At 68.3% G+C, this 55915-nt stretch carries 53 protein-coding genes and 1 tRNA gene (2 of these 54 running past the window's edge); 19 read left to right on the top strand and 35 right to left on the bottom strand.

Annotated features, from left to right (window positions below):
- The 5 genes from E4V01_RS04115 to E4V01_RS04095 all read right to left on the bottom strand — a co-directional run.
- Positions 1–799: the 5' portion of a polyhydroxyalkanoate depolymerase gene (locus tag E4V01_RS04115; protein WP_135297480.1), read on the bottom strand. It extends 575 nt beyond the left edge of the window; 799 of the gene's 1374 nt are visible here — the first part of the coding sequence; it begins with the start codon at positions 797–799; its stop codon lies beyond the left edge, outside the window.
- Positions 800–1025: 226 nt separating this feature from the next.
- On the bottom strand, positions 1026–2459 hold the full coding sequence (locus tag E4V01_RS04110; RefSeq protein ID WP_135297479.1) for an NAD-dependent succinate-semialdehyde dehydrogenase: 1434 nt from the start codon (positions 2457–2459) through the stop codon (positions 1026–1028).
- A gap of 166 nt (positions 2460–2625) precedes the next feature.
- Positions 2626–3666, bottom strand: coding sequence for a Hint domain-containing protein (locus E4V01_RS04105; protein WP_135297478.1), 1041 nt, complete (start codon positions 3664–3666; stop codon positions 2626–2628).
- Between the two features lie 981 nt (positions 3667–4647).
- A tRNA-Leu gene (locus E4V01_RS04100) sits at positions 4648–4732 on the bottom strand.
- A 123-nt stretch (positions 4733–4855) separates the two neighbouring features.
- A complete protein-coding gene (locus E4V01_RS04095; protein ID WP_060771443.1) occupies positions 4856–5161 on the bottom strand; it encodes a FliM/FliN family flagellar motor switch protein in 306 nt (101 codons plus the stop codon).
- 58 nt (positions 5162–5219) lie between these two features.
- Between E4V01_RS04095 and lipB the strand changes: the two genes are divergently transcribed.
- Positions 5220–5951 (top strand): lipoyl(octanoyl) transferase LipB, encoded by a 732-nt coding sequence (gene lipB / locus E4V01_RS04090; RefSeq protein WP_135297477.1) that lies wholly within the window; start codon positions 5220–5222, stop codon positions 5949–5951.
- A gap of 20 nt (positions 5952–5971) precedes the next feature.
- Here the strand turns inward: lipB and E4V01_RS04085 are convergent, their stop codons facing one another.
- Complete coding sequence (locus E4V01_RS04085) at positions 5972–7132, bottom strand: glycosyltransferase family 2 protein (RefSeq protein ID WP_135297476.1); 1161 nt, start codon at positions 7130–7132, stop codon at positions 5972–5974.
- A 245-nt stretch (positions 7133–7377) separates the two neighbouring features.
- Here E4V01_RS04085 and E4V01_RS04080 point away from each other — a divergent pair, with 245 nt between their 5' ends.
- Positions 7378–7824 (top strand): DMT family transporter, encoded by a 447-nt coding sequence (locus E4V01_RS04080; protein ID WP_060771446.1) that lies wholly within the window; start codon positions 7378–7380, stop codon positions 7822–7824.
- A gap of 21 nt (positions 7825–7845) precedes the next feature.
- Here E4V01_RS04080 and E4V01_RS04075 read toward each other — a convergent pair whose 3' ends face one another.
- On the bottom strand, positions 7846–9804 hold the full coding sequence (locus tag E4V01_RS04075) for an AI-2E family transporter (RefSeq protein WP_135297475.1): 1959 nt from the start codon (positions 9802–9804) through the stop codon (positions 7846–7848).
- 71 nt (positions 9805–9875) lie between these two features.
- Positions 9876–10250, bottom strand: coding sequence for a response regulator (locus E4V01_RS04070; protein ID WP_060771448.1), 375 nt, complete (start codon positions 10248–10250; stop codon positions 9876–9878).
- 173 nt (positions 10251–10423) lie between these two features.
- On the opposite strand from E4V01_RS04070, the gene E4V01_RS04065 reads away from it, so the two are divergent.
- Complete coding sequence (locus E4V01_RS04065; protein WP_135297474.1) at positions 10424–11785, top strand: pentapeptide repeat-containing protein; 1362 nt, start codon at positions 10424–10426, stop codon at positions 11783–11785.
- Positions 11786–11871: 86 nt separating this feature from the next.
- Positions 11872–14280 carry a response regulator gene (locus E4V01_RS04060; protein WP_135297620.1) on the top strand — a complete coding sequence of 803 codons (2409 nt, stop codon included), beginning with the start codon at positions 11872–11874 and terminating at the stop codon, positions 14278–14280.
- Between the two features lie 206 nt (positions 14281–14486).
- On the opposite strand, the gene E4V01_RS04055 is transcribed toward E4V01_RS04060, so the two are convergent.
- Positions 14487–15902: a PLP-dependent aminotransferase family protein gene (locus E4V01_RS04055; RefSeq protein WP_135297473.1), complete on the bottom strand. Its 1416-nt coding sequence runs from the start codon at positions 15900–15902 to the stop codon at positions 14487–14489.
- Between the two features lie 121 nt (positions 15903–16023).
- Here E4V01_RS04055 and E4V01_RS04050 point away from each other — a divergent pair, with 121 nt between their 5' ends.
- The gene (locus E4V01_RS04050) at positions 16024–16911 is read left to right on the top strand and encodes a DMT family transporter (RefSeq protein ID WP_135297472.1); all 888 of its coding nucleotides are present in this window, start codon (positions 16024–16026) and stop codon (positions 16909–16911) included.
- Positions 16912–16923: 12 nt separating this feature from the next.
- On the opposite strand, the gene E4V01_RS04045 is transcribed toward E4V01_RS04050, so the two are convergent.
- Together E4V01_RS04045 and E4V01_RS04040 are read right to left on the bottom strand one after the other, a co-directional pair.
- On the bottom strand, positions 16924–17658 hold the full coding sequence (locus E4V01_RS04045; RefSeq protein WP_135297471.1) for a response regulator transcription factor: 735 nt from the start codon (positions 17656–17658) through the stop codon (positions 16924–16926).
- 124 nt (positions 17659–17782) lie between these two features.
- Positions 17783–18313 carry a GNAT family N-acetyltransferase gene (locus E4V01_RS04040; protein ID WP_060772384.1) on the bottom strand — a complete coding sequence of 177 codons (531 nt, stop codon included), beginning with the start codon at positions 18311–18313 and terminating at the stop codon, positions 17783–17785.
- Between the two features lie 172 nt (positions 18314–18485).
- Here E4V01_RS04040 and E4V01_RS04035 point away from each other — a divergent pair, with 172 nt between their 5' ends.
- Positions 18486–18932 carry a DUF983 domain-containing protein gene (locus E4V01_RS04035; protein WP_135297470.1) on the top strand — a complete coding sequence of 149 codons (447 nt, stop codon included), beginning with the start codon at positions 18486–18488 and terminating at the stop codon, positions 18930–18932.
- Between the two features lie 71 nt (positions 18933–19003).
- Here E4V01_RS04035 and E4V01_RS04030 read toward each other — a convergent pair whose 3' ends face one another.
- Positions 19004–20743 carry an L-lactate permease gene (locus E4V01_RS04030; protein ID WP_060771455.1) on the bottom strand — a complete coding sequence of 580 codons (1740 nt, stop codon included), beginning with the start codon at positions 20741–20743 and terminating at the stop codon, positions 19004–19006.
- 376 nt (positions 20744–21119) lie between these two features.
- Between E4V01_RS04030 and E4V01_RS04025 the strand changes: the two genes are divergently transcribed.
- The gene (locus E4V01_RS04025; RefSeq protein ID WP_060771456.1) at positions 21120–22043 is read left to right on the top strand and encodes a manganese catalase family protein; all 924 of its coding nucleotides are present in this window, start codon (positions 21120–21122) and stop codon (positions 22041–22043) included.
- A gap of 64 nt (positions 22044–22107) precedes the next feature.
- On the opposite strand, the gene E4V01_RS04020 is transcribed toward E4V01_RS04025, so the two are convergent.
- The 5 genes from E4V01_RS04020 to yajC all read right to left on the bottom strand — a co-directional run bounded on the left by E4V01_RS04020 (position 22108) and on the right by yajC (position 26701).
- Positions 22108–23004 (bottom strand): phytoene/squalene synthase family protein, encoded by an 897-nt coding sequence (locus E4V01_RS04020; protein ID WP_060771457.1) that lies wholly within the window; start codon positions 23002–23004, stop codon positions 22108–22110.
- Between the two features lie 134 nt (positions 23005–23138).
- Positions 23139–23534: an Mth938-like domain-containing protein gene (locus tag E4V01_RS04015; RefSeq protein WP_135297469.1), complete on the bottom strand. Its 396-nt coding sequence runs from the start codon at positions 23532–23534 to the stop codon at positions 23139–23141.
- A 124-nt stretch (positions 23535–23658) separates the two neighbouring features.
- Positions 23659–24603, bottom strand: coding sequence for a protein translocase subunit SecF (secF, locus tag E4V01_RS04010; protein WP_135297468.1), 945 nt, complete (start codon positions 24601–24603; stop codon positions 23659–23661).
- Positions 24604–24702: 99 nt separating this feature from the next.
- A complete protein-coding gene (gene secD / locus E4V01_RS04005) occupies positions 24703–26301 on the bottom strand; it encodes a protein translocase subunit SecD (RefSeq protein ID WP_135297467.1) in 1599 nt (532 codons plus the stop codon).
- Positions 26302–26368: 67 nt separating this feature from the next.
- Entirely contained in the window at positions 26369–26701 is a 333-nt protein-coding gene (yajC, locus tag E4V01_RS04000) for a preprotein translocase subunit YajC (protein WP_135297466.1), read from the bottom strand.
- 513 nt (positions 26702–27214) lie between these two features.
- Here yajC and E4V01_RS03995 point away from each other — a divergent pair.
- Positions 27215–28105 carry an ATP-binding protein gene (locus E4V01_RS03995; RefSeq protein ID WP_056499610.1) on the top strand — a complete coding sequence of 297 codons (891 nt, stop codon included), beginning with the start codon at positions 27215–27217 and terminating at the stop codon, positions 28103–28105.
- A 134-nt stretch (positions 28106–28239) separates the two neighbouring features.
- Here E4V01_RS03995 and E4V01_RS03990 read toward each other — a convergent pair whose 3' ends face one another.
- The 4 genes from E4V01_RS03990 to serS all read right to left on the bottom strand — a co-directional run bounded on the left by E4V01_RS03990 (position 28240) and on the right by serS (position 32782).
- On the bottom strand, positions 28240–29604 hold the full coding sequence (locus E4V01_RS03990; RefSeq protein ID WP_135297465.1) for a murein hydrolase activator EnvC: 1365 nt from the start codon (positions 29602–29604) through the stop codon (positions 28240–28242).
- A 203-nt stretch (positions 29605–29807) separates the two neighbouring features.
- Positions 29808–30494 carry a protein-L-isoaspartate O-methyltransferase gene (locus E4V01_RS03985; protein WP_135297464.1) on the bottom strand — a complete coding sequence of 229 codons (687 nt, stop codon included), beginning with the start codon at positions 30492–30494 and terminating at the stop codon, positions 29808–29810.
- Between the two features lie 24 nt (positions 30495–30518).
- Positions 30519–31283 (bottom strand): 5'/3'-nucleotidase SurE, encoded by a 765-nt coding sequence (gene surE, locus E4V01_RS03980; protein WP_135297463.1) that lies wholly within the window; start codon positions 31281–31283, stop codon positions 30519–30521.
- The gene (serS, locus tag E4V01_RS03975; protein WP_135297462.1) at positions 31283–32782 is read right to left on the bottom strand and encodes a serine--tRNA ligase; all 1500 of its coding nucleotides are present in this window, start codon (positions 32780–32782) and stop codon (positions 31283–31285) included. The genes surE and serS overlap by 1 nt, the downstream gene beginning before the upstream one ends.
- A 481-nt stretch (positions 32783–33263) precedes the next feature.
- On the opposite strand from serS, the gene pqqA (E4V01_RS03970) reads away from it, so the two are divergent.
- Both pqqA (E4V01_RS03970) and pqqA (E4V01_RS03965) read left to right on the top strand, forming a co-directional pair.
- Positions 33264–33353, top strand: a complete 90-nt coding sequence (gene pqqA, locus E4V01_RS03970; RefSeq protein WP_015824334.1) for a pyrroloquinoline quinone precursor peptide PqqA — start codon at positions 33264–33266, stop codon at positions 33351–33353.
- Positions 33354–33416: 63 nt separating this feature from the next.
- On the top strand, positions 33417–33506 hold the full coding sequence (gene pqqA, locus E4V01_RS03965; RefSeq protein WP_015857429.1) for a pyrroloquinoline quinone precursor peptide PqqA: 90 nt from the start codon (positions 33417–33419) through the stop codon (positions 33504–33506).
- Positions 33507–34020: 514 nt separating this feature from the next.
- Here the strand turns inward: pqqA (E4V01_RS03965) and E4V01_RS03960 are convergent.
- From E4V01_RS03960 to E4V01_RS03940, 5 genes are all read right to left on the bottom strand, one after another.
- Positions 34021–34977, bottom strand: coding sequence for a DUF4238 domain-containing protein (locus E4V01_RS03960; RefSeq protein WP_135297461.1), 957 nt, complete (start codon positions 34975–34977; stop codon positions 34021–34023).
- Between the two features lie 7 nt (positions 34978–34984).
- Positions 34985–35440: a hypothetical protein gene (locus E4V01_RS03955; RefSeq protein ID WP_135297460.1), complete on the bottom strand. Its 456-nt coding sequence runs from the start codon at positions 35438–35440 to the stop codon at positions 34985–34987.
- 358 nt (positions 35441–35798) lie between these two features.
- On the bottom strand, positions 35799–36317 hold the full coding sequence (gene ldtR, locus E4V01_RS03950; RefSeq protein WP_060771466.1) for a transcriptional regulator LdtR: 519 nt from the start codon (positions 36315–36317) through the stop codon (positions 35799–35801).
- Positions 36318–36478: 161 nt separating this feature from the next.
- Positions 36479–36946, bottom strand: a complete 468-nt coding sequence (locus E4V01_RS03945) for a DUF6163 family protein (protein ID WP_135297459.1) — start codon at positions 36944–36946, stop codon at positions 36479–36481.
- Positions 36943–38118, bottom strand: a complete 1176-nt coding sequence (locus E4V01_RS03940) for an enoyl-CoA hydratase/isomerase family protein (protein WP_135297458.1) — start codon at positions 38116–38118, stop codon at positions 36943–36945. The genes E4V01_RS03945 and E4V01_RS03940 overlap by 4 nt, the downstream gene beginning before the upstream one ends.
- Before the next feature lie 645 nt (positions 38119–38763).
- On the opposite strand from E4V01_RS03940, the gene hemB reads away from it, so the two are divergent.
- The 4 genes from hemB (at position 38764) to E4V01_RS03920 (ending at position 41751) form a co-directional block, all read left to right on the top strand.
- The gene (gene hemB, locus E4V01_RS03935) at positions 38764–39819 is read left to right on the top strand and encodes a porphobilinogen synthase (protein WP_060771469.1); all 1056 of its coding nucleotides are present in this window, start codon (positions 38764–38766) and stop codon (positions 39817–39819) included.
- A 25-nt stretch (positions 39820–39844) separates the two neighbouring features.
- Entirely contained in the window at positions 39845–40246 is a 402-nt protein-coding gene (locus tag E4V01_RS03930; RefSeq protein WP_135297457.1) for a hypothetical protein, read from the top strand.
- Between the two features lie 124 nt (positions 40247–40370).
- Positions 40371–40865, top strand: a complete 495-nt coding sequence (locus tag E4V01_RS03925; protein WP_060771471.1) for an RDD family protein — start codon at positions 40371–40373, stop codon at positions 40863–40865.
- Between the two features lie 139 nt (positions 40866–41004).
- Positions 41005–41751 carry an arginyltransferase gene (locus E4V01_RS03920; protein WP_060772385.1) on the top strand — a complete coding sequence of 249 codons (747 nt, stop codon included), beginning with the start codon at positions 41005–41007 and terminating at the stop codon, positions 41749–41751.
- Positions 41752–41785: 34 nt separating this feature from the next.
- Here E4V01_RS03920 and E4V01_RS03915 read toward each other — a convergent pair whose 3' ends face one another.
- The 3 genes from E4V01_RS03915 to E4V01_RS03905 all read right to left on the bottom strand — a co-directional run bounded on the left by E4V01_RS03915 (position 41786) and on the right by E4V01_RS03905 (position 44421).
- The gene (locus E4V01_RS03915; RefSeq protein ID WP_135297456.1) at positions 41786–42349 is read right to left on the bottom strand and encodes a sugar O-acetyltransferase; all 564 of its coding nucleotides are present in this window, start codon (positions 42347–42349) and stop codon (positions 41786–41788) included.
- A 26-nt stretch (positions 42350–42375) separates the two neighbouring features.
- Positions 42376–43281, bottom strand: coding sequence for a neutral zinc metallopeptidase (locus tag E4V01_RS03910; protein WP_135297455.1), 906 nt, complete (start codon positions 43279–43281; stop codon positions 42376–42378).
- 105 nt (positions 43282–43386) lie between these two features.
- On the bottom strand, positions 43387–44421 hold the full coding sequence (locus E4V01_RS03905; RefSeq protein WP_135297454.1) for a uracil-DNA glycosylase family protein: 1035 nt from the start codon (positions 44419–44421) through the stop codon (positions 43387–43389).
- Positions 44422–44623: 202 nt separating this feature from the next.
- Between E4V01_RS03905 and E4V01_RS03900 the strand changes: the two genes are divergently transcribed.
- Positions 44624–46297, top strand: coding sequence for an electron transfer flavoprotein-ubiquinone oxidoreductase (locus tag E4V01_RS03900; RefSeq protein ID WP_135297453.1), 1674 nt, complete (start codon positions 44624–44626; stop codon positions 46295–46297).
- Between the two features lie 104 nt (positions 46298–46401).
- Here the strand turns inward: E4V01_RS03900 and E4V01_RS26515 are convergent, their stop codons facing one another.
- From E4V01_RS26515 to E4V01_RS03880, 4 genes are all read right to left on the bottom strand, one after another.
- The gene (locus E4V01_RS26515) at positions 46402–47148 is read right to left on the bottom strand and encodes a peptidoglycan-binding protein (protein WP_135297452.1); all 747 of its coding nucleotides are present in this window, start codon (positions 47146–47148) and stop codon (positions 46402–46404) included.
- A 257-nt stretch (positions 47149–47405) separates the two neighbouring features.
- Entirely contained in the window at positions 47406–48410 is a 1005-nt protein-coding gene (locus E4V01_RS03890) for a P1 family peptidase (protein WP_135297451.1), read from the bottom strand.
- Entirely contained in the window at positions 48407–49291 is an 885-nt protein-coding gene (rarD, locus tag E4V01_RS03885; protein ID WP_135297450.1) for an EamA family transporter RarD, read from the bottom strand. Before rarD ends, E4V01_RS03890 begins: the two co-directional genes overlap by 4 nt.
- A 57-nt stretch (positions 49292–49348) precedes the next feature.
- Entirely contained in the window at positions 49349–49636 is a 288-nt protein-coding gene (locus E4V01_RS03880) for a hypothetical protein (protein WP_135297449.1), read from the bottom strand.
- Between the two features lie 143 nt (positions 49637–49779).
- On the opposite strand from E4V01_RS03880, the gene E4V01_RS25545 reads away from it, so the two are divergent.
- The 3 genes from E4V01_RS25545 to tcmP all read left to right on the top strand — a co-directional run bounded on the left by E4V01_RS25545 (position 49780) and on the right by tcmP (position 52272).
- Positions 49780–49944: an Rmf/CrpP family protein gene (locus E4V01_RS25545; RefSeq protein WP_193763137.1), complete on the top strand. Its 165-nt coding sequence runs from the start codon at positions 49780–49782 to the stop codon at positions 49942–49944.
- Between the two features lie 98 nt (positions 49945–50042).
- Entirely contained in the window at positions 50043–51239 is a 1197-nt protein-coding gene (gene metC / locus E4V01_RS03875) for a cystathionine beta-lyase (protein ID WP_135297448.1), read from the top strand.
- Between the two features lie 88 nt (positions 51240–51327).
- Positions 51328–52272 carry a three-Cys-motif partner protein TcmP gene (gene tcmP / locus E4V01_RS03870; RefSeq protein ID WP_135297447.1) on the top strand — a complete coding sequence of 315 codons (945 nt, stop codon included), beginning with the start codon at positions 51328–51330 and terminating at the stop codon, positions 52270–52272.
- On the opposite strand, the gene E4V01_RS03865 is transcribed toward tcmP, so the two are convergent.
- Both E4V01_RS03865 and E4V01_RS03860 read right to left on the bottom strand, forming a co-directional pair.
- The gene (locus E4V01_RS03865; protein WP_135297446.1) at positions 52224–52976 is read right to left on the bottom strand and encodes a DUF5131 family protein; all 753 of its coding nucleotides are present in this window, start codon (positions 52974–52976) and stop codon (positions 52224–52226) included. The genes tcmP and E4V01_RS03865 overlap by 49 nt on opposite strands.
- A gap of 84 nt (positions 52977–53060) precedes the next feature.
- Positions 53061–53657, bottom strand: a complete 597-nt coding sequence (locus tag E4V01_RS03860) for a pyridoxamine 5'-phosphate oxidase family protein (RefSeq protein WP_135297445.1) — start codon at positions 53655–53657, stop codon at positions 53061–53063.
- 425 nt (positions 53658–54082) lie between these two features.
- Here E4V01_RS03860 and E4V01_RS03855 point away from each other — a divergent pair, with 425 nt between their 5' ends.
- Positions 54083–55915, top strand: the 5' portion of a protein-coding gene (locus E4V01_RS03855; protein WP_135297444.1) for a PAS domain S-box protein. 1428 nt of this gene lie beyond the right edge of the window; the window shows 1833 of its 3261 coding nt (coding positions 1–1833); the start codon lies at positions 54083–54085; the stop codon falls past the right edge of the window.

The raw sequence follows: 55915 nt of genomic DNA, 5'->3' as shown, positions 1-55915 counted from the left end.
GATGGTCGAACATCGCCTGGTGGGCGTCCCGGTGGCGCTCGAGGTTCATCCCCATGAAGCCGGCGAGCTGAAGGAAGCCCGGATAGACCGCGCGGCCCGCTCCCGGATATCCGCCCGGCACCGTATGGATGCAGTGCCGCTCGAACCACGCGAAGCCCTTCGCCTCGGCCATGATGTTGACGGCGGTGGGCGAGCGACGGGTATCGACCGGCCCTCCCATCAGCACGGCCGAGCGCGGCACGAGCGGGTGATCCTGCGCCTCCATGCGGGCGATGGCGGCGAGCACCGGTACCGAGGGCTGACAGACTGCCGCGACGTGAAGGTCCGGCCCGAGCGCCGCGAACAGGGCGATGCAGGTGTCGATGTAGTCGTCGAGGCCGAACCGGCCGGCGCTCGCCGGCACCTGACGCGCATCGGACCAATCGGTGATGAAGACCTGATGGCTGGGGAGGAACGCCTCGACCGTGCCGCGCAGCAGCGTGGCGTAGTGGCCCGACATCGGCGCGACGATCAGGAGCTTGGGCTTCGCCTCCCGTTCCGCGGAGGGTTCGCCGAAGGCGACGACGCGGCAGAACGGGCGCTCCCAGACCACTCGCTCCGGCACGCCGAGCCCGAAGGCCGGCTTGGCGTAGACGCGGGTGGCACGCTCGAACATCTCGCAGCCCGCGGCCATGGTGCGGCTCTGCGGGGCGTAGGCGAAGGGATTGAACGGGTTCTCGCAGGCAAGCTTGGTAGCCTCCGCCGCCAAGCGCATCGGTGCGAGCATGAGATGGCCGGCCTCGTAAAGAGGATACAGCATGCGAGCGCTTCCCTCGGAGCAGCTCGCTTGAATCAAGCTGTCCTTTTCTTGAGTTCGTGAGGGCTTAAACTCCCGAACCTCAAGAAAAGTTTCATTTGCTCAAGTTCGGTTGTGGATCAGAGCAGTCCCACCCTCTCATAACGGGCACTGCATCGGCTCGGCGGAGGCACGCTTGACCGGTGATGGGGCGGCTGGGGTGGCGAGCGGCGGCGCCACCCCGGCCCGGTCAGGCGTTGGCCTGCGTCACGAATTTCGTCGTGAGATAGGCCTCGATCGCCTCCGAGCCGCCCTCGCTGCCGTAGCCGGAATCCTTCACGCCGCCGAAGGGCGTCTCGGGCAGCGCGATGCCGTGGTGGTTGATCGAGATCATGCCGGCTTCGACCCCCGCCCCGACCCGGTTCGCCCGGGTGCCGGAGCGGGTATAGGCGTAGGCCGCGAGCCCGTAGGGCAGGCGGTTGGCCTCGGTGAGCGCTTCCGCCTCATCGGAAAAGCGTCGGATCGCCGCGATCGGTCCGAACGGCTCCTCGTTCATGATCCGGGCCTCCAACGGCACGTCGGCGAAGACGGTGGGCTCGAAGAAGTGGCCGCGATTGCCGATGCGGCTGCCGCCGGTGAGGAGGCGCGCGCCCTTGGCCTCGGCATCGGCCACGAAGGCCTCCATCGCCTCGACACGGCGGCCGTGGACGAGGGGACCCATCTGCGTCTCGGGATCGAGGCCGTCGCCGACCTTGAGCGCCTTTGAGGCGGCCACGAAGCCGTCGACGAAGCGGTCGTACACGTTCTCCTGCACGAGGAAGCGGGTCGGGGCGACGCAGACCTGGCCGGCGTTACGGTACTTGTTGGCGGACAGCACCCGCACGGCGGTGTCGATATCGGCATCGTCGAACACGATCGCCGGAGCATGGCCGCCGAGTTCCATCGTCGCCCGCTTCATGTGCTGGCCCGCGAGCGCCGCGAGCTGCTTGCCGACCGCGGTCGAGCCGGTGAAGGTGATCTTGCGGATCACCGGGTGCGGGATGAGATAGCCGGAGATCTCGGCCGGATCGCCGTAGACCAGGGCGAGCGCGTCGCCGGGCACGCCCGCATCGAGGAAGGCGCGCACCAGTTCGGCGCAGGAGGCCGGCGAGTCCTCCGGTCCCTTGAGGATGACGGGACAGCCGGTGCACAGCGCCGCAGAGAGCTTGCGCACGGCCTGATTGATCGGGAAATTCCAGGGCGTGAAGGCCGCCACCGGCCCGACCGGCTCACGGGTGACGATCTGCAGCACGCCCTCGGCGCGGGCGGGGATGACCCGGCCGTAGGCGCGCCGGCCCTCTTCGGCGAACCACTCGATGATGTCGGCCGCCACCCCGGTCTCGATCCGTGATTCGGCGAGCGGCTTGCCCTGCTCGACGGTCATGGTGCGGGCGATGTCCTCCGCGCGCTCGCGCATCAGCGCGGCGGCCCGGCGCAGCACCTTGGACCGGTCGAAGGCGGAGACCCGCCGCCACGCGGCAAAGCCCCGTTCGGCCGCCTCCAGCGCCTCGTCGAGATCGGCCCGCGTCGCAACCGCGACCCGGCCGATCGCCTCGCCCGTGGCCGGGTTGAGGACGGCCAGGGTTCCGCCGCCGCCACCGGGACGCCAGCGGCCGGCGATGTGAAGCGAAACGTCGAGGTCCATGGGCCATCTCCGCGGAAAGGGACGGCCTTTCATATAGGCGCCTCGGCGCCGGGGCATCGCCCCGGATCGCATCCGGCCTGCTCGGTGGCCGCGGGCGGGCCCGACGCCACGCGCCCCTGCCGGGGTTCGGCAGAGGCGCGCGGTCGGTCACGGGGGGCGTGCCCTGTTACGCGGCGCGCCACGCCGGCATGTCGGTCCAGGCGGCGTGGCCGTCGATCTCCGCGGCGAAGACCGCGCCGAGCCGCTGCCGCTCACCGTCCACGAGAGCGCCGTCCACCGCCACCGGGCGGCAGCGGCCGTGCTCGCCGGCCGGCACGAAGTCGGGATCGGTCAGCCGGCCGTCCTCGCCCGCAAACCAGACCCGGCTGCCCATGTCGTAGTAGCTCTCGGCAGCCAGACCTTCGGCGAGCAGGATGTCGTGCGCATCCAGCTCGACATGCCAGTAGGTCACCTGCGTCGCCGGCTCGCGGAGGACGGAGGTGCCGTTGATCAGGCACATCACGGGCACCAGCACGCCGCCCTCGCCGTTGGCATCGGCGCCGACGAGCACCGGATGGCCATGCGAGAGGCGCAGATCGCGCGCCGGGAGGCCGGGGCCGAAGGCGCCCGCGCGGATCCGGATGGGCTGCTCGTTGTGGGGCAGCGCCTCACCCTTGGCATCGAGGGCGCGGTTGCCGATCCACGTGATCGGACGCAGCGTTCCGGAGGCCGTCACGGCGAGATCGCCGACGATCAGATCCTCGACCGCAACCTCGCCGCGGGCCGTGCGGATGAGGGTGCCCGTGGTGAAGCAGGGCGCAGCCTGGACGTTGTAATCGCCGAGCGTGTTGTTGCCGTCGGCCAGGAAGCGCGTCCGGGTGGACCCGGCAGGCGGATTCGAGCCGACCACCTGGGTGTTCGAGAGAAGGTAGCGGTAGTTGCCGGTCTCCGTCTCCCCGGGCGGAATGGCTCTGCTTATGAACAGGATCTGGCCCGAATTGTCGAACTGCGTCGAGGTCAGCTGAATGGACGTGCCTGCAAAACCGGCGGGAGCATCGGCTCCATAGGTCAGCGTTACTGGATCGCCGACAGCGTTGATGGTGCCTGATACTGTGACGGAATAGGTCGAGGCGGTATCGACCTGAAAGTTTCCGGATGCGCCGCCGTCATCGGTTCCAAGGAAGCCAGGAGCATATGTGGTATTATTGAACGTGATTGGCAAAGCCATAGTTCATCCCTCCCATTTCGAGCGGGCGCTTTTTCGTCAGTTATGCGCCGAGCGATCAATTGGCGACGAAATGCAGAGAGATGGGCTCCGTTCCCGGAGCGCCTGCGGCCTTCAACGCTGCTTTGCTCTAACTCTGCTTTCGGTCACGGCCCAACCATGCGGGGAACCGGCGACGCCGACAATCCATCGGGATCTGTTATCTGCCGATCGGATTATAATTCTCTCATGATCGTGGAATGATGTGCCGGATCTGCAACATTTCACTGCCGAAAACGCTGGCTTATCAGTCGGTTAGGCAAAATCGTCCGGGAACTTTCGGCAATTAATTTGCGCCTTTATCTTCCGTCTGACGGGGTCGATGCGCCGATCCTTCGGCCATGCCGAGAAGAGCGGCTCGCGGCGGCGCGTTGCGAGTGCGGACGCTCCCGTCACACGGCCAGCTGTGATTCTGGTTGCGGCTGCCCAACGGTGCGGCGTCCGCCGGCCGGGCGTTCTCGAACAGCATCGAAGGCCGTCGCTGAGCGTCACGCCTCCAGCCCTGTCTCGGGTGACGCTGCGTTCGCTCGCGCGTCGGAGGGCGTTCCCGAAGACGGCGTCGTCCGGATCGGGCTCGTCAAAGGCAGATTTTCGGAACAGCCGCCAACGCCGAGGGCGCCCGCTTCATCGAGGGAATGCGGCCGGCCCCTGCCGCTCACGGCGATGGTCGGCCGATCCCCCGGGATGGTCGCCGCGGACGAAACAACCGAACAGCGGCTTCGATCGTGAGAGGTCGGCGCAGCATCAATGCCGGGCCGATGCCATGCACCTCGCACCAGCCAAGCGATCACGGAACATCGCCGCCCCGGATGGAAAGACCCTCTCCGGGGGATGCTTCCATCAACGCGCAGCGCCGGGAAGTCTTGTGTGAGACCGCTGCGTGATTGCGGCTATTTTCACTTCTGATTTTCGCCCCAACTCCTTCCGATCACTCAGGAAGGAGTATGGTGCGGCCAAGAGGACTCGAACCTCCACCCCTCGCGGGACTAGCACCTCAAGCTAGCGCGTCTACCAATTCCGCCATGGCCGCCCTTGCCGCCGTGCCGCTTGTGGCGGCCGGTGTCTTGTGTGGGCGGCGCAGCGGATAACAGATGCCCGGGGCGGGCACAAGCGCCGGATGCGCTTCTTGGCGTTTTGCCGCCTCGAAAACCGCTCAGGGCATCGCGCCCGCGTCGTCGAGGATCGGCACGGCGCCCTCGCCGATGGTCACGCCGGGGGTGCGCACGACCTCGGCCTTGCGGATCAGCTCGGTCACCTCCACGGAGATGCGGTTGCCGGTCACCACGATCTGCCCACGGGCGATCGGGTGATCGTTGGCGAGGATCTCGACCATGTCGGTCTCGGTGGCCTCCAGCTCGATCACCGCGCCGCGGCCCATGCGCAGCAGCATGTGCAGCGGCATGTGGCTGCGCCCCAGTACGACCTTGAGATCGACCTGCAATTCGTCCAGGACCGCCACGCGCGGATGCTCCGTTTGTTAAAAACCCGGAAAACCTTCCGCACGCGATGGTGAAGTCTTGGTAAACAATTCCTTCACGGCACCCGCTTCCCGGCTTTCGATCGCACCCGCGACATTCCTGCCGCGGGCGGGCGCGCCGCCGGTGGTCTGGCGCGTGACCGACACCCTCGTCGACTACCAAGAGGCGGAGGCCGAGATGGAGGCCCGCGCCACGGCCATCGCCCGCGGCGAGGCGGACGAACTCGTCTGGCTCTTGGAGCACCCGCCGCTCTATACGGCGGGCACTTCGGCCAAGACCGCCGACCTCGTCGAGCCGGAGCGCTTCCCCGTCCACCGCACGGGCCGGGGCGGGCAGTACACCTATCATGGGCCCGGCCAGCGCATCGCCTACGTGATGCTCGACCTCAACCGGCGCCGGCCCGACCTGCGGGCCTATGTGGCGAGCCTGGAGGCGTGGCTGATCGCGACACTCGACGCCTACAACATCCGGGCCGAGCGCCGCGAGGACCGGGTCGGGGTCTGGGTGCGCCGGCCGGACAAGGGACCGACCGTCGAGGACAAGATCGCGGCGATCGGCATCCGGGTGCGGCGCTGGGTGAGCCTGCACGGGATCAGCCTCAACGTCGAGCCGGACCTCGCCCACTTCTCCGGCATCGTGCCCTGCGGCGTGCGTGAGCACGGGGTCACGAGCCTGGCCGACCTTGGCCGCATCGTCAGCCTGCCCGAGGTGGACATAGCGCTGCGCGCCGCCTTCGAGCCGATCTTCGGCCCGACGCGCGACGAAGCCTGAGACCTTCGGGATCCCGGACTTTACGCGTCGGCGGTGGCCGTTGGGGCGACCGGGCGTGCCGACGGCGCCGAACGGCGCAGGCGGAGGCTCGCGCGCAACAGCGGCAGGACGAGGCGGGCGAGCCGGATCTGGCCGGGGAGCTGCCGCGGCATCAGCGGGCGGTAGGCGAGGCGCGGGCTGGCGCGATCGACCGCCGCGACGATCTCGCCGACCCGTGGCAGGGCGGCGATGCGGCGGGCTTTGCCTTCAGGGATGCCGAGCCGGCGCGCCCAGCCGAGATCGCGGGTGAGACGGCCCTCGTCGTAGAGGCGGCGCAGCCGCGCCCGCCAGACGTAGCGGTGGAGCGCGCGGGGCACCGGCTCCATGCGGGCGTCGCACAGGGCGTCGGGCTCCTCGCAGCGGGAGCGGATCGTGTCGGCGACGCCGCCGGCCGCCCGGCCGGTGAGCCGGGCCGAGATCAGCACCAGCACCGCCCGGTCATGGCGCACGCGAAAGCCCCGCTGGAGCAGGGCGCCGACGAAGGCGCCATCCTCGCCGAGGGGAATCTCCGGCATGCCGCCGACGTCGCGGTAGGCAGGAAGCCGCACGGCGAGCGAAGCGCCGATGGTGGTGCGATGGCAGGGCCAGGGATCGTGCGGATCGGGATCGATGCGCGCCTCCATCTCGGTGATGAGCGCGTCGTAGGCGTCCTCCAGCCGGCCGCGGGCGGGCAGCGAGGGCGGCAGCAGGGCCGCCTCCTCCGGGATCAGCTCGACCCGGCCGGCGACCGCGTCGGCACCCGCCTCCAAGGCGGCGAGGTTGGCCGCGACCCAATCCGGCGGCACGATGCTGTCGGCATCGGTCGTCAGGAGCGTCGCCGTCGCGGAGGCCGTCCCCTCCGCTTCGAGCCAAGCGACCGCCGCGTCCATCGCCGCGCGGCGCGCCCAGCCCGCATGCGCTCCGGCATGAACGCGCTCGATCACCCGGACGGGAATCGAGAGCGTCGGCACGAGACGGGCGACGATCTCCGCCGTGTCGTCGGTGCAGTTGTTGAGGAACAGCACGAGCCCGAGCCGCCCCGGCGCGAGGCCGGTCTGCCGGTCGATCGCCGTCAGGCAGCGGGCGATCCGCTCGGCCTCGTTGCGCACGGGGATGGCGATGAGGGTGTCGAGGCGCGACGGCGTGGGGGAAACGGGCGGCACGGACAGGCTCCGGGAAAGCCGATGGGAGGCGCCGGAAGGCGGGCTCCGCGCGGCGCGTGCGCCTCCATAGGCTGCGCTTGATGAACCGCGGCTGATGGTCTCGCGCCACGGAACGGCGCGGGCGGGCCCCGGTTTCCCGCGCACCCCCGTCAGCAGGCAGCCTTCAACGGAGGCTTCGAAGAATCGTCCCGGGATCGCGCGGGATCCGGACCCCTCATCGCGGCTCGCCGCAGGAACCCGAAACGATGATCGTCCTCTACGGCATTGCCCTGCTCGCCGGCATCGCCACGGCCGTGCAGCCCGGCCAAAGCACCCAACTCGCCAAATCCTTCGGCGAGCAGCCCTTCGCGGCCGGCCTCGTGTCGATGCTGGTCGGCACCGTCACCATGCTCGGCATCGGCCTCGCCACCGGGCGGCTGCACCTGCCGAGCCTTCAGCAGGCCGGTCAGACGCCGGTCTGGGCGTGGTTCGGTGGTGCGCTCGGCGCCGGCGTCATCCTGGCCCAGCTCTTCGTCGCGCAGCGGATCGGCGCGGCGGCCTTCCTTGGCCTTCTCGTGACCGCGGGCGTCGTCACCTCGATCACGCTCGACCATTTCGGGCTCGAAGGCTTCACCGTCCATCCCGCGGGCGTCACGCGCCTTCTCGGCGGGGCGCTGATGATCGCGGGCGTCGCCCTGGTGGCCCTGTCCTGACCGGGATCGCCCGGCCACCCCCTACTCCGCCGCCTGCCGAAGCCGGGGCGAGGCCGGAGAAGCCTTCCCGGCCCGCGCCCGCGCCAACGCCGCGTCGAGGGCGTCGCTCAGCGAGGTCACGAGCAGGTCGGCGGAGATCGCCCGGCGCAGGCGGCCGAGGGAAGCCGGGTCGCGCTCGCGCCAGAAGCCGACGAGGATCGTCACCCCCGGCGCGGCCTTGCGGGCGCGGCGGATGGTCAGGCGGATCTGCGACAGGCTGATCGGGTCGAGATAGGAGAAGCAGATCATCGCCGGGCGCTCGCCCTCCGGCAGAGCGTTCGGTAACGCGTTGCCCGGCGCCACCCGTGCCCCGAGCCCGTGGCGGGAAAGCGTCTGGGCGAGCATCAGCGTCGCGGCCTCGTCGAAGGCACCTCCGCTCGGCACGCACAGGACCGGCGCCTGCCCGCGCCAGGCCGAAGCCAGGTCGTCCGGGCCGAGCACGATGCCGGCGGTGTGCCGGTCCGGCCCCACTGCGGCGAAGGCGGCCTCGGCCTCGGCACCGACGGGCTTGCGTGAGCGCCGCGGCATGCCGCGCTTGCGCGCCAGCCCCAGCGCCTCGACCACCGTGCGGAAGCCGGCGCCGACCTCGCCCTGCCGCTCCCGGTCGAGCATGCCGCGTGCCGCATCCTCCTGGGCCATGCGCAGGCCCGGGAGCACGACCTCGTCGTAGTAGGTGACGAGTGCCCGCTCCTTCAGGAACAGCCGCCCCTGGTCGACGGCCTCGGCCGGATCGCCCGCCAGCATGCGCTGGTAGAAGATCTCCTGGGGGCCGAGCGCCGGGCGGTCGCCGAGGATCACGTCGAGGAACCACAGCCGCTCGACATGGCGGCCGAGCACCACGAGGCAGACCGTCAGCGGGGTGGCGAGGAGGAGGCCGATCGGCCCCCACAGGAAGGTCCAGATCGTCGCCGCGAGGATCACCGCAATCGGCGAGATGCCGGTCGAGTGCCCGTAGAGCAGCGGCTCCACCACGTGCCCGGCGATGGGCTCCACGATCAGGAACAGGATCGCGACCTGGATCGCCATCGACCAGCCGGGATCGACGGCCACGGCGATGGCGAGCGGCAGCACCGCCGAGATCACCGCGCCGACATAGGGCACGAAGCGCGAGATGCCGGCGATGACCCCGAACAGGATCGGGCTCGGCACGCCGATGAACCAAAGGCCCACGCCGATGACGAGGCCGAAGGCGACGTTGAGGATGAGCTGCGCCACGAAGAACCGGCTGAGCCGGCTCGTGGCGTCGTCGATCGCCGCGGTGGTGCGGCGCAGGTCGCTCGATCCCGCGAGCCGGATCGCGCGGTTTCGCAGATCCTCGCGCTGGAGCAGGATGAAGATCGTGAACAGCAGGATCAGGCCGAGCGTCGCCAGCGGATGCAGCACCCCGCCCGCCACGCTGCCGAGCGTCGTCAGCAGCCCGGAGCGGGGGGCGTGGATCTCGACCTGCATCGGCCGCTCCACCGTGCCGAGCGGCGCGTTCGTCTCGGACTCGGTCTTGGCGGCGGGCGGCTGCAACTCCTTGCCGATCTCCTCGGCCATGTCGAAGAAGCCGGAGAACGTGTCCGACAGGCTTCCGCGCTCGGCGGTGGCGGCGCGCAGGGCCGTGATCTTGTCGCGCAGGGTCAGCGAGTAGCGCGGCAGATCGGTCGCGAGCTGCGCCGCCTCCCGGGCGATCAGGCTGCCGATCGCGCCGAGCAGGCCGAATGCGAGCACCACGACCAGCAGCACCGCCGCCACCCGTGGCACCCGGACGCGCCGCAGGGCCCGCACGGCGGGCACGAGGACGAAGCTCAGCAGGATGGCGAGCGCCACCGGCACGAGGATGTCGCGGCCGAAATACAACGCGCCGGCGAGCGTCACGACCAGCAGCATCGAGGCGAGCGTCGTCACCACCGGCAGCGCTTGCCGCAGCAGCCGCGTGGTGACCGGATCGGTGGTCATGGCGTCCTCATGGGCAACGGGGCCCGTTCGGGTAATGGATCGTTCGGAGCGGTGGAGGCGGGCCGGACGCCTCAATCCCCCGCGCCGATCGCCGCGCCGATCTGGGTGAGCAGTTTGGGGAAGTCGATCGGTTTGGGGTGATAGTCGTCGCAGCCGGCCTGGATCGCCTTGTCGCGGTCGCCCGACATGGCGTGGGCGGTCAGCGCGATGATCGGGATGGCACGGGTATCGGTCGCAGCCTTCAGGGCGCGGGCGGTCGACCAGCCGTCGAGGATCGGCAGGTTCATGTCGAGCAGGATCACGTCGGGCTGGGCGGCGCGGGCCTGCTGCACGCCCGCCTCGCCGTCATGGGCGAGCACGACTTCGTAGCCGCGGCGCTTGAGCCGGCGGGACAGGAAGTCCCAGATCTCCTCGTGGTCTTCCACCAGCAGGATTTTGCCCGACACGCCTGAACCCCTTACTCGCGCCGCACGCGCTGTGGCCACACAACGCACGGAAAGGCGTTGCGGTAGCATAGGATCGTTCGCAAAACCGCGTCCGTCCCACGGCCTCTCGCCTTGTGTCGCTCGGGCCGGGCCGGCTATGGGGCTTGGGGGCGGGATCATGCGGGGCGTTTGCGGTGCGACAGGGCGATGCGGAGGGCGATGATCCGCGCGTCGCAGCACTGCTGGCGCGTCTCTCGGACGACGCGGTGCCGTTCTCGATCGCCGGGCGCGACGACTTGGCCGGGCTCACCCTGTCGCGCGCCGCGCTGAACGGTCACATCGATCCGACGGCGCCGCCGCGCTGGTGGAGGGAGGGCGCGGGCGGGCTCGACCTGGCCGGCGCCGACCTCGCCGACGCCCGGCTGGAGATGACCGATTTTTCCGACGCCTCCTTACGTCGCGCCTCGCTTGCCGGCGCGCTCGCGCGCTCGGCCGGCTTCGCGAATGCCTGCCTGGAGGAGGCAGACTTTTCCGGTGCGGACCTCAGCGGCGCGCGCTTTGCCGGCATTGCCGGCGGGCAGGCCTCCTTCCGCGAGGCGATGCTGGAGGATGCCGACTTCTCCGGCGCGACCATGCGCTTTGCCCGGCTCGACAAGGCTTTGCTCGACGGCGCCCGCTTCGAGGGCGCCGACCTGTGGGGTACCGACTTCACCGGGGCGGATGCCGACGATTCCGTGTTCCGAAAGGCTCGGCTCGACGAGGCCAACCTCTCCGACTGCAATCTCACCGGCGCGGATTTCGAGGGGGCGAGCCTGAAGAAGGCGCGGCTCGTCGGCTCGCGGCTGCGGGGCGCCAACTTTTCCGGGGCCCGCCTCGACGGGGCGGACATGTCGGGGGCCGACTTCTCCCGCACCAGCCTCGTGCGGCTCGACCTCACGACGTGCAAGCTGCACCGCGCGCGCTTCGCCGGCGCGTGGCTGGAAGGCGTGCGGCTCTCCGTCGAGCAGATCGGCGGGATGGTCGGCGAGGAGGCCGCCGGCGAGTACGAGGCGGCCCAGGCGAGCTATCTCGCCCTCGAGCGCAACCTTCAGAGCATCGGCAGCCCCGAGGGCGCGAGCTGGGCCTACAAGCGCGGGCGCCGCATGGGCCGCCGCCATGCCGGCGTGCGGGCCCGCAAGGCCTTTTTCGCCCGCGATGTGCGCGGAACGCTGAGCGCCGGCTACCGATGGATCGCCGACCGCTTCGTCGAGTGGCTGTGCGATTATGGCGAGAGCCTGTCGCGGATCGCCCGCGCCTTCCTCGTCGGGATCGTCCTGTTCGCCGGGGCCTATGGGGCGACGGGCGGGCTCTTCCACGAGGGCGAGAACACGCCGACCTACAACCCGCTCGATCTCGTGAGCTACAGTGCGCTCAACATGATGACTGCCAACCCGCCGGAGATCGGCGTGAAGCCGCTGGGCCGCGTCACCAACCTGCTGGTCGGGCTGCAGGGGGCGGCGGGCATCGTGCTGATGGGGTTGTTCGGCTTCGTCCTCGGCAACCGCCTGCGCCGCTGACTTTTGATTTCGCATCCGCGCGAAAGCCGGCCACACCGGGCGGACGCAAACCGTGACGACGCGGCTGCGACGCCGACGAAGCCATGATGCCGACGAAGCTGACGGGAGACATCACCGTGACCGTACAGGACGGGAAGGTGCCGGAAACCGGGCCGACCATGGCCGATTTTCGCAATCTCGCCGACGCCTTGCCGCAACTCGCCTGGATCGCCGAGGCCGACGGCACCCTCGTCTGGTACAATCGCCGCTGGTACGACTACACCGGCACGACGCCCGCCGAGATGGCCGACCATGGCTGGCGCAAGCTGCACCACCCCGACCATCTTGCCGGCGCCGCGGAGCGCTTCGCCTCCTGCATCGCGGCGGGCGAATCGTGGCAGGACACCTTCCCCCTGCGCGGCAAGGACGGCCGCTACCGCTGGTTCCTGTCGATGGCCGAGCCGGTCCGCAATGCGGACGGCACCGTCGTGCGCTGGTACGGCACCAACACCGACGTCACCGAGACGCGGGTCGCGCAGGACGCGCTGGGCCATTCCGAGCAGCGCTTCCGCGCGCTGGTGGATGCTTCCGCCGCCGTCATCTGGAGCACGACCGCGCAAGGGGAGCTGATGCCGCCCCAGCCGAGCTGGGCCGCCTATACCGGCCAGAGCGACGAGGCCTATCAGGGCTGGGGCTGGATCGACGCGATCCATCCCGACGACCGGGCGCGCGTCGCCGAGGTCTGGGCCGAATGCGTCGAGAAGGTGAAGGTGTTCGAGGTCGAGTACCGCCTGCGCCGCCACGACGCGGTCTGGCGCGACATGGAGGTGCGCGGCGTGCCGGTCCTCGCCGAGGACGGCTCCATCCGCGAATGGGTCGGGCTCAACATCGACATCACCGCCCGGAAGGAGGCCGAGGCCGCGATCGAGCAGGCCCGCGCCGCGGCGGAGGCGGCCAACCTCGCCAAGAGCCAGTTCCTGGCCAACATGAGCCACGAACTGCGCACGCCGCTCTCGGCGGTGATCGGCTATTCCGAGATGCTCGGCGAGGAGCTGGAAGATCTGGGCCAAGCCGAGCTGCTGCCGGACCTGCGCAAGATCGAGTCGTCGGCCCGCCACCTGCTCGGCCTCATCAACGACGTGCTCGACATTTCCAAGATCGAGGCCGGTCGCCTGACCCTGGCCGCGGAGACCTTCGATGTCCTGTCCCTGATCGAGGATGTCACGGCCGCCACGCAGAGCCTGATCACGAAGAAGCGCAACCACTTCCGCCTCGATTTCGAGGGGGATCTGGGCGCGATGCATCAGGACCAGTTGAAGCTGCGCCAGTCGCTGATCAACCTGATCGGCAACGCCGCGAAGTTCTCGGAGGAGGGCGAGATCATCCTCGGTGTGCGGCGCCTGCGGAAGGACGGGGCCGACTGGCTGAGCTTTTCCGTCTCGGATACCGGCATCGGCCTGACGCAGGAGCAGATCGGCCGGCTGTTCGAGCGCTTCTCCCAGGCCGACGAATCGACCACGCGCCAGTTCGGCGGCACCGGCCTCGGGCTCGCCATCACCCGCGCGTTCGTCGAGCGGATGGGCGGTACGATCGGCGTCGAGAGCACCTTCGGCGAGGGCGCGACCTTCACGATCCGCCTGCCGGCCGAACTCGCCGCCCACGAGGAAGAGGTCGAGGCGGAAAGCGTCGCCGCCCGCGTTCAGGAGATCACCGAGGGCGAGGCGCATCTGCACGACGTGGTGCTGCTCGTCGATGACGACCCGGCCGCCCGCGACCTGCTTCAGCGCTTCCTCGAACGCGAGGGGTTCCGCGTGCGCACCGCCAATGACGGGCGGGCCGGGCTGACCTTGGCCCGGGCGCTGAAGCCGCGGGCGATCCTGCTCGACATCGAGATGCCGCGCATGGACGGCTGGGCGGTGCTGCACGCGATCCGCACCGATCCCGAGATCGCCGAGACGCCGGTCATCATCACAAGCGTGGTCAACGAGTTCAGCCTCGCCCACGTGCTCGGCGCCACCGACTACATGGTCAAGCCGATCGATTGGGGTGCGCTCAAGGATGCGATGGAGCGCTACCGCCCCGTCGACCGCGAGGGCAGCGTGCTCGTGGTCGACGACGACGCCGACGCCCGAGAGCGGGTGCGCCGCACGCTCCAGCGCGACGGCTGGCAGGTGCGCGAGGCCGAGAACGGCGCCGCCGCCCTGGAGAGCCTGGATCAGGTCCGCCCGAGCCTGATCCTGCTCGACCTGATGATGCCGGTGATGGACGGCTTCGCCTTCCTGCGGGCGCTGCGTGGGCGTCCCGACGGCGACAGCATCCCCGTGGTGGTGCTCACCGCCAAGGAGATCACGAGCGAAGAGAAGGAGAGCCTCGGCCGGCAGGCCGACCGGCTCATCGTCAAGGGTACGATGAGCCTCTCCGAAATCGGCCGGCAATTGCGCGACCTCTACAGCCGCCAGGAGGGCACGCCGCTGCCGGGCAAGATCCAGAGTTTGATTGACAAGCTGTCGCCGTAGAACCGGCTGAGAGTGCCTGACAAAACTCCCGGTCCCTGACCGTTCTCGCTCGGGCGATGACAGCGCGGCGAGAGTTTTGTGAGAGACACTTAGTGGTCCAACCCACGCCCTCACCCTGAGGTGTCGGCGCAAAGCGCAGGCCTCGAAGGGGCTTACAGGGATCGCGCGGGGTACGGGAAGACCCTTCGAGGCCGCTTTGCGGCGCCTCAGGGTGAGGATGCGGCTGGGATCTCCGCTCTCTCCATCGCCCGCGCCAGCCCCTCGTAGACCCGCGGATCGGTCATCTGCGCCACGTTGAAGCGCATGAAGCTGCCGGCCGTCTGCGAGACGCTGAAGACGTTGCCGGGGGCCAACACCAGACCCTCCGCCAAGCCGGCGCGGGCCAGAGCCGCCGCGTCCTGCCCGTCGGGCAGGCGGCACCAGAGGGTGAAGCCGCCACGCGGTACGATCCAGGGCGCGATGCCGAGCGAACCGAGCCGGGTGGTGGCCTCCCGGCGTGTCCGTGACAGACGGCGGCGCAAGGCTTCCAGATGCTTGCGGTAGCTGCCGTCGGCGAGCGTGCCGGCGATCAGCTCGGCGGCGACCGGGCTCGGGCCGCCGAAGCTCGTCGCCACCTGGAGATCGACCAGGGCCTCGATCCAGTCGGGGCGCGCAGCGATGAAGCCGCAGCGAATCGAGGCCGAGAGCGTCTTCGAGAAGCTGCCGATGCGGATCACGCGGGCGAGGCCGTCGAGGGCCGCGAGCCGGGGCGAGGGCTCGGGCTCGAGATCGGCGAAGATGTCGTCCTCGACGATGGTGAGGTCGTGCCCCGCTGCGAGCGTCAGGAGCCGGTGGGCGGTCTGCGGCGAGAGCGTCGCGCCGGTCGGATTGTGGAGCGCTGAATTGGTGACGTAGAGGCGGGGACGATGCTCGGCGAGGGCCGCAGCGAAGGCCGCAAGGTCGGGCCCCGTCGGCGTGTAGGGCACCCCGACGATCCGGACCGCATGGACGCGCAGCACGGCCTGGAAGTTGAAGTAGCAGGGATCGTCCACGATCACTGTGTCGCCGGGCCGCAGGAGAAAGCGGCCGATCAGGTCGATGGCCTGCGTGCCGGAGGCCGTGAGCAGCAGCTGATCCGCGCCGAGTTCGATCCCCTCCCCCGCCATCCGGCGCACGAGGTGACGGCGCAGGGACAGCGCGCCGCGGCTGACACCGTAATCGGTCAGCACTGCGTCCCCGGCCTGCGCGAGGCCGCGCACGGCCCGGCGGATCGCCGCGCTCGGCATCCACTCGGCCGGAAGCCAGCCGCAGCCCGGCTTGAGCATCTCCGGGCCGGCATCGAGCGATTGGCGCGAAACCCAGAGCGGATCGATCGCCCGTTCCCGCCGCGGCTCCGCCTCGGTGAGCGCCAGCGGCGAGACCGCCCCCGAGACGAAGAAGCCCGCGCCCGGCCGAGCCCGGATCAACCCCTCCGCCGCGAGCCGGTCATAGGCTTCGACCACGGTCGAGGGCGAGACGCCCATGGTCGTGGCGAAGCGGCGGATCGAGGGCAACTTCTCGCCTGGGCTCAGCGCCCGGGCGGCGAGCTTGGTGCGGATCGCCGTCATCACCGCCGCCGTACGGCCCGCGATCTCATCCGTCATGTCACGATCGCTCAAGCATATGGGCGCAACGAGCCATACAGTTCGGTTCAGACTGTAGGGCACTGTTTGTGTCGCCGCCAGGGTTCGAGTTCTAACCTCGCATCGCCCTTCGAGACGAACGATGCCTGAACATCACAGGAACAATCCGGTCGGAAAGACCTGGGACGGGTGGGGCTACGGCTTCCTCGGCGTGCTCATCTTCAGCGGCTCGCTCCCGGCGACGCGGCTGGCGGTCGGCGGCTTCACGCCGCTCTTCCTCACCGCCTCGCGCGCGGTGATCGCCGCCGGGCTCGGTGGCGCGCTCCTGGCGCTGCTGCGGCAGAAGCGGCCGGCGCGGGGCGATCTCGGGCCGCTTGCCGTCGTGGCCCTCGGCGTCGTGGTCGGCTTTCCCCTGCTCACCGCGCTGGCGCTCCGGCACATCACCTCGGCCCGCTCCATCGTGTTCATCGGCCTGCTGCCGCTCGCCACCGCCCTGTTCGGTTTGTTGGGGGCCCATGACAGGCCGAAACCCGCCTTCTGGCTGTTCTCGGGCATGGGCAGCGTGCTGGTGGCGGGCTTCGCCCTGGCGCGCAGCGACGGCGCCGACCTGACGGGCGACGGGCTGATGCTGGGGGCGATCCTGCTGTGCGGTCTCGGCTACGCCGAGGGCGCTCGCCTGTCGCGCCGGCTCGGCGGCTGGCAGGTCATCTCCTGGGCGCTCGTGCTGGCCGCACCCGCCATGGCCGTTCTGGCGCTCGCCACCCTGCCGGATTCCTGGACCGGGATCGGCCTGCCGGCCTGGGCCGGGCTCGGCTACGTCTCGGTCTTCAGCATGCTGGTCGGCTTCGTGTTCTGGTATCGCGGGCTGGCGCTCGGCGGCATCGCCGGGGTCGGGCAATTGCAACTGCTCCAGCCCTTCTTCGGCCTCGCGCTCGCCGGCCTTCTGCTGGGCGAGCCGGTCGAGGGGGCGATGGTCGCAGTCGCCGCCGGGGTCGTGCTGTGCGTCGTCGCGGCGAAACGGTTCGCCTGAAGGCGATCCCGATCAGAACCCCCCGCCCGCCTGATCGAAATCGACATAGGCCGTCTCGATCACGATCTGCGTGCGGCTGATGACTTCGAGCTTGCGCAGGATCTCGGAGACGTGGGCCTTCACCGTCGAGTCGCCGACCTGCAGCTCGTAGGCGATCTGCTTGTTGAGCTTGCCCTGGCGGATCATGCCGAGCACCCGCATCTGCTGCGGGGTCAGGCGGGCGACCCGCTCGGCGATCGGCGCCTTGTCGCCGCCCCGCGCCGGGGCCGGAGCGGCGGCAAGATCGGGCGGCATGAACAGGGCTCCGCCGAGCACCTCGGAGATCGCCCGGGTCAGGGTCGCCTTGTCGACGGCCTTCGGCACGAAGCCGGCCGCGCCGTGGCGCAGGGCCTCCTGCATGATGCGCGGATCGGTAACGCCGGAGACGATCAGGATCGGCACGCGGGGAAAGCGCGTGCGGATCGCGGTGAGACCCTCGAACCCTGTCACGCCCTGCATCGAGAGATCGAGCAGCGTCAGGTCGATGGCCGGGTTCCGGCCCAGGATCTCGCTGGCCGCCCCGATGCCGTCCGCCTCGTGCAAAACGGCTTCGGGGAAGGCGAGCGCGATGGCGCTCGCCAGAGCCTCGCGGAACAGGGGGTGGTCGTCGACGATCAGGAGGCGCAGCGCCTGTCCGCCTGCCAGGGGAGCCGCCTCGTCGGAGTGGCCGCCGATATCCGATTGTGCGCTGGCCGTCATCGCGATCATGTCTTCCGGCGCGCCGGCACTGGCCGGCGAGGGCCCATTCGCCGATCTTAGGCCGATTCGAGATCCGCCGCTTCCCGGTCTTTGGTCCATCCCCCCGTCCGGCCCGTCGGCACGGCCTGCGGGGTCAGATGCCTTCGAGGACGAGCTGGCGGCGGCCGGGGCGGTGCCCCTCCGAGCCGGTCTCGCGGAAGCCGATCTTGTGCAGCAGGCCCCAGGAGGCGACGTTGCCGGGCCGGCATTCGGCCACGATCGCCCGGCGGGGAAAGCGACGGCGCAGCAGGCCGACGATGGCGGAGACCGCCTCCGTCCCGAAGCCGCGCCCGCGGGCGGCCCCGCCGATCCAGTAGCCGATCTCGACCGCGCCCTCCCCCCGCAGATGGGTGCCGACGACGCCGACGAGCGGGGCGGCCGCCTCGCGGCTCCAGGCACCGAGGAAGCGGTCGCGCCCATGCCGACCGGAGGCGATCAGCGCCTCGGCGTCCGCCAGGGTGAAGGGGGTGGCGAGGAAATCGACCGCGCCGGTGATCGCCGGATCGTCGGTGAGCGTGTGCACGGCCCGCGCGTCCCCCGCACCGAGCGGCGCGATCGTCAGCCGCCCCGTCTCGAGACCGGGCAGGTCGCTCAGGCTGTCGCGGCGGATCCGGCGGAGGAACATGTTTGCGGCATGCTGTGGCGCGCGTGAGATCGTTAACGCTCTGTCTCCGCCATTTAATCCCGAGCGCTCGAAAAAACTCGACTCGAAAAATCCGTCCGGTCCCGCATGGGTGGCCTGCGGGGCGTTGGCGAACCATCGCAGCGGGCATTGGTTGCCTCGCCAGGAGACCGTGATGACCGACACCCGTGACGCGATTTCGACCGAGACCCGGTACGAGCCCCAGGCGCCGCTCTCCGTGGCGGCGCGCAGCGCCTGCCCGCGCTGTGGCCGGGGCCATCTGTTCAAGGGTTTTCTGAGCATCGCCCCGCGCTGCGACGCCTGCGGCCTCGACTTCTCCTTCGCAGATCCCGCCGACGGCCCGGCCTTCTTCGTGATGATGACCACGGCGATCCCCGCGGTCGCCTTCGGCCTGTGGCTGGAGCTGACCTACGACCCGCCGGTCTGGCTCCACTTCGCCCTGACCCTGCCCGTGGTGCTGATCGCCTGCACCCTCCCCTTGCGCTTCTTCAAGGGCTGGCTGGTGGCGAGCCAGTATGTCCACCGCGCCGAGGAAGGTCGGCTCGCCCGGCCGGCGCAGCCGGTCGAGGCCGCAAAGCCGGACGCGCCCGGCCCGCGCTAATTCAGATCCACGAAAAAGCCCGCCCCGATCGCTCGGGGCGGGCTTCGCTTGCGTGCCGTCGAACCGGCCGGTCAGTGCGCGGCGGGCGCCGTCGCGGCCGGGTGGATCACCATCTCGGTGAACGGGTAGACGTAGGCTTGGAGCATCACGAGGCCGCCGACGAGGCAGGCCAGCACGATCGAGTGCCAGAACACGAAGCGCAGGATCTTGCTCTCCTGGCCGAAATAGCCCGTCGCCGTCGAAGCCACGACGATCGACTGGGCATCGATCATCTTGCCCATCACGCCGCCCGACGAATTCGCCGAGGCCATCAGGATGCCCGACAGTCCGAGCTGCTCGGAAGTGATCCGCTGCAGGCCGCCGAACAGCACGTTCGAGGCTGTGTCCGAACCCGTGAGCGCGACGCCGAGCCAGCCCAGCAGCGTGCCGAAGAACGGGTAGAGGATGCCCGTGCCGGCGAAGGCGAGGCCGAGCGTGGCGTCGACGCCGGCGTAGCGGGTGAGCACGCCGAGGGCGAGCATCGCGGCGATGGTGATGAGCGAGTAGCGCAGCACCCAGATCGTCTCGAAATACGCGGTGACGAGACGCACCGGCGAGAACCGCATGATGATGCCGGAGATGATCGCCGCGAACAGCACCCCGGTGCCCGTGTAGGACATGTAGGTGAAGTTGAAGATCGCGGCCTCGGCCTTCGGCGCGGCCTCCACGGGCGGCACCTTCATGATCATGTTGTGCAGGCCCGGCACCTCGTATTTCCACGAGAAGATCGGGTTGACGATGCCCTTGAACCAGCCGGTGCCCCAGATCGCCACGATGATCGAGAGAATGATCCACGGCACCCAGGCCATGAAGATCTCGCTCGACGAGGCGGTGCGGCCGCCGACATGCACCTTGGGAAGGTCGCCGGGGACGCCCGCGCCGAGGGAGGCCGGACGCGGCTGACCGTAGCCGATCGACGGATCGTGGCCGCGCAGGGCCGGCGAGGACCAGATCTGCGCCGGACGCCACACCTTCAGGAAGGCGACGAGGGCGGCCATCGACACGAGCGAGGCGCCGATATCGACGATCCAGGGATTGATGTAGTTCGAGATCAGGAACTGCGCGGCCGCGAACGAGATGCCGCAGACGGCGATCGGCGGCCAGATCGCGATCATGCCGCGAAAGCCCGCGAACACCCAGATCAGCCAGAACGGCACGATCACCGAGAAGAACGGCAACTGACGGCCGATCATCGCGCCGAGGATGTAGGGGTCGTAGCCCGTCACCGAGGCCAGACCCTGGACCGGGGCGCCGAGCGCGCCGTAGGCGACGGGGGCGGTGTTGGCGATGAGCGAGAGGCCGGAGGCGGCCAGCGGCGAGAAGCCGAGCCCGATCAGGATGGCGCCGGTGACGGCCACCGGGGTGCCGAAGCCGCCCGCGCCCTCGAAGAAGGCGCCGAAGGCGAAGGCGACCAGCAGGAGCTGGATGCGCCGGTCCTCGGTGATGCCGGCCACCGATTGCTGGAGGACGGCGAACCAGCCCTTCTCCACCGTCAGCCGGTAGAGGAAGATGACGTTGAGGATGATCCAGCCGATCGGGAACATGCCCGTGACCATGCCGAGGATCGTCGCGCGAACCGCCAGATCCGTCGGCATGCCGAAGGCGACGACCGCCACGAGGAAGGCGACGCCCAGCGCGAGGACGGCCGCGATGTGCACCTTGATCTTGCCGCTCGCGATCATGCCGAGCAGGGCGATGACCGGCAGCGATGCCATGAAAGTCGAGAGCCATTGGCTCCCGAACGGATCGTAGACCTGATTCCAGGGTGTCACGGGCTTTGCCCTCCTCCCAAGCCCCGATCTTCCGCCGGGGCTTTCCGGCACAGGGTGCTAGCAGAGCCGTTAGGCCCGCTCAACGCAAGGCATCATGTATTCAATCCCGCGATCGACAGATGTTTTCTTGGTGACGCTTTTGCGCACCGCGGCGGCGCGTTGCATTGCAGATCCAGGCGCCGGAACGGCCGGGGCGTTAAGCCTGCAACCGGTGCGTGGCGCCGGGAACAGAGGCCTTCGTCGGGCGGTTCCAACCGCACACCCCAGTGCCCGACCGAACCTCCGACCGTCGGGCCGCTCCAGGCTGTGACGATGCATGGAGGTGTCTGCGGCGCACGTTCCGGTGGTGACCGGCAGCAGCAAGAGGCCTTCTCAAATGTTCATGCGCGTCGACAAGCTACAAGCCGAGCTTCCCGCACCCAAACGCAAGGATCCCAATGCGGCTGCCGCGCTGCAGGAGTTGCTGGGCGGAAAATACGGTGAGATGTCCACGCTCGGGAACTACATGTTCCAGAGCTTCAATTTCCGCAGCAAGGACAAGCTCAAGCCGTTCTACAGCCTCGTCTCGAGCATTACGGCGGAAGAACTCGGCCACGTCGAACTCGTGAGCAACGGCGTGGCCATGCTCAATAACGGGCCCGACAACGACGGCGACGAGACGGACGGGGGCGACATTTCGGGTGCGCCGTTCGAGGACATGAAGGACATCCGGCTTGCCGCGGCCTTCCTGTCGAACGGGGGCGGTTCGGCGCCAATCAACAGCAACGGCGCCTCGTGGAACAACGACTTCATCACCTCGACAGGCAATGTCGTCGTCGATCTCCTGCACAACTTCCACCTCGAATGCGGCGCACGGTTGCACAAGCTGCGGGTCTACGAGACCCTGTCCGACCCGACCGGACGCGAAGTATGCGGCTACCTGCTGGTGCGCGGCTCGGTCCACGCCCACGCCTACGCGCTGGCGCTGAAGCAGATCACCGGCGTCGATCTCGACAAGTTTTTGCCGACCCCGAACATCAATCTCGACAAGATTCCCGAGTGCCAGAAGTATCTGCAGGAGGGCTCGCACCGCCGGCTCTACACCTGGAGCCCGAACGATTATCGTGAGATCGCCGGGATCTGGAATAGCAGCGAGCACGCCCTGCCGGGCGACCCGCCGGGCGAACTCGAGATCGTGGAGGGCATGCCCGACGGCGGTAAGATCCACCAGCTCACCGGCATCCCGTCGGCCTTCGCGCCCGATTATGCGCCGGAGGAGATGTTCGAGATCGCGCAGAAGCTGACGAAGAAGGCGCGCTGACGCCCCGCTTCATCGACCTCCTCCCCTTCGCGGGGAGGAGCCCCTGTCTGCGTGTGAAACGTCTCTATCGTCCCGTGCGTGCCGCCCGCCACAGCCGCCACAGACGGCGCCAACGGGGGATCTCGATCACGCTGTTGAGCGGATCGTAGCCGGCCCGCTCCATCGCCGCGAGATAGGGCTCGACCAGCGCGGTCGGCAGAAAGGCGGGACGGGCCGCTGGAGCGATGGTGCTGCGGGCCGCCTCGTAGGCGGCGAGATGGCGCCGCGCCAGCGCCCGCAATTCGACGCAGGTGCGCACGAGGCCCGGTCCGCCCCGGCCCGAGACGATGTCCTCGCGCGTGACCCCGTTCTGGCGCAGCAGGTCACCGGGCAGGTAGACCTGTCCCTGACGCGCGTGCCACGGCAGCGCTCGCAACAGGCCGGTGATGCCGTAGGCGACGCCCGCATGGCCGGCGGCCGCCGCGCCACCTGGCTCGGCCCCATCGGCAAGCACCAGCCCGGAAAGGCGGATCAGCGCCGAGGCGGTCTCGCCGCAATAGCCCTCCAGATCGTTCACCCGCGGCATCGGATCGTCGTAGAGGTCGAAGACGCGGGCATCGATCAGGTCCACGAAGGGCTGGCGCCCGAGGCGGCGCGTGACGATCGCATCTTCCAGGGCCGCGGCGACGGGATTGGCCCGGACGTCGCCCCGTGCTTCCCCCTGGAGCGCGTCGCGCCACCATTGCAGGCGGATCTCCCCCGCCATCGGATTCGAGGCCGCCTCCCGGACGCGGGCGATGGTCAGGCTGAAGGCGGAGAGCGCGAAGAGGTGCGGCCGGAAGGCGGCGGGCGCGAACAGGGCTGCGAAGTAGCGGTCCGGGTCGCTTTCGCGCACCAGTTCCTCGCAGTGCCGGAAGGCGAAGGCGAGCCCGCCGTTGCCGGCCTCCGGGCTCGTCTCGGTTCGGGTCTCGGGGCGCGTCATGGAGCGGGGCTCATGCGGCGTTCGGAACTCAAAGCGCTTTCCGACGAAGTGGATGCCGGTTCATCGAAAGAAAGTGCGACCAAACAAGGACCTAGAGTCGTGCCCGGCTTGATGCGATCAGGCCGGGCACGACTCTAGACGGCGATCAGCGCGGCCGCGACCTTGCGGTTCTCGGCCATCAGGATGTTGTAGGTCCGTGCCGCCGCCCCCGTCTGCATCGTGTCGAGGCTGATGCCTGCGGCCTTGAGGCGCTGGCGCAAGGTCTCGGGCAGGAACACGATGTCGGCGCCGGTGCCAATCAAGAGAAGTTCGATCCCCTCGGCCTCGGCGAGCACCGGGCCGAGGCTCGTCCCGTCGATGCCGGTGGGCTCGTTCACCTCCCAGGCGCGCACGCCGGAGGGCAGCAGCAGGATCGAGCCCCGGTGGGACATCTGCCCGAAGCGGAAGCCGCCATTGCCATAGGCGTCGATGCCGTGGCGGCCGGGCAGGAAGCCGTCGTGGATCTGCCCGGGGATTCGTCCCTCGCTCACGCCGTGCCTCCGCTCGCCCGCATTCCGTACCGGGGCATGTCGGAAGCGCGGGCGCCCCTCTCAACCGCCGGGGCGGAGAAAGACGTCCCGGATCGGTCTCGTGCCTCCCGTCGCACGCCGCGCCCTACTCGGCCGCCTGCGGCAGGCCCGACTCGCGCTGCGACGCCTTCGCGCCGGACAGGCGCAGGCCGATATAGATCAGCGACGGGGTCGAGACGAAGATCGCGGAATAGGTGCAGATCACCACGCCGCAGAGCATGACGACGGCAAAGCCCTTGATCGCCTCGCCGCCGAACAGCACCAGCGCCACCAGCGACAGGGTAGTCGAGAGCGAGGTCATCACCGTGCGCGACATGGTGGAGTTGATCGAGAGGTTGAGGAGTTCCACCACGGGAATCGTCTTGTAGCGGCGCATCAGCTCGCGGGTCCGGTCGAACACCACCACCGTCTCGTTGAGCGAGTAGCCGACGATGGTGAGGATCGCCGCGATCGAGGTCATGTTGAACTCGATGCGGGTGATGATGAACACGCCGACCGTCAGCACGATGTCGTGCAGGGTGCCGACGATGGCGCCGAGGGCCAGCTCCCGCTCGAAGCGGAACCACAGGTAGAGCAGCACTGCCAGCACCGAGAGCACGACGCCGATCGTGCCGGACTGCACGAGTTCGCCCGAGACGCGCGGCCCCACGGTCTCGGTGCGGCGGAAATCGTAGCCCGCGTCGAAGGCGGCGTGCGCCTTCTGCATCACCGCGGTCTGGCCCTGCTCGCCGGCCTGGAGCGGGAAGCGCACCAGCACCTGACCCTCGCCGCCGAGTTCCTGCACTTCGGTCTCGCCGAAGCCGAAGCCGTTGGCGGTGTGGCGGATCTCGGCGACGTCCGCTTTCTGCCCGGCCTTGGCCTGAAGCTCGACCAGCGTGCCGCCCTTGAAGTCGATGCCGTAATTGAGCCCGACGGTGATGAACAGCACCAGGGTCACGACCGACATCACCGCCGAGAGCGGGAAGGTGACGCGCCGGAACCGCATGAAGTCGAAATGCGATTCGTCGGGCCAGAGGCGAAGCAGGCGCATGGTCGGTCTCGAAGCGAAGGGGGCGCTCCGAGCGCATCCCCTGAGATTTCAGCTTTCGCGCGGCGCGTGGGCCGCGCCGGGAACGAAGCGGCGGCGCCCCTAGAACGGCAGGGCCTTGGGCCGGAACCAATTGTACCACAGCGCGATCATCATGCGCGTCAGCGTCACGGCGGTGATGACGGTGGTGAGGATGCCGAGGATGAACACCACGGCAAAGCCCTTCACCGGGCCGGAGCCCATGAAGAACAGGAGCAGCGCGGCGATCGCCATGGTCGAGTTCGAATCGATGATGGTGGCGAATGCCCGGTCGAAGCCGGCCTGAAGCGCCGAGACCAGGGAGCGGCCGCCGCGGGCTTCCTCGCGCATGCGCTCGTAGATCAGCACGTTCGAATCGACCGCGGTGCCGATGGTGAGCACGATGCCGGCGATGCCGGGCAGGGTCATCGTCGCCTCCAGCACCGACATCAGGCCGAGGATCAGGCCGACATGCACGATCAGGGCGATGTTGGCGATGAAGCCGAAGGTGCCGTAGGTCGCGAACATGAAGGCGATGACGAGGCCGCCCGCGACCAGGGTCGCCATCTTGCCGGCCTCGATCGAGTCGCGGCCGAGGCCGGGACCGACGACGCGGCGCTCGACCACGGTGAGCTTGGCCGGCAACGCGCCCGCTCGCAGCAGCACCGAGAGGTCGTTGGCGTCCTTTACGGTGAAGTTGCCGGTGATCTGCCCGGTGCCGCCGGTGATCGCCGAGCGAATCACCGGGGCCGACTGGATCACGTTGTCGAGCACGATCGCCATGCGGCGGCCGACATTCTCCGAGGTCGCCTGACCGAAGCGCTGGGCGCCACGCAGGTTGAACTTGAAGCTCACCATCGGCTCGTGGGTCTGCGGGTCGAAGGCGGGCTGGGCGTCGGTGAGATCGCTGCCATCGGCCATGACGCGGCGCTCGACCGGCACCTTGGCGCCGCCCTCGTCCTTCGAGGCGAGCATGTCGACGTCGCCGGAGGGCGAATCGGCCAGCATGCGGAACTCGAGCTTGGCGGTCTTGCCGAGCTGGTCTTCAAGCTCCTGCGGGTTCTGCAGGCCCGGCACCTGGACGAGGATGCGGCTGGCGCCCTGCTGCTGGATCGACGGCTCCTTGGTGCCGCCGAAATCGATGCGCTTGCGCACGACCTCGATCGCCTGGCTGACCGCACGGCGGGTGCGGTCGTTGATGCCGGCCTCGGTGAGGACGAGCTGGATCGTGCCGTTCTCGGCCTCGTTGACCGTGAGGGTCTGGCCGCCGGCGGCGAGCGGGTTGTTGATGGGGGCGGCGAGTTCGCGCAGCTTCGGCATCACCTTCGCGCGGGCCGTCGCATCGGGGATGCGCAGCTCGACGCCGCGGTTGATGACGCGGATGCCGCCTTCCGGCGAGACCGCGGCCTCGCGCAGGATGCGGCGCACGTCGTCGCGCAGGCCGGTGACCATCGAGCGGACGAGGTCGGGCTGGTCGATCTCCAGCAGGATCTGCGAACCGCCCTGGAGGTCGAGACCGAGCACGATCGCCCGGGTCGGCACCATCCATTGGATCGATTTCGGCAGCGCGTTGACGAAGGCCTCGCGCTGCTCCTTCGAGAAGAAGCTCGGCACTGCGAGGCTCAGACCGATCAGGATGATGGCCAGGGTCGCGAAAATCTTGGTTCTCGAGAAGCGCAACATCCGCCCGGTTCCGACTGGGTTTACCGAAAGGTGCCGGGCCTGTGCGCCGGCACCCTCATGTGACCTCTCAGGAGGCCTTGACCGGGGCGCCCTTGACGCGAACCTCGGAGATCATCGAGCGGACCACCTTCACGCGCACGTTCGGGGCGATCTCGACCTCGATCTCGGTGGCGTCGTCCGCGACCTTCGTGACGCGGCCGACGAGGCCGCCGGTGGTCACGATGGTGTCCTCCCGGCGTACGTTCTTCACCATGTTCTGGTGATCCTTGAGCCGGCGCTGCTGCGGGCGCAGGATCAGGAAATACATGATCACGAAGATCAGGATGAAGGGCACGAACTGCAACGCGACTTCCGCGCCGCTTCCGGCACCGACTCCTTGCGCGAAGGCGGGGGTGATCAACGCGAGAAACTCCTGATCGAGGGCAGACGGCCCGTGAGGCCCGGCGGGACCGGTGCCTTGCTGCGACGGGCTTGTCAAAATCGGCTTGCCGAAAGCGACTTGCCAAAATGAGGCTTGCCAGGACCGGCGGGCCGGATCTGACCTGCCGGAAAGCGCGCGGACTATAGCGACGGGCGATTCGAAAGCAACGGCGGGCGATGCATCCGCAGGGCAATCGCTTCGAAGCCGCTCGGGCGGCTTCGCGGCGCGAAGAGCGCCGCGCGGAGCGGGCTTTTCGGGGCGTGAGCCCCGGACAGCATCGAGCGGAGCGACAGCCTGAGGCCGCGGAGGTGGCCGCTGGCGCTTGAGGCCGTCGTAAAACCAGGGCGAAGCCGAGGCCGTAGTAAAACCAGGGCGAAGCCCTGGGATGCATCCGGGCCGGCGCCGCCGCGGTTCCCCTTTCTTTCGACCTTCGCCTAAAAGGCGCCACCTCAGCGAGGGCGGCCGCCCTCCCCCGCAACCGGACCCGAGATCATGGCTTCAGAGCCGACGCCTGCCGACCCCATTCCGAATCTCCTGCCGCTTCTGGAGCGGATCGCCGCAGCCCTGGAGCGCGCCGCGCCGCCCACCGTCCCGAAGGTGGATACGAGCGCCGCCGACGCCTTCCTGTGGGGGCCCGAGCGGCGGCTGATCCCGGTGCCGCGGGTCAACCGCGTCGAGATCGGCCTCCTCACCGGCATCGACCGCGCCCGCGACACCCTGGTGGAGAACACCGAGCGCTTCGCCCGCGGCTTGCCGGCCAACAACGCCCTGCTCTGGGGCGCGCGCGGCATGGGCAAGTCCTCGCTGGTCAAGGCGGCCCATGCCGAGATCAACGCCCGCCGGCCGGAGGGCGCGCGGCCGATGAAGCTCGTGGAGATCCACCGCGAGGACATCGAGGCATTGCCCGAGCTGATGAGCCTGCTCCGGAACGACCCGCACCCCTGGCTGGTGTTCTGCGACGATCTCTCGTTCGATGCCGACGACACCTCCTACAAGTCGCTCAAGACCGCGCTCGACGGCGGTATCGAGGGCCGGCCAGGCAACGTGCTGTTCTACGCCACCTCGAACCGGCGCCACCTGCTGGCCCGCGAGATGGTCGAGAACGAGCGCTCCACCGCGATCAATCCCGGTGAGGCGGTGGAGGAGAAGGTCTCGCTCTCCGACCGTTTCGGCCTCTGGCTCGGCTTCCACAAATGCAGCCAGGACGAATATCTGGCGATGATCCGCGCCTATGTGGAGCGCTACGCACTCGACGTGGAGCCGGACCGGGTGCGGGCCGAGGCGCTCGAATGGGCCACCACCCGCGGCTCGCGCTCCGGGCGCACCGCGTTCCAGTTCATCCAGGATCTGGCCGGACGGTTGGGTCAGCGGCTCGACGGATAGTTCGTCCGGCCGCACGACCCGGATTGCCGTGCCTCCCCCCCCTGCGGAGAGGGGGCACAGCTGAAAGGGAAGGGATGAACGACAAAGGGCGGCTCCGCGAGGAGCCGCCCTTTGTCTGCGGGGATCGGAAAAGATCAGCCGCCGAGATGGGGCATCGGATCGACCGGGGTCGCGCCCTTGCGCAGCTCGAAGTGGAGCTGGGGCGAGGTGACGTTGCCGGTGGCGCCCGACTTGGCGATGGTCTGGCCGCGCTTCACCTTCTCGCCGGGGCGCACGTCCAGCTCGCCGTTATGGGCGTAGGCCGAGACGTAGCCGTTGTTGTGCCGCACCAGCACCAGCTTGCCGTAGCCCTTCACGTCGGAGCCGGCATAGGCCACGGTGCCGTCCTCGGCGGCCTTGACCGGCGTGCCCTCGGGCACGGCGATGTTGATGCCCTCGTTGCCGGACGAGCCGTAGGCATTGATGATGCGGCCCTTTGCGGGCCAGCGGAACGACTCGGCCGGGGCCTGCGGGGCGGCGGCCGGGGCCTGCGGGGCGGCGGCCGGGATCGGGGCGGCGGCGTCGGCGCTGGCGACCTTCACGGGGGCAGCCGGTGCCGCGTCCTTCGCGGACGCCTTGGCGGCCTCCTTGCTCTCCTTGGCGGCGGCCTTCGCGGCCGTTTCCGCGGCGCGGGCCTCGGCGAGCTTCTTGGCGGCGTCCGCCTTGGCCTGCCGGGCGTCGGCTTCGGCCTTGCGGGCGGCTTCCGCCTTCGCAGCCTCCTTGGCCGCATCCTTCGGATCGACCTTCGTTTCGGCTTTGGCGACCTTCTCGACGCCCTTCTGGCCCGGACGCGGATGCTTGGCAGCCTCCGCCGCCTTCTTCGCCTCGGCCGCCTTGGACTCGGCGAGCTTCTTCGACTGCGCCGCCTTCTCCGCGGCCTTGGCTTCGGCCGCCTTGGCCTCGGCGACCTTGGCGGCGGCAACCTGCCGCTCGGCGTCGCGGCGGGCCTCGGCCGCCTTCGCGGCAGCGGCCTCGGCGGCGCGCTTCTCAGCCGCCTTATCGACGGGCTTGCCGAACTGGAGCTTGGGCTGCGGCGCCGGGGCGGAGGCGCGCGGCGTCATCGCACGGCCCGCATCGGGGTTCAGGCCGGCCACGTTGCCCGCCATGCCGCCGGAGATCGGCTCGGCCGTCGCGACGCGGGTCACGGTCCGGGGCGCGGCCGGGGCGGCGCTGATCGCGCCGGGGCGCGGCGACAGGGCCGGGCCGGGAGCAGGCAGCGCCTGGGACTGGATGCGCGGCGTGCGGATCGCAGGCGCCGGCGCCATCTCGCCCTCGACGCCGTCGTTCGGCAGGCTGCCGGTGGCCGAGGGCTCACCCGTCAGCGAAGCGAACGGGTTGGTGAAGGGATCGCCGAGACGCGAGGCGTCCGACGAACAAGCAGCGGTGCCACCGCCGATCATACCGATGAGGGCGAAGCGCGACAGCGTCCTCAAGCCCAGTATTTTCCCCCGAACCCGCATCGACGCACCCGCTTAAACACTGACGCAACGTGATGAGCTATTCAAACGGGATTCAGGTTAAGCAACCGTTCCCGAGATCGTCGCGGGGATCGGATTCACGCGGGTTCCGTAAAGGTTGAGGGAGTCTGGCAACGGCGCCGATCGCCCGTCCGAGCGGGCGAGACCTCCTCTCGACGCGCACGCGCCGAACCGTTGTCGGGCCGCTACGGGCCCAGTGCACGCCCCGGCGTCAGGGGGCCGAGACGCAGGGCCGCTCCTTCCGTGCGGGCGTAGGCGGCCGCGCTGTCGCGGGTCAGCGTCACGAGCCGGCTCCCCCGCCCGGTCCAATGCCCCGCCACCAGCCGGCCGCCGGATTTGAGCGCGGCGGGGAGGTGCGGCGGCAGCGCGGCAAGGCTGCCGTTGACGAGGATGCGGTCGTAGCTTCCGCCGCGCACGACTTCGGGCGCGAGCCCGTCATTGGTCTCGACGGTGGCGTCGGAAAGGTCGCGCCCGAGATGTGCCCGTGCCGCGCGGGCGAGCCCCTCGTAGCGCTCCAGGCTGCGCACATGGGCCGCCCCGAGCCGCACCAGCAGGGCGGTGACGTAGCCCGTGCCGGTGCCGACCTCCAGCACGCGCTGGCCGGGGGCGAGATCGAGGGCGCCGAGCATCTGCGCGACGACGCTCGGCGCCGTCATGGTCTGGCCGCAGGCGAGCGGCAGGGCGATGTCGCGCCGTGCATGAGGGCGCAAAGCCGGCGGCGCGAAGCGCTCGCGCGGCACCTGTTCCATCGCCCGCAGCACGGCGGTGTCGCGCACGCCCCGCTCGCGCAGGGCCAGCACGAAGGCGGCGTTGCCGGTTGCCTCCGCCAGCCCCGCGGGCAGCCGATCCGGGTCTTCGACTTCAGGCGGCATGAGGGCCCGGCCGCCCGCCCCCGCTCACGCCCGGAACGCCGCGGCGAAGCGGGTCAGTTCCGGCTCGTCGGTGAGGTCGAGCCGCAGCGGCGTCACCGAGATGCGGTTCTCGGCGATCGCCTTGAGATCGGTGCCGTTGCCGGGCTCGAACCGCGCTTTGGCGAAGGCCAGCCAGAAATAGGGGTTGCCGCGCCCGTCGTGGCGGGCGTCGATCTGCAGGAGCGCCTGATTGCGCTGGCCCTGCGCCGAGACCGCCACGCCCTGCACGTCCTCCGGCTCGCAATCGGGGAAGTTCACGTTGACGAGGATGCCGGGCTCGATGCCGATCTCCAGGATCTTCTCGATCACCCGCGGCCCGTGCGCGGCGGCGCAGGCCCATTTCAGGTTGGCCCGCCCGCCCGCGCCGTAGGCCTGGCTCAGCGCGATCGATCGGATGCCGAGGATCGTGCCCTCCATCGCCCCGGCGATGGTGCCGGAATAGGTCACGTCCTCGGCCACGTTCTGGCCGCGGTTGACCCCCGAGAGCACGAGGTCGGGTTTGTGGTCCTTGAGGATGTGGGCCACCCCCATGATGATGCAGTCCGAGGGCGTGCCCTTCACCGCGAAGCGCTTCTCCGCGATCTGGCGCAGGCGCAGCGGATCGTTGAGCGAGAGCGAGTGCGACACGCCCGATTGATCGGTCTCGGGTGCGACGACCCAGACGTCGTCGCTGAGCGCCCGGGCGATGCCTTCCAGCGTCTCCAGGCCCGGCGCGTGGATGCCGTCGTCGTTCGTGACCAGGATGCGCATCAGTGGTTCGGTCCCTCGATCCGGTTCAGGCCGCCCATGTAGGGCTGGAGCGCCGACGGGATCGTGACGCTGCCGTCGGGGTTCTGGTAGTTCTCCATCACGGCGATCAGCGCGCGGCCGACCGCGACGCCGGAGCCGTTCAGGGTGTGGACGAAGCCGACCCCCCTGCCCTCCTTGGCCCGGTAGCGCGCATTCATCCGCCGCGCCTGGAACTCGCCGCAGACCGAGCAGGACGAGATTTCCCGGTAGGTCTGCTGGCCGGGCACCCAGACCTCGATGTCGTAGGTTTTCTGGGAGGCAAAGCCCATGTCGCCGGTGCAGAGCGTCATGACCCGATAGGTCAGGTCGAGTTTTTTCAAGACCGCCTCGGCGCAGGCGAGCATCCGCTCGTGCTCCTCGGCCGATTTTTCGGGTGCGGTGATCGAGACCAGCTCGACCTTGTTGAACTGGTGCTGGCGCAGCATGCCGCGGGTGTCGCGCCCCGCCGCCCCGGCCTCCGCGCGGAAGCAGGGGGTGAGCGCGGTGAAGCGCAGGGGAAGCTCGTCCTCCGCCAGGATGCTTTCGCGCACGAGGTTGGTGAGCGGGACTTCCGCCGTGGGGACGAGCCAGCGATGAGCGGCGGCTTCTGCAAGCGGCCTTATTCGATCATAGTATTGCTTCTGCTCCCTTGCGAGATCAGAAGAGACTTCAACTGAGATCGAGTTTTCTCGAACAGTTGCTTTTGAGGCATCGTTCTCTAAGCGACTTCTGAATTTTTCTGCCTCGTCAAGGAACTTTGGATCTTTCTGAAATACCTGCTGCATGAAGTCGGCCGCCGCAGCAAACGGCGTGGATGCGGAAAACTGGTCATCAGCGAATTTCGGCAGTTGCGCCGTACCGAACATGGCCTCGCTGCGAACCAGAATCGGCGGCGCCACTTCCAAGTAGCCGTGCTCGCCCGTGTGCAGGTCGAGCATGAACTGGCCGAGCGCCCGCTCCAGCCGGGCGAGCTGACCCTTGAGCACCACGAAGCGCGAGCCGGAGAGTTTCGCGGCCGCCTCGAAATCCATCAGCCCGGTGGCCTCGCCGAGCTCGAAATGCTCGCGGCCCTGCGCCAGGCGCTCGCGGGAGGACTCGAAGCGGCGGTACTCGACATTGCCGTGCTCGTCGGCGCCGAGGGGCACGTCCTCCTTCGGACGGTTCGGGATCGCGGCGAGGCGGTCGTCGAGGGCTTTTTGCGCCTCGCCCTGCGCGGCCTCAAGGCCCGGCGCCTCCTCCTTGAGGCGGGCGACCTCGGCCATCAGCGCGGTCGCGCGGGCCTCGTCCTTGGCCTTCTTGGCGGCGCCGATCTCCTTGGAGAGCGCGTTGCGCCGCTCCTGGGCCGCCTGCGCGGCCGAGACCGCACCCTTGCGCGCGTCGTCGAGGGCGATCAGCTCGGCGCTGAGGGGCGCCAGGCCGCGACGCTCCAGGTCGCGGTCGAAGGCCTCCGGGTTCTCGCGGATGGCGCGGATGTCGTGCATTTCGGGGCTCTTGAAATCGTCGTGTGCGCGCGAGGGCCCCGCTTTGCCGCATCGCCCCCGGCATCACAAGAGCGGGTACATCGGCAGGGGGGCGGGCCGAGGCTGGCCCTTCGCGCGCCGGCCCCGGCCCGGAGCGTCGGACTTCCGATAAAAATGATCGGGAGAAACCGGCAAAAGCGCGTGTGAGCCGTCCGACCGGCTGCGCCTGTGGATCGCGGCGATCGGCACGATGCCCCTGATAAACCAGCATTTTTCCGCACATCCGGCAGAAAGATGCGGCTCTCGATCGTCAGCTCGGGCGTTTTTGAGAGCAATCTATGAGAAATATAAGTGTAGGGCCCGCTTGAATTGCGCCCAACGGATTGTCTATATCAAGGGCGTCGAACACGAGGGACCCGGTGAACGAGCGGCCCACCTCAGTTCGAGGCAGGCCGGTTGAAAGACCGATCTTCGTATTCAAAATTTTATCAGGAGACACGCCATGAAGTGGTCTGCCCCCATCGTTGCCGAGATCTGCGTCGGCATGGAAGTCACCTCTTACGAGTCCGCCGAGATCGACACCTTCAACTAAGAAGGCGTCACCGGCCCCAGGCCGGTTCGGTTGTCATCAATTTCATCCATCAGGAGAAACGTCATGAAGTGGTCCGCTCCCGTCGTTGCCGAGATCTGTGTCGGCATGGAAGTCACCTCCTACGAGTCCGCTGAGATCGACACCTTCAACTAAGAAGGCGTCGCCGGACTCGATCCGGTGAGACTGGGGGCGCTGCCTGAGAGGGCGGCGCCCTTTTCGTTTGCTTCTGACGCGACGAAAAGCAGGAAGGCCGGAGTGGTTTGGACCCTTCCGGCTCTCATGCTTTTCTGATTCGTTCGTCCTCTCATCATCGCGAGCGTCAGCGAAGCGATCCAGGGGGAGGGCTTCGCGCCTGACTCCAACAAGGGCTGGCTGGGCCTCTGCTCTTCCTGAAGGGCTACATATCAGTGCGGGATGGAGATGAGCCACGTTTACACCACGGTCATCACGCCCATGGGCCACGGCAACGAGGATACGAAAACAGGACGATGATTGCAGTTACGAAAATGCCATTGCTCAAGGGGGCGGACGACGTCCCCGGTTTCCGTTCCGAGAGTTGAGCGAGGTTGGTGACAGCTTCGAGGTCGACTGCACCGGCATGAGCCAGGGGCCGTATGTTCGCCAGCGAACTCAGCGGCGATAATGTAACGGTGCAGTTGGTCGACAGCTAGGGCAGCAGGCCCTTTCTTCGAAGACGCTGCAATCTTCTATAACCCTTCAGTGTACCCGGGTTGTTCTGCATCCGCTCTACAAGGGATGGTAACTGTCCTGTCCCCATGTGACGCTGCACGAACTCGGTATGCAAGTCCCACTGTGCGAATACATAGCTCACGGCCTGTTGCGTCACTGTACGGTTGATCAGAAAGGCCAGTTCGGATGGATTGCAGGTCATCATGAATTTGATAACCCTGCGGTCATTGACGGCGTAGAAAATTTTTTTTGGGCTGATCGGCAGCAAGATGTGCGAGTCGGGGTCGATCAGTCCGCCGGACAGGATCAGCGGGCGGTCAGACGTGAGCAGGGCCGGTACCTGGAACGGAAGCGTGAAGGTTCCCCACTGCATCCGGTTGATAAACTCCGCGATGCGGGGGTTCGTTATGAGCGGGATCAGCGCATCCAGTGCGCGCCACTCGATCTCCTGGGGATCCATTCGAGCGATAACCTCCTCCACCCGGTTGGGCATGCCGGGCCGCCAGAGCCTCTTGTAGTGTTTCCGGCGTTTGGGATCGGCCTTGAACCAATCCCGCAGATAGCGCTCTTTGTGAAATTTAATGTCCTCCGGCATGCGGAACATCAGGGAGAGTAGGAAGGTGGTCCAAGACGAGCGTTTCTCGACGTTGTTCATCGTTTGTTCGCCAGCCAGCATCTCCTGCAGCAATTCGGCTGCACGGGTATCGACCGGCCGCATAAACTCGCGTTCTAGAGATTCACGGAGATGCTGGTCTTCAACGCCAAAGAACTCGTAAAGTCCTCTGACGTACCCAGTGCCGGAGGGGTGTTTGCTTTTGGCAACGACTCGCTTGCCATGAGGCCTGCTATACTGGCAAACCTTTCCCTCGGCATTCAACCAATTTTTTAGGTATGCCACTGGGATGTAATGGTGGCGTTGCCCTTCGGCGGCCATCAGGAGGCTACTTCAGTGGTTTCTTAAGCTTCCATGTTGTTGACGACTTGGCCACACACCCTGCAGGCAACGTCACGCCCTCTTTATGTTTTTCATAGCCGAGGCTAATCATCACGCTGCCCGTGATGTATCCGGCGTTGACCGTCATCTGCTGCTCGTTGTTGTAGCGCTTGCCCATCCGCTCCTGCAGCAGGGGATCAATGCCTGCCATCGCCGGGAGCCCGGCCTCTACGGCCTTCAGAGCCACCATCTTACCTTCTGGTGACATGATGATGCCGTACATCTCTTGGTACAGAGGGTGATCTTCAGGCAGTCCGCCCGAGCCAAGGGGTAATTTCAGATCATCGATCTGCTCTACTAATGCCAGAGCTTCGGGTGTACCCTTATTTCGCGCATTATTTCTCAGCGAAAGCCGGTCATTGGCCGTCATCGCCTTCAGCTTTTCCGTCGTATAAGTCGGCATGCCCCGGTGATTGCTCTACTATGTCGACCTGCGGTATCGCTCCTCGATTACCGCAAATTTCAGCCAAGTTTTCAAGGCTGGTTGTCGTTGGCGGGTGGGGTCAGCGCTCGCGCCACATCGTGCACGGATCAGATGATGAGGTAGCGGGCACCCACCAGCACCGCGGTCCGGTGGAACGCCTTATGCGCCTCGCTCTGCCAGGCCATGCCTGCCTTGCAATCCAGATGCACAGTCTCGTCAACCGAAACCAACTGGCACGAAGGTGACCCGGACACCCCCTACACCGAATCGCTTCTCCGTGCCGCCCCTCGCAGGATGACACGGATAAATTGTTAAGAAAATATAGATGGTTAGCATCTCAGAGACGGTAGCGGATCTGGTCGGTCCAGAAGCGCTCCAGGCGGGAGAGCGCCTGGTTGAGGCGGCCGAAATCGTCCTCGGAGATACCGCCGATCGGCTGGATCGTGCGGGCGTGCTTGTCGTAGAGGCCCTGGATCAGGTCGTGGATCTCGCGGCCCTTCGGCGTCAGGCTGATGCGCACCGAGCGCCGGTCGGTCTTGGAGCGGGCGTGGTGCAGGAAGCCGGCCTCGACGAGCTTCTTGACGTTGTAGGACACGTTCGAGCCGAGATAGTAGCCCTTCGAGCGCAGCTCGCTCGCGGTCAGTTCCTTGTCGCCGATGTTGTAGAGCAGCAGCGCCTGGACACTGTTGACGTCCTCGCGGCCGCGCCGGTCGAACTCGTCCTTGATGACGTCGAGGAGGCGGCGGTGCAGCCGCTCCACGAGGTGCAGCGCCTCGAGATAGGAGCCGGCGGCACTCTGAAGCTCCGGAGCGGCGTCGGTGGTCTTGAGGGCGGTGTTGGCGGCCTTCGTGCTCATCGTGGTGCCTTCCTGTCGGTTCGGTCCGGCTCTTGCTGGCCGGCATCGCTTATGAGGTGAACCTAAGGCCCACCGATGAAAGCCGATTTAAGCGACAGGATGAACTCGCGATTTACTTCTGTCGGTAAATGCAAAATGAAACGATGATGTTGACCTCTTGTTCAGCCTACATCGCGCGCCGCCAGCCAGGATAACACGAAGTAAACAGCGACAATGCTTGCCTGCACTGCGATCACCGGCATCGACATCGGCAGGAGCTGCGGCGTCAGCAGCGCCAGCGTCAGGGCCGAGGTCGCGGCGAGCAGCCAGACCACGCCGCCCCAGGCGCTCGTCAGCCACAGGCCGACCGCGGCCACGAAATCGATCACCGCGAAGTAGACGATCGCCGATTGCCGTCCCATCGGCAGGTCGGCGAACGGCGTCCGGCCGGGAATCAGGTCGAGGATCTCGCCCCAGGTCGCGAGTCCCTTGACCAGCCAGACCAGCGCGGTGATGCGCATGAACCAGACCAGCACCACGTCCCAGCGGGTCTGCGCCCGCGGCGCGGTGCCCTCGATCCGGTCACCGGCTCCGGCGCCCGGGCGTCCGCGCCCGTCGAGGGTCGAGCCGACCTTGGCGAGCGCCCTCACGGCCGTGCCTCCGCGGCGGGCGCCGCTTCGTGCGGGTCCTGGCTGCCGTCGAAAAGCGGCTCGGGGCCGTCGAGCGGGCCGAAGGCGGCCTCGATCGCCCCGGCATCGACGGCGTCCAGGGTCGCGGGCTGCCAGGCCGGCCGGTTGTCCTTGTCGATGATCACCGCCCGCACACCCTCGTAGAAATCGTGCCCGCGCATCACCCGCTCGCACAGCCGGTACTCGGCGAGCATCGCTTCGGCAAAGCTCAAGCCGGCCCCACGGCGCATCTGTGCCAGGGCGATGGTCAGGCTGGTGGGCGAGCGGGTGCGGATCGTCGCCGCGGTCGCGCCGGCAAAAGCGGAGCCGTCCCGCGCTGCCGCGTCGAGCCGGGCGAGCACCTCCGTGACGGTGTCGGCGGAGAAGCAGGCGTCGATCTGCGCCCGCTCGGCGACGAGGGGGCCGGTCTCCGTCACCGGCGCATCGAGGCCGTCGAAGGCGCGGGCGATCTCCCCTCCCCCCGCCAGCCGCTCGATGAGGGTCTCGAAATCTTGCCCCCGCGCCGCGTGGGTCGCAAGGCCGACGGCGAGCGCGTCGCCCGCGCCGATCCGTGCGCCCGTCAGCGCGAGGTAGCGCCCGGTGCAGCCGGGCAGGCGCGGCAGGGCATAGGTCGCGCCGACATCGGGGAAGAAGCCGATGCCGGTCTCGGGCATGGCGAAGCTGTAGTTCCCGGCCGCGACCCGCACGTCGCCGTGCAGCGAGATGCCGACGCCGCCGCCCATCACGATCCCTTCGATCAGGGCGATGTAGGGCTTCGGGTAGGACTTCACGGTGGCGTCGAGCCAGTATTCCCCGCGCCAGAACGCCATCACGTCGGCATGGCGCCCGGCCTTGCCGAGGGCGTGGATCTGGCGGATGTCGCCGCCCGCGCAGAAGGCGCGCCCGCCCGAGCCCCGCACCACGACCCGGCTGACCCGCGCATCCCCCGCCCAGGCCCGGAGCTGCCGGTGCATCGCTTCCACCATGGGCAGCGTGAGGGCATTGAGGGCCCTCGGCCGCGTCAGGGTGATCAGCCCGGCCTCGCCGCGGGTTTCGAACACGATCTCGGGCTCGGCCGACGGCTCTCGCACGTCCCGTTGCAAGGCCCCTTGCTGCGAGGCCTGGTGTTGCGAGGCCTTTTGCCCACCCGACATTCCGCGCTCCACCGCCGCGCTCCCCTCCGCCGCATCGTCACCCCAGCGGATGCCCGCCGTCTCGAAGCCGGGCCCTCCGCCCGGAGGCTTTGTGCGGCCCTCTTAGACGAACTCCCGGGTGGGGCGTCAACGCGGAGCATGCGACGGTGCCGGACCGCATCGACCGCCTCATGACACGGCCTGGAAAACCTGCCCTCCGACGGCATCCGCATGCCTGGGACCTCTTTCGGCACCGTTCAGAAGCGCTCCGTCGAGATCCGGTGGGCGGCCCTCGGGACGGCGCCGGCCGCATTCGACGGCCTGCGGCAACGGCACCTTTCGAGCCCGAATCCGGATGTGCTAGGGCACCGCCCGAAAAGGTGGAGACCGGCCTGTCCGAGTAGACGATGCAACAGCAGGAGGCTTGCGCATCGTCGATGGCCGCGCGTTCCGTAGCGCTTTCCTCACCCCTTCGTCTGGGGGCAACCTCCGATCGTGGGAGGGTTACCGGGGGATGCGAATTCGGAATTCTCCGCCCCGAGCCATCGCCGCCGGGCTTGCCGTCGAGCATGGCTTTGACGTCTTTGTCGTGATGCGCTCCTCCGCACCGAACCGGTCTCCCCTTTGGTTCGAGAGCGCTCTGGAGCAACCGGAGTCCTGAGGCTCATGTCTGACGCCACCCCGCGCCCGCTCGCCATCGAGACCGCGCGCGAAGCCGCCCCCGGTGCGGGGCCGCTGAGCCTGACCCAGCGCCCGCGCCGCAACCGCAAGGCGGATTGGTCGCGCCGCCTCGTGCGCGAGCATACCCTGACCGTCGATGACCTGATCTGGCCGCTCTTCGTGATCGAGGGGCAGGGACGCCGCGAGCCGATCGCCTCCATGCCCGGCGTCGAGCGCCTGAGCGTGGACGAGATCGTGCGCGAGGCCGAGCGCGCCGCGCGGCTCGGCATCCCGGCGATCTCGTTCTTCCCCTACACCGAGCCGTCCCTGCGTGACCCGACCGGCTCCGAGGCGCTGAACCGCGAGAACCTCGTCTGCCGGGCGGTGCGGGCGGTCAAGCGCGCGGTCCCCGAGATCGGCGTGATGACCGATGTCGCGCTCGACCCCTATACCAGCCACGGTCATGACGGGTTGATCGAGGCCGGCGCCATCCTCAACGACGAGACCGTGGCGGTGCTGGTCGAGCAGAGCCTGATCCAGGCCGAGGCCGGCACCGACATCATCGCCCCCTCCGACATGATGGACGGGCGCGTCGGCGCGATCCGCACCGGTCTCGACCGGGCCGGCTTTCGCGACGTGCAGATCATGGCCTACGCCGCGAAATACGCCAGCGCGTTCTACGGGCCGTTCCGCGACGCCATCGGCACCAGCGCGGCGCTGGTCGGCGACAAGCGTACCTACCAGATGGATCCCGGCAACGCGGCCGAGGCCCTGCGCGAGGTGGCTCTCGACCTTGCCGAGGGCGCCGACTCGGTGATGGTCAAGCCCGGCTTGCCCTATCTCGACATCATCACCCGCGTGAAGACGGAGTTCGGCGTGCCGACCTTCGCCTATCAGGTGTCGGGCGAGTACGCGATGATCGAGGCCGCCGCCCGCAACGGCTGGCTCGACGGCGACCGCGCCATGACCGAGAGCCTGCTCGCCTTCAAACGCGCGGGCGCCGACGGGGTGCTGACCTACTACGCTCCCCGCGTCGCCGAGCGCCTGCGCGCGGGCGCCTGACGGGCCGACCCCGGGCGCGACGACCTTGGTCCGCATCGAGCGGGCGGCGCTGGCGGGCGCCGTCATCCTCTGGCTCGCCGCCGGATTCGGTTGCGACACGGCGCTCGATGCGCGCCGGGCGATGCTCTGCCGCCGGGCGGTGCCGGCACTCGCCCCACCCGGCGCCGAGATCGACCTGCGACGTGTGGGATCGGGCGCGAGCCGCGGCAGCGTGCGGGTCGATTACCGTCTCGTGGGCGGCACCGGTGCGATTCCGAAGGCCGAGGCGACCCGGCCCCGCTTCCTGGTCTGCCATTTCGGTGCCGGCGACGACCTCAGCGCGGTGACGACCGAGCAGGGGCCGGTGAGCGGCGCCTCGCTCTACTTGCTCAGGCGCTACTATCTAACCACGCCCGAGGCTGAGGCGGCCGATCCCGGCGCCCGCTGACGGGACGCCGCGCATCCCGCCCCCCTGCCTCGGGCTGAGCGGCCCTCTCGACTCTCCTCTTGGCAGCACCGCTTCGTCTCCCCACTTGATCGGAGTGCACGCAACGGTCGAGGAAGCGGCGGCCATGACGGATTTTCAGCCCGGTTATCACCCCGGCTACACCAACCCGACGGGAATGCCGGGCCAGGGCGGATTTCCCGTGCCGTATGTGCGGGCGAGCCTCGGCGGGCGCACGGTCGCCTACCTGCTCGATCTCGCCTTCATCTTCGTGTTCACGGCCGTGCTCGCCACGGCGATCGCGATCCTCGGCGTGCTGACCTTCGGCTTTGCCTGGATGCTGTTCCCGATCCTCGGCGTCAGCGGCATCCTCTACAGCGCGATCACGGTGGGCGGCTCTAAGCAGAGCACGCTCGGGATGCGCATGCTCGGCCTGCGCGTGGTGGCGCCCGAGAGCGGGCGTCCGGTGGATTTCCTGACGGCGGGCATCCACGCGCTGCTGTTCTACGTGGCGATCTCGACCTTCCTGCTCTGGTGCGTCGACGTGCTGTTCGGCCTCGTCCGCTCCGACCGGCGCCTCGGCCACGACCTGCTGCTGGGTCTCGCCGTCGTGCGCGACTGATCCCCCCTTCGGGTGAGGGAATGGCGGCGGAAAGCCGCCGTCATGACCCATCAATCCGGTTGAGCCCTGCGGCGATCCCGTTACATTGGCTGCGGTGCCAGCGTTCGATGCCGTGGCCCCGAGGGCGAGCCTTCTCAGCGTGACGAGCCATCCGCGCGACACACCGCAATTCTACCTCACGGCGCCCTCCCCTTGCCCCTACCTGCCGGGCCAGGAGGAGCGGAAGGTGTTCACCCACCTCGTGGGGCGGCGCGCCCGGGACCTCAACGAGATCCTGACCCAGGGCGGCTTCCGCCGCTCGCAGACCATCGCCTACCGCCCGGCCTGTGAGACCTGCCGCGCCTGCGTGTCGGTGCGGGTGGTGGTGGAGGATTTCGCGATCGCCGGGAGCCAGCGGCGCATCCTCCAGCGCAATGCCGAACTCATCGGCACGCCGGAGCCGAACCGTCCGGCCTCCGAGCAATACGCCCTGTTCCGCCGCTATCTCGATGCCCGCCACGGCGATGGCGGCATGGTCGACATGACGGTGCTCGATTACGCGATGATGATCGAGGACAGCCACGTCGACACCCATCTCGTGGTCTACCGCGAGCGCGGGCCCGACAGTGCGATCCATGGCCGCGGCGTCGGCGCCCCCGTCGCCGTCTGCCTCACCGACGTGCTCGCCGACGGCCTGTCGATGGTCTACTCGTTCTACGATCCCGACGAGGCGAGCCGCAGCCTCGGCACCTACATGATCCTCGACCACATCCGCCGGGCCCGCGCCCTCGGCCTGCCGTATCTGTATCTCGGCTACTGGGTCGATGGCTCCCGCAAGATGGACTACAAGGCCAAGTTCAAGCCGCAGGAGCGGCTGATGCCTCAGGGCTGGGTGCGGGTGGAGTAGCGCGCGGCGCCACTGTCTGCGCTGTCCGTTCAGGTCACTCCTTCGTCCACTTCACGACCTTTGCCGGGTTTCCCGCCACGACAGCGTAGGGCGCCACGTCGCGGGTCACCACCGCGCCCGCGCCGATCACCGCCCCGTCGCCGACGGTGATGCCCGGGAGCAGGATCGCGCCGCCGCCGATCCACACGTCGTCGCCGATGGTGATGGGCCGGGCCGATTCCCAGAACGCGGCCCGCGCGGCGCGGTCGAGGGGGTGCTCGGCGGTGTAGAGCTGCACCATCGGGGCGATCTGCGCGCGGTGGCCGATGGTGATCGGGGCGCAGTCGAGGAAGACGCAGTTGAAGTTGCAGAAGAAGTCGTCGCCCACCGTGATGTTGCCGCCGTAGTCGCAGGCGAATCCGGGGCAGATCGTCGGGTTGCGCCCGGCCGATCCGAGAAGTTCGCGGATCACCGTCTCACGGCCGGCCGCATCCTCGGGCTCCATGGCGTTGAGCCGCAGGAGCCGCCGTTTGGCCGCGTTGCGAAGCGCGATCAGTTCCGGATCGTCGCCGCGATAGGGCTTTCCGGCGAGCATCAGCTCACGCGCGGTCTCGGCCATAGCAGCCTTCCCAAATTCCAAGAGAATCAGCCGCGGCTGGCGCGGAAGGTGTCGCAGGACTTGGTCTGCCCGCTCTTGTAGCCGGTCATGAACCAGCGCATCCGCTGCTCGGAGGAGCCGTGGGTGAAGGAATCCGGCACGGCGTAGCCTTGCGACTTTTCCTGCAGCTTGTCGTCGCCGATGGCGCTGGCGGCGTTGAGCGCTTCCTTGATGTCGTTCTGGTCGAGGGCGTTCCAGCGGTCGTTCGAGTTCTTGGCCCAGACGCCGGCGAGGCAGTCGGCCATCAGCTCCACGCGCACGGAGAGCTGGTTTGCCTCCGTCTTGCTGCTCGCGTTCTGCTGGCGGCTCTGCACCTTGCCGAGGATGCCGAGCACGTCCTGCACGTGGTGGCCGACCTCGTGGGCAATGACGTAGGCATAGGCGAAATCGCCCTTCACCCCGAACTTGGTCTGCATCTCCTTGAAGAAGCCGAGGTCGATATAGACCTTCTTGTCGAGCGGGCAGTAGAACGGCCCCATCGCGGCCTGAGCCATGCCGCAGCCCGAACGGGTGCCGCCCTGGTAGAGCACCATCGTCGTCGGCTTGTATGGCCGCCCGGTCTGGTTCGGCAGGATCTCGTTCCACACATCCTCGGTGTTGCCGAGGATTTTTGAGGCGAACTGGCCGGCGCGATCGGTCGGCGCCTCGCCGCGCCGGGCCTGCGTCTCGGGATCGACCCGCTGCTCGCGCTGCTGCCCGCCGCCGGACATCTGCTGCGCGCCGCCGAGCAGGATCGCCGGGTTGATGCCGGTGACCCACGAGATCAGCAGCACGATGACGATCGTGCCGATGCCGAGGCCGCCCATGCCGCCGCCGGGGAAGCCGCCCCCGCCGCCGCCCTCGCCGCGCCGGTCCTCGACGTTCTCAGAGGCGCGAAAATCGTCCCAGCGCATAAAGTCTCCCGCCGCCCCGCGTCTCGCCCGGCCTCATCGGGATTCCGGACCTGGTTTCTAGAATGGCGAGGCGGAGGATACGGTTCCGCTTAAGCCGTCTCCGGCCTACTTGCCCGCGGCGCTCCCGTCGAGGGCGCTCTTCAGCATCCGGAAGTCGCGCCAGGCGAGGCGCTTCTGCACCGGCTGGCGCAGCAGGTAGGCCGGATGGAGGGTGGCGAGCGCACGGATCTCGCGGCCGTCGCCGAGGCGGTAGGGGTAGAAGCGTCCGCGCGCCTTGAGGATGCCGTCCTTGGTGCCGGTCAGCGTCTGCGTCGCGGGTGCACCGAGACAGACGAGGATGTCGGGGTCGGCGAGTTCGATCTGACGCTCGACGAAGGGGCGGCAGATCGAGATCTCCTGCGGGGTCGGGTTGCGGTTGCCCGGCGGGCGCCAGGGCACGACGTTGGAGATGTAGGCGCTCGTCCGGTCGAGACCGATCGCCGCCATCATCCGGTCGAGGAGCTGGCCGGAGCGTCCCATGAACGGCTTGCCGATCCGGTCCTCGTCGGCCCCCGGCGCCTCGCCGACGAACATCACCCGCGCCTGCGGATTGCCGTCGGCGAAGACGAGGTTCTTGGCGGTGAAGCGCAGGCCGCAGCCCTCGAAGCCGCGCAGCAACTCTTCCAGTTCGTCGAGGGTCTTCATCTGCGCGGCCCGTGCCCGCGCATCGTCCGCCGCCTCGCCGGGCTTGGCGCCGGCCGCGTTGCCGTAGGTGCGGGGGGGCTCGCGCGCGGGCGCGTTGCGGCTCGGCAGTTCACGCCGGAATTCCAGGAGCGGCCCTTCCGCGGAGGGAGCGTCACGCTGCGGCGGCTCGCTGCGCGGTGGAAGAGGCTCGCGGCGCGGCTCAAGGGCCTCGCGGCGCGGTTCGAGTGGCTCGCGGCGGGGTTCGAATGGCTCGCGGCGCGGTTCGAGGGGCTCGCGGCGCGTGGCCGGCTCGGCCTGCGAGGCGGCGTCAGCCCGAACGGACTCGGCCTCGGTGAAGCGGTCGTGGGGTTGCTCGTCGAGGGCCGCGTCGACGCCTGCCGCGACATGGAAGTCGAGGTAGGAGATCAGGTCGCCTCTGGCGTCGGTATCCGCGTGGTTTGCCGTCATCGTTTCCATGTGGCGTGGGAGCGACCTGTGGACAACGCCCGGATGCGTCCTGCGGATCGTCGCACGGGCGTTCCCTGCGTATCCCCCTGCGCTGGCCTGCCGCTACCCGAATGGCCTTGCCTTCCTACCTTGGAATCGCTTGAGAGACATCTTGACAATGGATCGAGCCGGAGCGGCGCCTGATGCCCGAACGGCCGCAGGAGGAATGAGGATGGCGCTGCCCGAACGCGAAGGCATGGATTTCGACGTGGTGATCGTCGGCGCGGGACCCGCCGGCCTCGCCGCCGCGATCCGCCTCAAGCAGCTCTCCGCGGAGAAGGGTGAGGAGCTCTCGGTCGTCGTCGTCGAGAAGGGCGGCGAGGTCGGCGCGCATATCCTCTCCGGCGCCGTCGTCGATCCGCTCGGCCTCGACACCCTGCTGCCCGAATGGCGCGACGATCCGGACCGGCCGCTCAAGACGGCGGTGGAGCGCGACGAGTTCCTGTTCCTGACCAAGAACAGCGGCGTCACCATGCCGAACGTGTTCTTTCCCAAACTGCTGTCGAACCACGGCAATTTCGTCGGTTCGCTCTCGAACACCGTGAAGTGGCTCGGCGCCAAGGCGGAAGGCCTCGGGGTCGAGATCTATCCCGGCTTCCCGGCTTCCGAAGTGCTCTATGACGAGCGCGGCATCGTCACCGGCATCGCGACGGGGGATCTCGGCATCTCCCGCACCGGCGAGGCGCGCGACGACTTCACCCGCGGCATGGAGCTGCGGGCCAAGTACACGGTGTTCGGCGAGGGCGCGCGCGGCTCGCTCACCAAGACGCTGATCGACCGGTTCGGGCTCAACCGCAACAGCGACCACCAGAAATACGGATTGGGCGTCAAGGAGCTGTGGCAGCTCGCGCCGAACAAGTTCGAGCCGGGGCTGGTTCAGCACACGATGGGCTGGCCGCTGCCGAACAAGGCGGGCGGCGGCTCGTGGCTCTACCATTTCGACGACCATCTGCTCTCGGTCGGCTTCGTCACGCACCTGAACTACGAGAACCCGACGCTGTCGCCGTTCGAGGAGTTCCAGCGCTTCAAGACCCACCCGATGATCGCCGAGACCTTCGAGGGGGCCAAGCGCATCGGCTATGGCGCGCGCGCGATCATGGAGGGCGGCTGGCAATCGGTGCCCAAGCTCGTCTTCCCCGGCGGCTGCCTCGTCGGCGACTCGGCCGGCTTCGTGAACGTGCCGCGCATCAAGGGCTCGCACAACGCGATCCTGTCCGGCATCCAGGCGGCGGACGCGATCTTCGACGCCCTCGTCGCCGGCCGCCAGGGCGATGAGCTGACCGCCTACGAGGAGGGCTGGCGCGACAGTCCGATCGGGCGCGACCTCAAGCCGGTGCGCAACGTCAAGCCGCTCTGGTCGAAATACGGCACGCTCGTTGGCGTGGGGCTGGGCGGGCTCGACATGTGGATGAACACGCTCGCCAACGCCTCGCTGTTCGGGACGCTGGGCCACGGCAAGCCGGATCATGCCTGCCTCAAGCCGCTCTCGGAGGTGACGCCGATCGTCTACCCGAAGCCGGACGGCAAGCTCACCTTCGACCGGCTCTCCTCGGTGTATCTCTCGAACACCAACCACGAGGAGGACCAGCCGCCCCACCTCAAGGTGAAGGACATGGGGCTGCAGAAGACCTCCGAGCACGACGTCTTCGGCGGTCCGTCGAGCCGCTATTGCCCGGCGGGCGTCTACGAGTGGGTGGAGGACAAGTCCGCCAGCGACGGCGTGCGCTTCCAGATCAACGCGCAGAACTGCGTCCACTGCAAGACGTGCGATATTAAGGACCCGAACCAGAACATCAACTGGGTCACCCCGGAGGGGCCGGGCGGGCCGAACTACACGAACCTGTAATATGTAGCCTCGGAGGCGTGGCCCGGTCGCGATGGACCGGGTTCACGTCTCCGTCCCGTTTCGTTCGGTGCTGATCTTCCGCTCAGAGGCTCGATCGACCGTGGCTAAGGTTCCTTGCCCGCATGTCCGGCTTCGAGCATCTTCTTGACCGCCTCACCCCAGTTCTGTGCTTCGAGATACGGGTAGGTCCAGTACATCCCGCCGCCCCTTGGGGGCCTCTTCCATTCGTCGAGATGGATGCCGCCAACCGCCATCTCGAGGCCGCAGCCGCCATACTTCTTGGCGAGCCAGTATTGACCGAGCTTTCCCAGTTCGCGCCCTGAAAGACGGTTCCCGTCGCGGCCGACGATCCAGGCATCCAGCGCGCGACCACCCTCGCCGTAATCGTCATGGCGGATGCTGCCGACCCTCTTGCCGGGCATGCCCTTCCTCGGTTGTCCGCCGCTGTAGATCTGCGCCTGAAACCCGGCACCGAAGACGTCGAAGACTGCGCTGGCCAACGTGACTTCGAGATAGGGCGTGCAGGGGCGGTTCCGAATCGCGTACTGATTCTTGTAGACGACGTCCGCTCTGCCTTTTTGCCGATTGTCGTTCGCATTGCCGTTGGGCCATCGCGAGAGTTTGGCCTTCGTCTCCGGCCCGAAGCGTCCGTCGATGCCGATGCCCGCATCCCTCTGGAAATCCATGATAGCGATTTCCGTGCCGCCGCCGAAGAGCCCGTCGACCGTCCCTTTGTAGTATCCCAGCTCCTTCAATCGCGACTGGAGACTGACGACGTTCGGGCCAATATCGCCCCTCTCCGTGATTTGCTCGTTCTCGGAGGAAACGAGCGCAAGAAGTCCATCAGGCATGGCGATCCTCCCAGATGATATGGTTCCCCCGCTGACTTCTTAATCGAATCAGCCTCCATGCTCCACGAATGGTGCTGGCGAATGAATGCCGAAAAAATTACGATGTATTATTACAAATGGAAGGCAATTCGATAATTTAATATGCATATACTGATAATATATCGGAGAATTACTACGAGATTATTTTGTCATTTGGGCGATTGAACTGCTCGAATCGGCTGGAAGATACGTCTGAGATTTTGGGTTAATTCGTAAGATCAGTCGGGACGCCCTCCGATCTCCCGCCACGCCGGCAGGTCGAGGCAGGGCAATCGCGTCGCCGCGTGGACGCCGATGGCGACCGCCCGCGCCAGCGTCTCGGCCGCCGCCGCGCCGAGGCGGGCGAGGTCGGCCACCTCATCGCCGAGCGGCACCGCGCCGGTGGCGACGGCGAACACCACGTCGCCGTCGAGCGGCGTATGGGCCGGATGGATCGCCCGGGCGAGCCCGTCCTGCGCGGCGATGGCGAGGCGCTTGGCCTGCGCCTTGGTGAGCGCCGCGTCGGTGGCGACGATCGCCAGCGTGGTGTTGGCGCCGGGCACAGGCTCGCGCGGCCAGGAGAGGGCGTCGTCGGGCATAAGCGGTGGCAGGCCGAGGCCGCCGAACTCCCCGTCCCGCTCGAACGGGGCGGCCCAGAAATGCGGCCCCCGCCCCATCGTCACCCAGCCGAAGGCGTTGACGGCCACCAGCGCGCCGACCTGCGCGGACAGGCCCGGCACCGTGCTCGAGGCCGAGCCGAGGCCGCCCTTGAGGTTGGCGGTGCGGGCTCCGAGCCCCGCCCCGACCGAGCCGAGGGCGAAGGCGCCGTCCTGCGCGGCGAGCGCCGCCGCGTAGCCGAGCTCGCGATAGGGCGGGAAGCGGCCCCATGCCTTGTCGCCGCCGTTGAGCAGGTCGAACAGGATCGCGCCGGGCACGATCGGCACGCGCATGTCGCCGACCGCGAAGCCGCGGCCCGCCTCGCGCAGGGCGGCGACCACGCCCGCCGCCGCGTCGAGCCCGAAGGCCGAGCCGCCCGCCAGCACGAGGGCGTCGACCGCCTGCACGGTGGAGGCGGGATCGAGCAGGTCGGTCTCGCGGGTGCCGGGACCGCCGCCGCGCACATCCACCGCGCAGACGAAGGGTTTTTCGAACACGAGCGCGGTAACGCCGCTCGCGATTCGTTCGTCTTCCGCGTGGCCGACGCGGATTCCCGAGATGTCGGTAATGCGGTTGAGCCGGATCATCGCCTCTCTCCTGCCCGTCCCGTCGTCAACGCGGCGTGGCGCCTGCGCTCGTGGCGGATCGCATCGTACGCGTAGAGCATCAGCGCGAGCCAGATCAGCCCGAACAGCACGAGGCGGTCCGGCGTCAGGGTCTCACCGTAGACCAGCGTGCTGAGCGCCATCAGGCAGGAGGGCGCGATGTACTGCATCAGCCCGAGGGTCGCCAGCGTCAGCCGGGTCGCCGCGGCGGCGAACCAGATCAGCGGAAGGGCCGTGGTCACGCCCGTGAGCGCCAGCAGCGCCCAGGTGCGAGCGTCGTCGGGCACCGGAGGCGCGGCCAAGGCGAGATAGGCCAGAGCCGCGGGCAGGAGCAAAAATGTCTCGGCGCAGAAGCCGACGGTGCCGTCGACGGCGACGAGTTTGCGCACCAGCCCGTAGAGCGCGAAGGTGACCGCGAGCCCGAGCGACAGCAGCGGCAGGCGCCCCGCCATCGCCACCGCGATCACCACGCCGAGCACGACGATGGCGACCGCCGCCACCTGGACCGGGCGCAGGCGCTCGCCGAGGACGAGGGCGCCGAGGGCGACCGAGACCAGCGGGTTGATGAAGTAGCCCAGGCTCGCATCGAGCATGTGCCCGCTCGACACCGCCAGGAGGTAGAGCATCCAGTTGATCGCGATCAGCCCCGCCGAGACGACGAGCAGGCCATGGCGCGGCCGCAGGGGGAACGGGTTGGCGAGCCGCTTGCGCAGCAGCGCGATCAGGCCGACCACGAGCAGCGCCGACCATGCGATGCGCTGCGCCAGGATCGTGCCCGGCGGGATGCCGTCGAGGAGCCGGAAATGCACCGGGACGACGAGGCCCCAGCTGAGATAGGCGGCGAGCGCGTAGATCAGGCCCAAGATGGCACGTTCGGCGGCATGGCGGGACGGCGCTTGTAGCCCGGACCGGGCGCGCGGTCAGCGCTTGCGGGAGGGGGCTGCGGGCGTCTCGCCGCGCATCAGGGCGTTGAGGCGCTCGGTGTCGAAGCCGGTGAGCATGCGCTCCTTCTTCGTCTCGGCCGCCGGCCCCTGCGTCACCGTGCCGGTCGTGGCGGGATCGGGCAGGACCGGGGCGGCCCGCGCGATCGTCGGAGCCGGCACGGCGGCGACCGCCTGATGCATGAGCCGGTCCGCGCTCACGAGAGCGACCGAGAGCGTGCCGAGGCCGGTAATGGTGCCGAAGGTGATGACGCGCAGGATGCTCACGATGGGGAACTCGATACGCGAAGGTACGCGGGACCGTGAACTGCGGCCCCGGAAACAGGATGCGCGCGGTGTCGTTAATGAACCGGACGGCCGGGCCCGCTGCGGACCGGCCCTATTCAGGACATCAGGAACAGGATCTGGCCATGAACGAGCAGGCGACGGCGAGCGACAGCCCCTTCATCCAGGGGCGCAACGCGCGGCTCTACGGCAAGAGCATCGATGAGTGCCCCTATGCGGAGGGCTCCGCGGATCGCGCGGCCTGGATCCAGGCCTACGAGGAGGCGGCGACCGACGATCCGGCAGCGTAGGGACCGCCCGAGGCGAACCGCGACCGCCTTGACGCGTCCGGTCTCGGAGGGCTGAAAGGGCTTTTAACGCGAAGAGCCCTCTCATCCTCCCGAGGCCGATGTCCCAATCTCCCCCCCGCGACCGCGGTCGCTTCGGTGCCGACACCCGCCTCGTGCTCGCCGGGCGCGACCCGGCAGCCCAGCACGGCTTCGTCAACACGCCGATCTATCGCGGCTCGACCGTCCTCTATCCGACCTACGACGACATCAAGCACCGGCGCGGGCGCTACAATTACGGCACCTCCGGCACGCCGACGATGGACGCCCTGTGCGAGGCGTGGAGCGAGATCGCCGGGGCGGCGGGCACGGTGCTGGCGCCGTCCGGCCTCTCGGCCCTGACGCTGGCGCTGATGACCTGCGTCAGCGCGGGCGACCACCTCCTCGTCACCGATTCCGCCTACCGCCCGACCCGCATCTTCTGCGACGGCGTGCTGAAGCGCTACGGCGTCGAGGTCGAGTACTACGATCCGCTGATCGGCGCGGGCATCGCCGGGCTGATGCGCGACAACACGCGGGCGGTGCTCGTGGAGGCGCCGGGCTCACAGACCTTCGAGATGCAGGACGTGCCGGCCATCGCCGCGGCGATGCACGCCCGCGGCGGCACGGTGGTGATGGACAACACCTGGGCCACGCCGCTGCTGTTCCCGCCCCACGAGCGCGGCGTCGATCTCGCGGTGGAGGCCGGCACCAAGTATCTCAGCGGCGGCTCCGACCTCCTGCTCGGCCTCGTCTCGGCCAACGCCGAGCACTACCCGGCGCTCAAGCGCACCTACGAGCACTTCGCCAATTGCCCCGGCCCCGAGGACATTTTTTTGGGTCTCCGGGGACTGCGCACCATGGGCCTGCGCCTGCGCGAGCACGGCGCCCGGGGGCTCGCCATGGCCGAGTGGCTCCAGGCCCGCCCCGAGGTGCTGCGGGTGCTGCATCCGGGTCTGCCGGACGATCCCGGCCACGCGATCTGGAAGCGCGACTTCTCCGGCGCCTCGGGCCTGTTCGGGGTGATCCTGAAGCCCGTCTCGGAGGAGGCGCTCGCCGCCTTCCTCGACGGGCTCGAACTGTTCGGGATGGGCTTTTCCTGGGGCGGCTTCGAGAGCCTCGTCATCCCCTTCGACCCGACCGTCTACCGCACCGCCACGCGCTGGCCGCCAGACGGCTCGGCGCTCCGCTTCCATATCGGGCTGGAGGACCCGGAGGATCTGAAGGCGGATCTGGAGGCCGGGTTCGCGCGGATGGGGGCATTAGGACAAGGCGTATGAAGGGACGCCGAGGCAAAATTTCACACACGCAATCCTGAAGTGGTGTGCTACCTCTGCTTGAACTCGGTCAGGGCGGAGCGTCATCGAGATGGCTGCGGGGCATCGTTTCGGTGGGGATTGGACCGACCTGAAGCTTGATGCCCTGCGGAAGTACCTTTCGTTCTTCACTACTGCGCTGCGCAATAAAGGGTTCGAGCTTTATTACATCGATGCCTTCGCAGGCAGCGGGGGGCGCCTGATCGATCGTGTCATCGATAACGAACCGTTCCTCCTCGGCGTCGAGGCCAAGCTCGAACAAGTTTACGTGCCGGGATCGGCACGCATCGCCCTTCAAACTTCCCCTCCGTTTCAACAGATCATCCTGATCGAGCGCCATAGCAGGCGGTACGCCGCTCTTGAGGCACTCTGCGCCGAGTACCCAGACATTCGAGCACGGACGCAGCGCGGCGAAGCCAATGCCGCGCTCATCGACATTTGCCGCACGACGCCCTGGCTCAGGCCGCATCGAGGCTCCTCTGGCATCCGGGCCGTACTGTTTCTCGATCCCTACGGGATGAACGTTGAGTTCACGACTCTTCAGGAAATCGCCGCGACGCAGGCTACCGACGTCTGGTACCTTTTCCCCCTGAGTGGCCTATATCGGCAAGCTGCTAGATCCGGTGAGAAGCTCACACCAGAAAAGCGGGCTTCGATCACGCGCATTCTCGGTACACCGGATTGGGAGGACGCATTCTACGGGCGGAAGGAGCGCGCTGACGATCTCTTCGCCTCTTTCGGTGACGAGGAGAATCGAGCGAAGCTGCGGCGCGTCGCTGACGTACGCATGATCGAGAATTACGTGAAGACGCGCCTCAAAGACATCTTTCCGCACGTGTCTGAGCCACGGACGCTCACGATGAAGAACGGAGCGCCGTTATTTTCGCTGTTCTTTGCCGTTTCAAGTCCGAATCCGAAGGCGATTGCGCTGGCGAAAAAGGTCGCCGATCACATCCTCACAATCGGCATTTCGTCCCAAGTCCGGCCCCGGAAGTAGCGCCCGGTCTTACGCTTATTAGGGCCGCCCCACTGCTTGAAGAAAAAGGCCGCGTCGCTGACCCGACAAAGCTGCTCGACTTCTTCAACCCAGGTCACGTCGATGGCCCGAGATCGGGGGCCGCTTTCGCCACCCACGATCACCCAATCGATATCGGTCAGATTTGCGCCTGCCACCGATCCTAGAAGCGGCTCAAACGAAACAAAGCGAAGGGCCGCAGGTGTTTCTCTCAATTCATCGAGCCGATGCAAAACCTCACTCGACTCGACGCTCGTCCCAAGCCAAACATTTTGCAGGATAGGGATCCCCGCGATCGACAGCACATCGCGCATTCGCTCCGGCCTCTTGGTGAGGATTTGGAACGTGTGTTGAGGGACAGCTTCCATGACAGACCAGACTTTTCGAATGAAGTCCTGCGAAACGTCCGGATGGAAAAGGTCACTCATTGAATTGACGAAAACGAGCCGCTTTCCTCTCCAACGGCCAGGGATCGAAAGAGCGTCCTCATCGCATCGAACGCGCCCGGTCCATACGGCACGTCCGCCGCTCTTGCGGGTCAGCCCAGCGTAGCGTCGGACACCCATCGCTTCCAATCGTGCCGCCATCCTCATGGCGTAGCAATTCGTGCATCCGGCGCTAACGATGGAGCAGCCGACAACGGGATTCCAGGTTGCGTCTGTCCATTCGATCTTCGTCTCAGCCATAGGGCGTTCCCTTCTGATTGATGCGAAGTTAATCAGAACAAAATGAGAACCTATTAGACAGATAGTCCCCGAGAAATGCAACCTTTAGGGCGCGACCCAAGTCCCGACCCAAGCTTGTCCTTCACAGAGAAAAACCGCCCGCCGGTGCCCGCGCCGGTCGAGGTAGAGCCCGTCGATCCGCTCGGCCGTGAGCACCACCGCACAAAAATTCTCGCGGCCGATGCGCGCCTCCGGATCCTCGTCGGGCATGGCGTAGGCGTCGCCCGCGGCGAGCGCGGTGCCGGGGGCGGGTTCGACCCCGTAGCAGACCCGGCTCATCGTCAGCGCCGCGGCCCAGGCGGCGTCGGCGAGCGCGTCGTCGTGGTGGAGGCGGGCCCGGCCCTCGACGCGGAGCTGGAGCTTGGCCGCCCGATCGTAGACGTGGAGGGCGGCCAGCCCGTTCTGCGCGATCTCCCGCGCCTTGTCCGAGCGCCGGTCGCAGTGGAAGCGCAAGGTCCCCGCCCCGGCTTCCGCCGCGCGCAGCACCACGGTGCGCAGCCGCGGACGGCCCGCCGCATCGACGGTCGCGAGAGACGGCGTGTGGAACGGGCTGTGCCGGTGTCCCACGCCGTCGGCGAGGCGGCGCCAGCCCTCGGCGCGGAAGCCGTCGAGGTCGTCGTAGAAGGAAGGCAGCGCGTCCACGAAAGGCTTTCCTCAGAGCATCGTGCCGGGTTGCGGGAAGCCTGACCGGGCGGCTCGTGCCTGCCTTGGATGCTGACGCGGCCGGTGCGCCCGCGCAAGGCGCCTGCATCCTCAAAGCCGTCGGAGCGAGCCGACGCGATCGGAGGTCGATCGAACTTCTCGGCCGGCTGCCTTGGCATCGCCACCGCTTCGCGTCATGGCATGGGGCCGGGAGGTTCTCGATTCAGCTTCCTGCACCCAGCGATGGCACGGCTGGCTGGTTCCCGCGTTGAACGCTGTCGAACATACGGTCCCGCTTTTCCCTTGCCCCATTCCTTGCCCTATTCCTTGCCCCTGCACGCCCGCCCGAGAGCCCTCCCTTCGCCCGTCCTCCGATCCCTTCCGCGTTCCGGCGGACGACATCCGTCGTGTCGGAGGCGCACCGCGTGACGGCCGGGCCCTTCTTCCTCGATGGCGGCGGCGAGGCCGGCGCGCTGATCCGCGGGATCGATTGGGCGGCGACGCCGCTCGGGAGCCCGGAGACGTGGCCGGCGGCGCTCAAGACCCTGGTCGGCGTGATGCTCGGCTCGCAGCAGCCCATGCTGATCGTTTGGGGCGCGGGGCACGTCACGCTCTACAACGACGGCTACGCACCGATGTGCGGGGCCCGCCACCCGCGCGCGCTGGGCCTGCCCTTCGACGAGGTGTGGCACGACATCTGGGACCAGGTGGAGCCGATCCTGTCGCGGGCCTATGCGGGCGAGGCCACGCATATGGAGGACATCGCCTTCACGATGCACCGCAACGGCTACCCGGAGGAGACTCACTTCGCCTTCGGTTACACCCCGGTGCGGATCGAGGACGGCACGGTCGCGGGCATGTTCTGCGCGTGCTCGGAGACGACCGCCTCGGTGCGGGCGGGCCGGCAGATGCATGCCGAGCGCGAGCGCTTCGCGCGGCTGTTCGAGCAATCGCCGAGCTTCGTCGCGGTGCTCGACGGGCCCGACCACGTCTTCGCCTTCGCCAACGCCGCCTATCGCCAACTCATCGCTCACCGCGACGTTCTCGGTCGACCCGTGCGGGAGGCTCTGCCGGAAATCGAGGGCCAGGGCTTCTTCGAGCTGCTCGACGAAGTGTTCTTCACCGGCCGCACCCACACGGCGCACGGCGCACCGGTGATGCTCCTGCGCCTGCCCGGCGGCGTGCCGGAGCGGCGCTTCCTCGATTTCGTCTACCAGCCCATGCGGGACGCGGCCGGGACGATCACCGGCGTGTTCGTCGACGGCTCGGACGTGACCGAGCGGATCACCGGCAACGCGGCGCTCGCCGAGAGCGAGGCGCGCTTCCGCACCATGGCGGACGACGCGCCGGTGATGATGTGGGTGACCGGCCCGGACGGCGCCTGCCAATACCTCAACCGGCGCTGGTACGACTTCACCGGCCAAACCGAGGCGCAGGCCCTCGGCCTCGGCTGGCTCGAGGCGGTGCATCCGGACGATCGCGGCTGGTCGGGCGAGACCTTCCTGCGGGCGAATGCCCGGCACGAGGGTTTCAGCCTCGAATACCGCCTGCGCCGCCGCGACGGCGTCTACCGGTGGGCGATCGACACCGCGAGCCCGCGCTTTGCCGCCGACGGGAGCTTCCTCGGCTATATCGGCTCGGTGGTCGACATCGAGGAGCGCCGCGCCGCCGAACTGGCATTAGCCGAGAGCGAGGAGCGCCTGCGGCTCGCGGTCGAGAGCGGCGAGATCGGCCTGTGGGATTTCGATCCGCGCACCGGCACCCTGTTCTGGCCGCCGCGGATCAAGGCGATGTTCGGGCTGGCGCCCGACGCGGACGTGACCCTCGCCGACTTCGCCGACGGCCTCCACCCGGACGACCGGGACCGGGTCACCGCCGCCTTTGCCGCCGCGCTCGATCCCGTGACCCGCGCCTTCTACGACGAGGAGTTCCGCGCGATCGGCCGCGCCGACGGCACGGTTCGCTGGGTCGCGGCCAAGGGGCGCGGCGTGTTCGATGCCGAGGGCCGCTGCCTGCGCGGCGTCGGCAGCGCCATCGACATCACCGCGCGAAAAGGCACCGAGGAGCGCCTCGTTGAGGCCACCCGCCGCCTCGACGCGGTGCTCGACAACGCGACGCAGGCGATCTTCATGATGGATGAGCGCCAGCACTGCGCCTACATGAACCGCGCCGCCGAGCGGCTGACCGGCTACAGCCTGGAGGAAACGCACGGAAAGGCGCTCCACGACGTCGTCCACCATACCCGGCCGGACGGCAGC

This window comes from Methylorubrum sp. Q1, assembly GCF_004683995.1.
Classification (GTDB): domain Bacteria; phylum Pseudomonadota; class Alphaproteobacteria; order Rhizobiales; family Beijerinckiaceae; genus Methylobacterium.
Note: the sequence above shows the minus strand (reverse complement) of the source record. Positions and strands in the feature narration are given on the sequence as shown.

What these genes read in the sequence shown, in the direction of transcription:
- E4V01_RS04110 (WP_135297479.1), bottom strand. Translation starts at nt 2,459, where the DNA reads ATGGACCTCGACGTTTCGCTTCACATCGCCGGCCGCTGGCGTCCCGGT.
- E4V01_RS04105 (WP_135297478.1), bottom strand. Translation starts at nt 3,666, where the DNA reads ATGGCTTTGCCAATCACGTTCAATAATACCACATATGCTCCTGGCTTC.
- E4V01_RS04080 (WP_060771446.1), top strand. Translation starts at nt 7,378, where the DNA reads ATGATCGTCCTCTACGGCATTGCCCTGCTCGCCGGCATCGCCACGGCC.
- E4V01_RS04075 (WP_135297475.1), bottom strand. Translation starts at nt 9,804, where the DNA reads ATGACCACCGATCCGGTCACCACGCGGCTGCTGCGGCAAGCGCTGCCG.
- E4V01_RS04060 (WP_135297620.1), top strand. Translation starts at nt 11,872, where the DNA reads ATGCCGACGAAGCTGACGGGAGACATCACCGTGACCGTACAGGACGGG.
- E4V01_RS04055 (WP_135297473.1), bottom strand. Translation starts at nt 15,902, where the DNA reads ATGACGGATGAGATCGCGGGCCGTACGGCGGCGGTGATGACGGCGATC.
- E4V01_RS04050 (WP_135297472.1), top strand. Translation starts at nt 16,024, where the DNA reads ATGCCTGAACATCACAGGAACAATCCGGTCGGAAAGACCTGGGACGGG.
- E4V01_RS04045 (WP_135297471.1), bottom strand. Translation starts at nt 17,658, where the DNA reads ATGATCGCGATGACGGCCAGCGCACAATCGGATATCGGCGGCCACTCC.
- E4V01_RS04040 (WP_060772384.1), bottom strand. Translation starts at nt 18,313, where the DNA reads ATGTTCCTCCGCCGGATCCGCCGCGACAGCCTGAGCGACCTGCCCGGT.
- E4V01_RS04035 (WP_135297470.1), top strand. Translation starts at nt 18,486, where the DNA reads ATGACCGACACCCGTGACGCGATTTCGACCGAGACCCGGTACGAGCCC.
- E4V01_RS04025 (WP_060771456.1), top strand. Translation starts at nt 21,120, where the DNA reads ATGTTCATGCGCGTCGACAAGCTACAAGCCGAGCTTCCCGCACCCAAA.
- E4V01_RS04020 (WP_060771457.1), bottom strand. Translation starts at nt 23,004, where the DNA reads ATGACGCGCCCCGAGACCCGAACCGAGACGAGCCCGGAGGCCGGCAAC.
- secF (WP_135297468.1), bottom strand. Translation starts at nt 24,603, where the DNA reads ATGCGCCTGCTTCGCCTCTGGCCCGACGAATCGCATTTCGACTTCATG.
- secD (WP_135297467.1), bottom strand. Translation starts at nt 26,301, where the DNA reads ATGTTGCGCTTCTCGAGAACCAAGATTTTCGCGACCCTGGCCATCATC.
- E4V01_RS03995 (WP_056499610.1), top strand. Translation starts at nt 27,215, where the DNA reads ATGGCTTCAGAGCCGACGCCTGCCGACCCCATTCCGAATCTCCTGCCG.
- E4V01_RS03990 (WP_135297465.1), bottom strand. Translation starts at nt 29,604, where the DNA reads ATGCGGGTTCGGGGGAAAATACTGGGCTTGAGGACGCTGTCGCGCTTC.
- E4V01_RS03985 (WP_135297464.1), bottom strand. Translation starts at nt 30,494, where the DNA reads ATGCCGCCTGAAGTCGAAGACCCGGATCGGCTGCCCGCGGGGCTGGCG.
- surE (WP_135297463.1), bottom strand. Translation starts at nt 31,283, where the DNA reads ATGCGCATCCTGGTCACGAACGACGACGGCATCCACGCGCCGGGCCTG.
- serS (WP_135297462.1), bottom strand. Translation starts at nt 32,782, where the DNA reads ATGCACGACATCCGCGCCATCCGCGAGAACCCGGAGGCCTTCGACCGC.
- pqqA (WP_015824334.1), top strand. Translation starts at nt 33,264, where the DNA reads ATGAAGTGGTCTGCCCCCATCGTTGCCGAGATCTGCGTCGGCATGGAA.
- pqqA (WP_015857429.1), top strand. Translation starts at nt 33,417, where the DNA reads ATGAAGTGGTCCGCTCCCGTCGTTGCCGAGATCTGTGTCGGCATGGAA.
- E4V01_RS03960 (WP_135297461.1), bottom strand. Translation starts at nt 34,977, where the DNA reads ATGGCCGCCGAAGGGCAACGCCACCATTACATCCCAGTGGCATACCTA.
- E4V01_RS03955 (WP_135297460.1), bottom strand. Translation starts at nt 35,440, where the DNA reads ATGCCGACTTATACGACGGAAAAGCTGAAGGCGATGACGGCCAATGAC.
- ldtR (WP_060771466.1), bottom strand. Translation starts at nt 36,317, where the DNA reads ATGAGCACGAAGGCCGCCAACACCGCCCTCAAGACCACCGACGCCGCT.
- E4V01_RS03940 (WP_135297458.1), bottom strand. Translation starts at nt 38,118, where the DNA reads ATGTCGGGTGGGCAAAAGGCCTCGCAACACCAGGCCTCGCAGCAAGGG.
- hemB (WP_060771469.1), top strand. Translation starts at nt 38,764, where the DNA reads ATGTCTGACGCCACCCCGCGCCCGCTCGCCATCGAGACCGCGCGCGAA.
- E4V01_RS03925 (WP_060771471.1), top strand. Translation starts at nt 40,371, where the DNA reads ATGACGGATTTTCAGCCCGGTTATCACCCCGGCTACACCAACCCGACG.
- E4V01_RS03915 (WP_135297456.1), bottom strand. Translation starts at nt 42,349, where the DNA reads ATGGCCGAGACCGCGCGTGAGCTGATGCTCGCCGGAAAGCCCTATCGC.
- E4V01_RS03910 (WP_135297455.1), bottom strand. Translation starts at nt 43,281, where the DNA reads ATGCGCTGGGACGATTTTCGCGCCTCTGAGAACGTCGAGGACCGGCGC.
- E4V01_RS03905 (WP_135297454.1), bottom strand. Translation starts at nt 44,421, where the DNA reads ATGGAAACGATGACGGCAAACCACGCGGATACCGACGCCAGAGGCGAC.
- E4V01_RS03900 (WP_135297453.1), top strand. Translation starts at nt 44,624, where the DNA reads ATGGCGCTGCCCGAACGCGAAGGCATGGATTTCGACGTGGTGATCGTC.
- E4V01_RS26515 (WP_135297452.1), bottom strand. Translation starts at nt 47,148, where the DNA reads ATGCCTGATGGACTTCTTGCGCTCGTTTCCTCCGAGAACGAGCAAATC.
- E4V01_RS03890 (WP_135297451.1), bottom strand. Translation starts at nt 48,410, where the DNA reads ATGATCCGGCTCAACCGCATTACCGACATCTCGGGAATCCGCGTCGGC.
- E4V01_RS25545 (WP_193763137.1), top strand. Translation starts at nt 49,780, where the DNA reads ATGAACGAGCAGGCGACGGCGAGCGACAGCCCCTTCATCCAGGGGCGC.
- metC (WP_135297448.1), top strand. Translation starts at nt 50,043, where the DNA reads ATGTCCCAATCTCCCCCCCGCGACCGCGGTCGCTTCGGTGCCGACACC.
- tcmP (WP_135297447.1), top strand. Translation starts at nt 51,328, where the DNA reads ATGGCTGCGGGGCATCGTTTCGGTGGGGATTGGACCGACCTGAAGCTT.
- E4V01_RS03865 (WP_135297446.1), bottom strand. Translation starts at nt 52,976, where the DNA reads ATGGCTGAGACGAAGATCGAATGGACAGACGCAACCTGGAATCCCGTT.